Source organism: Hutsoniella sourekii ATCC 700629 (assembly GCF_000518205.1).
GTDB lineage: Bacteria > Bacillota > Bacilli > Lactobacillales > Aerococcaceae > Hutsoniella > Hutsoniella sourekii.
In genome coordinates this window covers 1-51,828 of sequence record NZ_JADD01000018.1, presented here as the reverse complement: position 1 = coordinate 51,828, position 51,828 = coordinate 1, and the positions used below count along the sequence as shown (strand labels likewise).

Genomic DNA, 51,828 nt, shown 5'->3' with positions numbered 1-51,828 from the left:
AATCAAAATCTGATCGAATCCGCACTCACCCCTAAAGGGTATCTTAGGAAGGTAACCATCAATCCGGAGTGGGAGTACTACAAAGCCAAGCAACGAGAGCTCTTGTCAGATCCAGAATACAGCTTAATATACAGCCTTCGAAAAACGGATGTGGAACCCGCATTCGGACATTTGAAGGCGAATTTAGGGTTCAACCGATTCCATGTAAGAGGAATTGATAAGGTTCATAATGAGATTGGACTGGCGTTAATGGCCACGAACATGAGAAAATTGGCTCTGATCTTTAGAACAAATCAAAAGACCCAGCATTTTTATTCTTGTCGAATAAAAATCTGGGTTTTTTTGAGGACTTACCTTACAGCCTCTATTAATTACCGTGAACCAGTCCTTTAGCTGATTGTAAAGCTGGTGCATAGTCTGGCTCATCGGCAACTTCTTGGACAATTTGTTTGTAGTGAATCTTACCGTCCTTACCAACCACAAATACTGCCCGGGAATCTTTCAATTCACCATCAAGATTAATTTCTAATCCATAAGCTAAACCGAAGTCACCCTGATAATCAGAATAGGTTGCCACATTTAGATCATTGTCAGCATTCCAATCATTGAATTCTTCAACTGTATTACGCCCTACTGTGATATATTGAAAAGCTTGGTCTTTAGCTTCTTCAGCAAATCGACGGGTCTGTAATTCACAAGTTCTGGTTTGGACATCAGGGACCACACTAATAATAGTAATTTCACCATCCAAGATATCTGCTAACATGACTTCCTCGCCCGCATGGTTCAATAATCTAGCGTTAGGTGCTTTTTCACCTTTATCCGGTTGAGAACCGCTTAATTTAACTTCTTTTCCTAAAAAAGTAACACTTGATACTGACATAACTATCCATCCTTTCATATCTTAACTCTATAATTAGTATACCAAGTTAACGAAAGGGACCCAAACAATTCGCCTCACACTCCTAGAGGAGATCGTCGAAGCTATCTTGTTCAAGATAGGATTCATTAATCCACTCAATACTTGTTTCTCGGACCGCTTCATCAACCAATTCATCTATCGCCAAGGCCTGTTCATATCTAACAATGGCCTCTAAAGTGGGTCTTGTTGATGGAGAAGTCGGGGCAAAGACAGTACAACAATCCTCAAACGGCTCATTGGAAAGATCGTAAGTGCCAATTTTCTCAGCTAGCTCAATGATTTCTGTCTTATCTGTTGCAATGAGTGGGCGTAAAATCGGAGTTGATGTCACTTCATTAATCACTGCCATTGAATCTAAGGTCTGGGAGGCGACTTGTCCTAAGGATTCCCCATTAACAATCGCTTGAGCTTTAGATTTTTCAAGCAATTGATCCATGACCCTTAACATTATCCGTCGCATGACTGTCATTGAATGGCTATCCGGTATGTGTTCCTTGATCGCCTCCTGAATACGAGCAAAAGGAACATTGTAAAACTTCATTTCCAAGCCATAGTGCGTTAGCTGCGCGGCTAATTTTTTAGCTTTCTCTAAGGCTTGGGGGCTAGTATAGGGTGGGCTCGAGAAGTGAACAGCATCCAAGGCCATGCCTCTTTTGATCATGAGATAGCCTGCTATAGGTGAATCAAAGCCACCTGATAACATTAGTAAACCTCGACCACTCGTCCCATAGGGCAAGCCACCTAAGCCTGGATAAGACGTCAGGTCCAAGTATGCGTAATCACCCTGGTGAATATTGACAGTTAGCTTATGATCTGGCTGTTTCATCTGAACTTTTAACTGTGGATAGGCTAAGGCCACTGCACTTCCTACTTCTCTTTGTAAGTCATAAGTATCATAAGGGAAGTCTTTATCGGACCGTTTGGCTACAATTTTGAAACTTTCACCTTCAGCTAATTCCAGACTAGAAAAAAGTCGCACGGCTTCTTTCTTTATTGAGTCAAGATCTTTACTAACTTGATAACTAGGAGAAAAACGTGAAATACCAGGGATATCTTTTAAGATTTCAATGATCGTTTGATAGTCGGTATGCTCCCAGGTTATATATAGAAAGTCATACTGGGGGGAAACCTTAATTTTTTCACCTAGATGATTGGTCTTCTCTCTAATTTGCTGGGCCATTTTCTCTTGAAACATCTTCCGGTTTCGTCCTTTAGTTGATAGCTCACCATAATGAACAACGATTCTTTTCATATTTTTTCCTTTCTGTATTATCTTCTAAAAGCTAGTGATATTTCAGGAATTTTATTAATTAAATAGTCTACTTCCTCTTGACTTGTTTGACTGGATAAGCTAATGCGGATAGCAGAATTAGCTAATTCCTGATCGACATGCATTTGTCTGAGCGTGGCATGTTCTTGATGAGACCGGCTGCTACAAGCGCTAGTCGTTGATACGTAAATTCCTTGTTCTTCCATAGCATGCAGAAGCACTTCTCCAGGAATCCCTCTAAAAGCTGTACAGATAATGTGCGGACTCGCAACATTCTCCGCAAAAACTTGCCAGTTATTTTTTCTTAAAGATTGAATAATTGCTGATCTAAACTGACTCAGTCGTTCCCTAACAACCACTTGATGGTCTGAAGCAATGCGCAAAGCCTTACTAGTTGCTACAATTGACGCTAAATTTTCTGTTCCCGAGCGCTGGTTACGCTCTTGTCCGCCTCCCATTAGGAGAGGCTCGCTTGCTACTTTTTGACGAATTGCCAAGATACCTGTCCCACGCCCTGCATGAAACTTATGGCCAGACAAAGTGAGTAGGTCAATTCGTGGATTTTTTATTGCTTGTAATTGGCAGGTAACGGCTTGTACGCCATCCACATGCCAGGTAACTTGAGGATCAGTCTGCAAGATTTCTTGGATAGCAGCTAAAGGTTGTTGACTGCCAACCTCATTATTAACTGCCATGGTTGAAAGTAAGAGGCACTGGTCGTCTAATTCTTCTTTCAACAAGTCAAGATCGATAACTCCTTCATTATCTACTCCTAGGCGACGGACCTCAAGCCCCATCTCTTCTACTCGTTCAAGTTGTCTAAGGATGGAGGGGTGTTCAATGGCTGAAACTAAAATTTTATTTCGTTTGGGATGTCTTTTGGACATGGCAGGAACAATCGCTTGCAGAACCCAATTATTGGCCTCGGTTCCTGAAGAAGTAAAGTAGATCTCTTCTTCTTTATAGGTTAAGATATTAGCTATTTGCTTGCGAGCAGCTTCTAACAATTGATGCGCCTCACTGCCAAGCTGATGAGCGCTAGAAGGATTAGCAAAATAATTTTGACTCACCTGCATATAAGTCTCAAGAACTCCTGGGTCTACCTGAGTGGTCGCACTATTGTCAAAGTAATATAACATGATGGTCCCCCTTTTAATACTTGACTATTATACATTAATAGCTCGCTTAATAAAAGATAGTCAGGCAAAACTAAAAAAGCCACACTCAACATTAGAGTGGGCTTTAAAAATTAATAATTGCGGTGCTGTTTTTCCTGATGGTACATCCGTCTAACTTGTGTAGGTCCTTCACTGTCCACACGACGTAATGCCTTCTCAATAATATTCAATGCTTCAGTATATCGGTACTCATCATAGAATAAAAACTCAGCTTCATTAATCGCTTGATCAATCTCCGGATAATCAAACCGGAAACGATTACTATGCTGGATCATATATTCGGTTAAGGCTGCACTATCAACAATTTCTTCTGTAATGGCTTCTAACTGATCTAAATTATCATTTAAGTCCGAGCCAAGTTGTTCAATTTGGTCCATATCAATTTGGACACGGTTCAATTGCTGAGATAAATACTCAATTTGATCAGTTACCTTATAGAATTTAGCATAATAGGACTCAGATAATCCAGGAAGATGTTGTTTTTCAATTTGTCTTTTAAGATTTCTTAAATCAAGCTCCGCTAAATCCAAACTAGACTTGGCTTCTTTTTCTCGTTGATTCAATTGAGCCAGTTGTTTCACGAGTTCTTGCTGTTCATCATCAATTTCTTCTAAGTGTTGCTCCAACTTCTTCAATTGATTAGCCGTTTTAGTATAGACCACTTCATTGTCTTCCACTTGCTGGGAGATCTCATTGAATCTTTCCGTATCCTTTTGGATTTGATCCGTCAATTGTGAAATACGGTCTAATTCGTTGTTTCTTAGAATATAAGATTGACTAATACGGTCAACTTCAATTCGTGCATAGCGGTTATTATCACCGACAATTTTTAAGTTGCTCTCCAAACGGGATAGTTGATTTTTTACGGTAGCCTGAGCATCTACTTCAGCCTCCATAAAGTCATATAGACTTGAAATCTCACGGTCTGCCTTGTCCATTAATGTCTGAGCTTCTTGTAAATCGGCGTTTTTGATTTTATTTTTTGCTTCATTGAGCTGTTCACGTATCTTCTCTACATCTTCTTGAACATGATCATCCTCAAAATTGAAATGATACGCCAACATTTGCTTGTGACCGGATTCCAAATCATCCAAGGAGTCTTCATAATCATTTTTGATTGTTTCATACATGGCCGGAATCTTTTGAAGAATCTCTTGTAAAGTAGTTAAATCATTATTGATTTTATCTAGCATTACATCGGCTTCAATGTAATCCCCTTGACTGGTTAATTCATTATAGCGGGTAAAATCCAGCTCTAAATATTGCAAGTTCTTCTCCAACATTTCAATAGCTGGTCCATATTCAAAGCTATGATTGGTAATACTAGATCTTGCTTCATTATAAGCATCCATATACTCTTCATGACGGCTTTGATTTATCTCCGGTAATCCCAGAAGCTCCTCAACTTCTTGATCAAGCTCACTTACTTCTTCTTCGGTTGCTTGTATTAATTCCCGCGCCTCATCAAGAATGGATTTTGCCTTCATCAGGTTCATCGACTCTGACAATTGTTCAGCGCCCACTAAGGCCGCTTCAATCTCAGCAAATTGAAAATTAGTGATCGTTTGCCAAGTCGCCACAAAACTCTCATATTTTCGTTTGGTCTGGCCCGAGAGTTCCATATTTTTGAGCGTGAATAAATGATCGGCAATCGGAACTTCCATCATCTCATTCTTGCGATCATTCAACTCTTCAATCTCTTTGTTCCGCTGAGTCTTAAAATAATAGGCGAGACCCAGACCAAGAACAATGAGGATGACGATGATGAACAATATATCCGTAAACTTCATTTTTTCGCTCCTCTACTCATAATTTGATCTTATATTTGTTTATATAAACTGTCACCCAAGATTATATCATTAACATGGCGGTTTTTAAAGAGCTTTGCTGAAAAACAAATAAAGTCTTTAATTCGAGATTTTATAGAGATAAAAAATTAAGAACCCCCAAGGGAGTTCTTAATGGATTTTATTGTAATTAAACTAACTTGTTGTAGTATTCAACGACAAGGGCTTCGTCGATTTCTGCATTCAATTCACTACGCTCTGGAAGACGAGTCATTTGACCTTCTTTATTGTTTTCATCGTAACTAATGAAATCTAGACGTCCAACCATATTTTCAAGGTTTTCCTTGATGATAGCTAGATCCTCAGAGCGCTCACGTAAACCGATCACTTGGCCTGGGTTTACTAGGTAAGATGGGATATCCACTCTCTTACCATCCACTGTAATATGACCATGGTTAACTAGTTGACGCGCTTGACGACGTGTTGAAGCAAAACCTAAACGATAAACTAAGTTATCCAAGCGTGTTTCTAGTAAGATCATAAAGTTGTCACCGTGACGACCTTCCATCTTACCAGCTTTAAGGAATAGGTTAGAGAATTGACGTTCATTTAATCCATACATGAAACGTAGCTTTTGCTTTTCTTGCAATTGCATACCGTATTCAGTTAGGCTACGACGTCCTTGACCGTGTTGGCCTGGTGCGTATGGGCGACGATTTAATTCCTTACCTGTTTCTGTTAAAGAAATACCTAAACGACGGGATAATTTCCATGATGGTCCTGTATATCTTGACATTATTCATTCCTCCATAAATATAAAATTGGAGTAAAATAATTCTAAAAAACCGAATGCGTGCAGTCCGCTAACTTTCGCCTCTAGCAGCCGCGGTTACTCGCTTTCCCGAAGGATTTGGACTGTTGACGCGCTTTCTTTTTTTATGCTGCATTATTTTACACAAGACTCATTGTAACAAAGCAGACATTTATTGACAAGCTTTTTAAGGTAAAAAGTTCTAAATAAATGATGAGGATTCAATCACTCGAGCTTGACTCCCCATACTATCCACTAGGGCCCGGTCGTGAGTAATAATCAGAACCATTTTACCATTTTTGGCTAATTGTTGAATAATTTCGGCTACTTTAGAAACTGTCTTTTCATCAAGAGCTGAGGTCGGCTCATCAAAGCAGATCAAGTCCGGCTCCAACATCAAGGCCCGAGCTATAGCCACACGTTGCTTTTGACCACCTGAGAGCTGATCAGGCATTGCCTGCCCTTTACCATAGACACCCATTTCTTCTAGAAGAGCCTTAGCCTTAGCTTTCAATTCGTTGGCAGGGGCAAATTGATTGGCCAAGGGCGCTAATAATAAGTTTTCCTCAACACTTAGGTTAGGAAATAATTGGTAGTCTTGAAAGACCAAACCAATTTTAAATTGATAGTCTTGAATCTCGTGGCGCGACCGATAGTTTCCATCTTCAACTAAATAAGTATCATTGATTGAAATCGACCCACTATCGACCGTTTCTAAGTGATTAATCATTCGGAGTAAAGTCGTCTTTCCACTTCCTGATTCGCCTAAAACGATGACCACTTCTCCAGGTGCCATGGAAAAGCTATAGTTATCAATCACTGTTTGGTTGCCAAATTTTTTGCTGATATTAGTAACTTTAAGTCCCATTATTCACCCTCCTGGAAATACAATTTCTTTTCAATCGCTTTTAGCACTAAAGTAACTACACCGGTGAAAATTAAATAGATGATTCCGACATATATATAAGGCAATAAGGATGCATACTGATTAGCCAAGGTACGCCCAGCCTTGAGTAGCTCATCCAATCCTAAAATATAAACCAAAGAAGTGTCCTTGACTAAACTAATGACCTCATTACCTACAGAAGGCATCACAATTCGCCATAACTGAGGAAGAATAACCTTTCTAAGACCTGTCCATCGATCAATAGATAGTACCTTTAGAGCTTCATATTGGCCCAGTGGAATCGTATTGAGACCACCTCTAAAGATTTCCAGCAAGTAGGCAGCGTAGTTAATGATCATTGTAAATAAGGCGGACTCGATCCGACCCGGTGTTAGACCGACTAGTGGCAGGCCAAAGTAAATAATCATTAATTGCAAGAGTAAAGGCGATCCTCTAAATATATAAACGTAAACTTGAATTAAAGCTTTAAACCAGCCAGGTCCATTTTGTTCTAATAAGGCTAGGATAAGCCCCAAGGGAATGCTTATCACTAGGACAACAAAGAAGAAGAAAAGTGTTGTTTTGAGTCCTTTAAGGAGTGGTGACCAATAGTCAATAGATTCTTGAGCGGGCTCATTGGAGCCAATTTCTGCAAACCAACGATTATAAATTTCATCGTATTTAGGCGATTCCATTACTTCCACTAAAGCCTGATCAAATTTATCGACAAAAGCTTGGTCGCTTTTTCTAAAGCCGACTGCAGTATCAGAATGACCGAAATCTTCCTCAAGTAACCGGTATTGATCCCCTTGACCATTTTGGGTGAAGTAATAGCGTGTCACTGTCTCAGCAATCACGATAGCATCTGCTCGTCCTGTCTCTAGTTCGCTAAGAACTTCATTGAATGAAGCGAGCGTGACTAGTTCTCCTAGACTATTGATAAATTCAGGCTCTTTCATCATCTCTTCCAATTGTGAGGAACCCTCTTGAGTAGCAACTGTTTTTCCTTTTAAATCCGCCTTAGTTTGAATCGGGCTATCTTTTTTAACAAGGATCCCGATCCGTCCTTGCAAGTAGGGTTTACTGAATGCCACTAACTTTTCTCTTTCTGGTGTTACTGAATAACCGTTCCAAATCATATCAATATTTTTATTATCTAGTTCAGCCTCTTTCATCCCCCAGTCAATGGGTTGAAATTTGTAATCAAGGTCCATCTTCTTGAATACTTCTGCTGCTAATTCAACATCAAATCCCTTATATTCGCCGTCTTCAAGATAACCATAAGGTGCGAAGGTTGAGTCTAAACCAATAATTAAAGGTTCATCCACCTCCTGCGCCTTAGAGACTACTGGCAAAAATATCATAAATAAAGCTAATACCATTAAGCCAAACTTCCTCATCATGATCCATTCCCTTCTAAAAATAAAAAAATCCCTTAACCCTCTTGGGTTAAAGGACGTATCAACGTGGTTCCACCTTTATTTATAGCTACTTCACAGTAACTAACTCAGCAAGTTCAACTTTTGAACTCAAAAGATAACGGATTTACCGATTAACATATATTCAATAGGTTGTGTCTTCATAACTTGCTAGGCTCTACTTTCCAGCTTCCATAGATTCTCTTTCATAGCATTGAGTTATCTCTTGGTCCTATTTTAATTTAATGAATATTGTTATTAAGAGAATGATAATAAATTAAAATTGAATTGTCAAGTTTTTTAATCTATTTTTAATTTAAATATCATTGATAGTCCGCTCAACAATCTGAGCAGCTAAATCTCCAGCAAATTCAATAAAGCGATCAAAACTCAGAGCTGCTTCTCCATTGGCATTATCAGAAATCGCACGAATGATGAGAAAAGGCAAATCGACCACATAAGCGGCTTGAGCAATAGCTGCTGATTCCATGTCAGACGCTCGGATATTATAGAAATGATTAGCAAGCTCTTCAACTTGGTCAGATGAAGCGATAAACTGATCACCTGATCCGATCAGACCAATCACAGGTTCAATATCTAGACTGCGACAGGCTTCCTTGGCCGTATTCACTAATCTAGGGTCCGAGTGATATTTTTCTGGCATACCGGCCATTTGACCTAGTTGGTAGTCAAAGGCTGTTACATCTACATCGTGGTGAATAAGTGAATCTGCAATAACCACATCGCCAACCTTGAGACCGGGATCAATCGCCCCGGCTGATCCCGTATTAATAACGGCATCCACTTGATAGATTGCCTTCAAGACCACTACAGTAACTGTCGCATTCACCTTGCCAATACCAGATTGGACAAGAACGATCGAATGACCGCCCAATTCGCCACTAATATATTCACTGCCATAATGATCTTTACTTACTTTATTTATTAAATGGTTAGAAATCCGTCTAACTTCTTCCCCCATCGCTCCAATAATTCCAATTTTCATTTATAATCTCCTCTACACTAAAAAAGCAATCAACAAAACAATTAACAATAGAATTCCTACAATAATAATCCCATTATTTAAAAAACGGTCCATCCCCGCATGATAGCGACTCCGACGCTTTAACGGTTGGCTGTACTGACTTTCCTGATCATCCTGAATTTCTCGCAAATAATCCTTGTTAAAATCGATATCTTGGTCAAATTCCTCCATATCCATCGAATCATCAAAAGATTCCTCATGATTATCCATAGATTTCCTAAAATAATTTCTCATTTAATCGCTCCTAATCAAGATTTAGCCAATAATTTAGCGCATAAGCTGTCTTTAAGTCAATGATCTCACCTTTTTGCATGAGCTCGATAACTTCTGCTTTGGTAAAGTAATGCAGGCTAATTTCTTCATCATCATCAGCATCTAGCGGGTTCTCAACTAATTCAAGATTTTGAGCATGATAGATGTAAATAGCTTCATTTAAGTAACCCGGTGAAACATAAAACTTGCCTAAAAAATCCCAAGTTAAGGCCTGATAATTTGTTTCTTCCTCTAACTCTCTCTTGGCTCCATTTAAAGGAAGCTCATAGGAATGGTCTTTAAAATCTAAAATACCTGCTGGAATTTCAAAAATTACCTGGTCAATCGCGGCTCTTGGTTGACTTATTAGAAGCACTTGATCTTCATTGTTAGTAACTAATATAGCTGCTGCGGGATTATGGTGAATCAGCTCGCGCTCAACTCTTTGGCCGTTATCTAATTCAATTTGATTATGATAGAGTTGCAAAATATTTCCGTCAAAAACCAACTGAGTCTTTAGTAGATTATCAGCCTGCAAAAAATCAATTAACTCCCGATTAGTTTTCATCAAGCTCACCCTTTCTCACAACAAATATAGCTTTTTCTAGCTATGATTGCAAGTAGCGTTAAATTCAGACTCTAGTCCGATTATTTCCCTTGTATTCTTGTTATAATAATATTAAGAGAGGAGTTTTATTATGAATCTGTTGGTCTATTCTATCTTTTTATTTATCCAATTACTTGCTTTTATCATTTGGCATGCCCAGGATCACAACCCCTATTTAAGACTGGTCAAGCTCAATTTATTCTTAACCATTGCACTGATGCTCCTCAATGCTAGAGCTGATTCGGTCGTCACACTTTTGGTTCTACCTATTTCTATCAATTTCATCATTTATTATTTTTATGCCAATTATCTGAAAAAACACTACCCGCAAATTGCTTTAAAGGCTTGGACACTTTTTTATCAAGTATTTTTATCTATTTTATCACCTACCATTAGCAATGACCTAGCTTCCCAAGGGAAAGATCTATTTGATATTCTCCTGGTGATTCTGATTAGTGGCCTAATGACATTATTACCATTAGCTGTCTACCATTTTTATGTTAGATTTATCGACTCGAATAAGCGCAGTCCTTCAAATATTAATAAGAAGAAAAACAAAAAAATGTTTGAACACTATCAAAAACAAGGACTCTCTCAAGACGAAATCATTCTATTTCGCCAAGAAATGGCTCAGGCTAAAGACACCATTTCCACTATTGAAGCCAGTTTCGCTCAGACTGCTAAAATCAAAATGATTATTAATAAGTATCAGGTCATTGAGGTTTGTCAAAATTATTTTCAACAAATTGTTCAAAAACCCAAAAAGATTACTCAAGCTAATCATTTCCTCTATGATTATTTACCATCTATTGCTGATCTCATTAGTAAGTATAATGAGATCAGCCTCCATGTAGCCAAAGACAAGCAGACTTATCAAATTTTAGAGCGGACAGCCTTAACAATTGAAGAACTTAGTAAGAAAATTTGCGATGATTATATTCAATTCCATCAAGACCTATATGATGATACACAATCTGAAATAGATTTCATCAATCAGCAATTGCATAAAGATTAGAAAGGAATGCAAGTATGGTAAAAGATAATCAATTTGTTGACTCCTTAATTAATGATCCCTTTTCCTTAACAGAAGATAAATCTTCTAGCCAGCAAGTAACCTCGTCTGCTCCCGAAAGCCTTTATGATAAATTACCTGAGCATCGGCAGAGCCAAGCACGCGAATTAGCCTCGAAAATAAAAAATGATCAAGTAAATTCGATTATTAGTTATGGTGCTAACACACAAAAGAAGCTTAATGAGTTTTCCCATCAAGTACTTGAAGCCGTGCAAGTTAAAGATTCGGGAGAAATTGGTCAATTACTTAAAAGTTTAATGCTTCAAATTGAAGAACATTCCCCGGTTAGCCAAGCGGAACAGAATTTTTTTCAAAAACTTTTAAATCGTGGAAAACAGACACTGATTGAAAAGCAGGTCAACTTCCAGAAACTTTCTGGACAATTAGACCGACTAGCCTTTCAATTACAACAAGAACAAAAACAACTCTTAGCCGATAACCAGGTTCTTGAAGGCCTCTATAGTCAAAATAAAGATTACTTTGAGGCCTTAAATGTTTATATAGCTGCAGCGGAGCTCAAACTAAAAGAATTATCAGATCATGATATACCTAACATACTTCAACAAGTTGAAGCTCAAACTCAACAGGATTCCATGATAGCTCAAGAGGTTCAAGACCTCCAAGACTTTCATAATCGTTTAGAAAAACGAACCCACGATCTTAAGATTAATCGGCAAATGACCATTCAACAGGCCGCCCAGATACGTCTCATTCAAAATACCAACCAAGTTCTTGCTGAAAAGATTCAATCCTCCATTCATACGGCCCTCCCCTTATGGGAGAATCAAGTGATTATTAGCCTCTCTCTCATGAAGCAGGAAGAAGCTTTAGAATCACAACAAATGGTAAGTGATACAACCAATAAATTGTTAAAGCAAAACTCACAACTCCTCAAACAAAATACTTTAAAAGTCGCACAAGAAAGTGAACGTGGGGTAGTTGATTTGGAGACCTTAAAAGAAACCCAGTCCGACCTTATTTCTACTTTAGAAGATGTCTTAGTTATTCAAGAGACAGGACGCAAAAATAGGTTAGCTGCCCAACATGAACTTCAATTATTAGAAGACCAGCTTCAAGACAAATTACTGCAAGTGTCCAAGTCTTATCAGGAGCATACGGATATATAAAAAATAACCATCCCCACATTAAGAGCTATCTAAAGCTCGGATGTGGGGATGATTACTTAAACAAGCTTAAAAATACCAGTAACGGTCTTGCATTAAATGCAACATCTCATCTTTTTCTTCAAAATCATCAAAATCTTCCGGATGTTTAATAAAATATTCGGGGAAAAATTTGAGTACTTCGGTATATAGCTGATTCACTAATTCCTTAATATTCGTCAACTTGGCCATCTCGACTGCCTGAGCAATCGTGGGCTCATCACTTTCAACAATTCCTTGACGAACCTTTAGATGTAATAAATGAGTAACCGATAAGTCTTTTAAATCTAGTTGGTCCATATTATCAAAAATCAAGCGGGCAGCTTGAACATCATGATATTTAATAAAAAATAAAGAAGCATTTAAAAGAAAAACAACGTAATCCTTTTGGTAATTTGGCTCCTGACAATACACTAAAAAACGGTCGATAATCTTTGGTAGCAATTGCTTAAATTCCGTTACAGGCAAAAAATAATAGGAAAAATTAATCAGCCTTAAATCAGATAAATAAAACTCTTTCAAGCCAGATAAATACTCCCAAATATAACGCGCGATTTCTTTTAGACCTTGCTCATATTCGGCATATTCAAGTTCCTGATTTGTATATTTTAAATATAATTTCAGATACTTATTTAAGGTCACAAGAGCAACATCATGAGAATTTTGAATGGCGTATTGATTACTTAAGCGATATAAGTCATTTAATGATTGGTAATCTTTGCCATTCCAAATACTAGCCAACTGATTAAATAATAATCTTCGCTTTGATATTTGATAGTCATTAGAGATAAAAATAATTTCTTCTGGACTCGATTGTAGTGCTCTAGAATATTTAAACAAGTTTTCAACGGTAAAAATTTGCTGACCATTCTCCTGTTTAGAAATCATCGACGCAGAATAATTGAGTCCAGGCAAATCAACTTGTTTAATTTTTTTATGCACCCGAATTTGTTTAACGGATGCTCCTAACTTTTTATTAATATTCTCCATTTTACACCTACCTACTACATTTAGTTCCCACCTTATCTCATAATGTTATCACAATGAGCTTTAAATGAAAAGTTTTTCATAATTTTCAATTTATCACCCTATCGAAAAAGCCATTGCTGAAGCTGATCACTTGAGTGATTCAGATCAACAATGGCTATTTAATCTACATTGAAAGAATTTGCGCTTAAGAACAGACTTTATTCATTATCAGTAAAGTACTCAGGATAATGATCTTTGACAATCTTATAGCAACGGTTACATAACTCCGGCGCTTCTTCAATTTGACCCACTTCCGGTCTAACCGCTCGACAGCGTTCACAAATCTCGCCATCTGCTGGAAGTACTTCAATAGCTAAACCATCATAGACAGGGACATGGTCAGTTGCTTGAGCTGGGTCACGGAATTCAAGCTGTGATACGATCAATAATTGATCTAACTGATCACTTAATTCTAAGAGTTTTTCTTTAGTTTCTGAATCCAAGTAGACAATGACTTTGGCTTCAAAGGACTTCTTGATTGGATTTTCATCACGATTCTTTGCTTCCTCTAAAGCTTTTAGAATATGAGAACGCGTATCAAAGAAGATTTGCCATTCATCGACAACCGCCTCTGATTGTTCTAAATCTTGATAATTAGGGAAATCCTGTAGTTGCACAAAGCCTTCCACACCTGGTAATTCTGCCCAAGCTTCTTCCATTGTATGTACAAGGATTGGGGTTAATAAGATGATTAAATCATGTAGTATATGGTAGATTGCTGTCTGCATAGCTCGACGATCATAACTATCCTCAGATTCAATATAAACTACATCTTTAGCAAAATCGAGATAGAATGCTGATAAATCAACCGTAATGAAGTTGATGACCTTCTTGAAAATATCAGAGAAATGATATTTTTGATAATCTTCTTGAATCGCTTGACTCAATAAATTAAATTTAGCCATGATATATTGGTCAACAAATCTAAGCTCGTCTTCAGCTACTGCATCTTTTTCATTGTCAAAATCAGCCACAATCCCTAGCATAAAGCGAATTGTATTACGGATCCGACGATAAGATTCAGCCACTTGTTTCAAGATATCCTGAGAAATGCGAACATCATTTTCATAATCTACAGTTGATACCCATAAACGGATAATATCTGCTCCCAAATCTTTCATTACTTCTTCAGGAGTGATGACGTTTCCTAGTGACTTACTCATCTTCTGACCCTTACCGTCCATTACAAAACCTTGAGAAAGAACAGACTTATAAGGCGGCTCATTATTAACAGCCACTGAAGTCGTAAAACTAGAGTTAAACCAACCACGATATTGGTCTGATCCTTCTAAATACATATCAGCTGGGAATGACAAGTCTTCTCTTGTTCTCAAAACACCTGCATGTGAGCTTCCTGAATCAAACCAAACATCCATAATATCTTCTTCCTTTGTGAAAAGATTGTTAGGACTTTGGGGATGAGTATAACCTTCCGGCAGCAGATCTTCAACCGGCCAGTCAAACCAAATATTGGAACCGTGTTCTTCAATCAAATCTGCTACATGATTAATAACAGCCTCATCTAGAATAGCCGAACCATCCTCAGCATAGATGATCGGCAGAGGGACTCCCCATACTCTCTGACGCGAAATGACCCAGTCTCCGCGATTTTCAATCATATTATAGATACGTCTTTCACCAGATGGATGTAACCATTCAACATCTTCTTTAACGGCGGTTAACAACTGCTGGCGAATTTTCTCAATAGAAGCAAACCATTGTGGCGTTGCTCGGTAAATAACTGGTTTTTTAGTTCGCCAATCATGAGGATAAGAGTGCACAAACTCAGAATAATGCAACAAACTACCATTCTCTTCGATTATTTTTAGCACTTCTTTTTGACCCTTGAGATAGAACATCCCTTCAAAACCTGGTGCCTCATCAGTGAAATGCCCACGGTCATCAATCGGAGACAGGATCTCAAGGCCATAGGCCAATCCAATTTGATAGTCATCTTCCCCGTGTCCAGGTGCAGTATGAACTAATCCTGTACCGGCATCTAGTTCCACATGGTCTCCTACCATAACCAATGATTCACGATCATAAAATGGATGTTGGGCAAGAATATTTTCTAAGTCCTGACCCTTGTATCGATTAACAATTTCATAATCTTCCCAACCACAAGTTTCCGCTACATCCTTGAGTAATTCTTCAGCTACGATGAATTTTCGTTCGCCAGTATTAACCTGAACATAGTCAGCTTGTCCAGCAACAGAAATCCCCATATTTGCCGGTAAAGTCCACGGTGTTGTTGTCCAAATGACAAATTCAACATCGTCGGCAACAATTCCCTTACCATCTCTTACCTTAAAGGCCACATAAATAGAAGGTGAAGTGACATCATGATATTCTACTTCTGCTTCAGCTAGGGAAGATTCACTTGAAGGAGACCAGTAGATAGGTTTAGCCCCTTTATAGATTAAGCCCTTAGCAGCCATCTTAGCAAACACACGAATTTGTTGGGCTTCATATTCTGGAGTCAAGGTTAAGTATGGGTTCTCCCATTCACCAGTTACACCCAGACGCATAAAGTCTTTTTTCTGACTTTCAACTTGCCCTAGAGCATATTCTTCACATAATTTTCTAAATTCGCTAATGCTCATTTCTTTGCGGTTAATCTTCTCTTGCTTAATCATCGCTGACTCAATCGGAAGACCATGAGTATCCCATCCAGGAACATAAGGGGCACGGTAGCCAGACATCGATTTGGACCGGACAATAATATCTTTACTGACCTTATTCATAGCATGTCCCATATGCAGTTTCCCGTTGGCATACGGCGGACCATCATGAAGGATAAAAGTTGGTCGTCCTTGATTTTTTTCTTGAATTTTATGATAGAGATCTTCTTCCAACCATTTTTCTTGGAATTGCGGTTCTCTAGCTGGTAAATTAGCTCGCATAGCAAATTTTGTTTTTCCTAAATTAAGTGTGTCTTTTAACTTCATTTCACTACTCCTTTTATAAATAAAAACGCCCCTGAAAAAGGGACGTTTAAACGCGGTACCACCCAAATTAATGTTATCTAAATAGATATCATTCACTTTATCATGATAACGCTATCTAAGCGAGAAAAGCTACTTGATTTCACTTCTCTAAATAATCAGAGGATAATAATCATTCAAGGGAATGCTAGGCTTCCACCAACCCTAACTCGCTAAAAATTTTAAATAATTATTTTGTTCTGAAATTTTTATTCTTCATCACTAGGTAATTCGATGCGAATTGTTTGTCCAAAATAACTTTCAGTGTCCTTCTTAGGTTCTTCAACTGAAGCTGGATTCACTTCCTCTAAAGTCGATTCATAATCCTGACTAGCAGGTTCGGGTTGAAAATCAGCTGGTGAACTAACTTCCAGGTTATTAGTTGATCCCTCTTCATTGATCTCATTATAATAATTATAAGCTTCCGTGTAAAGATCTTGATTAGTATCTTGACCTGTTGCTTGTTCAAGATGGTCTGGTGCTTGACTTACAGATTCAGTGACTAAATCCTTGGCTGACTGAAAGTCTGCTGCCGTTTCTTCTTCTAATCGATTGGCACGTTGACTAGCTCTTGAAGAAGCAACTTGAAAATCTTCAGGACGGAGATTTGTTTCAAATTCTTGATCAAAAACAGTCGTAAATTCCTCACTAGTAATCATTTGTAATTGACGTCGAACTAAAGATTCAATATCTTGACGATATTGCTTGCTTTGACGACGCAAGGCATCCGTTTCGCCAACAATAGCTTGAGCCTGGTTTGATGCTTCAGCTAAGATCTGATCAGCTTCTCTTTCAGCTTCATAAAGAATTAATTCTGCTTCTTTACGAGCATTTTGTTTCAAACGATCGGCAGCTTCTTGAGCAACAACGATTGAACTATTCAGAGAATCTTGCAGTTGAGCAAAATATTCATTTTTTTCTGTCGCAGCTGATAAAGCTTGAGTTAAACGATGATTTTCATTAATTAAACCTTCATAGTCAGCTACAATTACATCTAAATAATCATTAACTTCATCTGTATCATAACCACGAAATTTAGATTTAAATTCCTTGTTGAGAATTTCATTTGGTGTTAAAGCCATCCCTATTCCTCCTACTTGCTTTCTAATTTATTAATTTTTAATCGGTAATTATCTTTACGGGTCACACCCTCAATAGCAACAATCCAGAAGCGCCCAAACTTTCTCAGTGAGACGATATCTTGTAGACCTACTTCTAGATCCGGGCGATCAACCTCGACAAAGTTTACCTTGACTAGACCCGAATGAATGCTATCTTTGGCACGTTGTCTAGAAAAATTATAGACATTACTCACAAGTGTGTCAAGTCTCATAGAACTAGCTATTACCGTCTCTTCAACCCAAGTTTCACTTGGCAATAGGAGCTGGTCTGAATCAATCGTTTCAAGATGGACACCAACATTACTAATTTTAGTCACTTGTTGGATGAGATAATCGCTAATTCGGTCATCAACAACTAGATGCCAATCAACATTGTCTGTAATAATATCCCCAATTCGGTCACGGTCAATCCCGGTCGATAATAAGGTTCCTAATATTTTACCATGGGATAAATCAGCAAACTTGCTTGGAAAATTAATCCGCAAGCTTTGCAATTGAAAATCCTTGGCCTGGACCTCATAGTAAAGAGGACTGATGACTGCTCTTTGACGTTCAGCTTTAGGATAGGCCCCATCAAAATAGAGCCTTAAATCCTCATTGTTAGCCAGTAATTGTTTGACGATCATCGCCTCTCTCGGAGTTAAAAAGGGTGTTGTATAAGCGACATAGGTATTTTCAACTTGATTAACCCAATCGAACACTTGATTAACGAAAGACTCTTCTTCCTTACGATAATGCTGATAGATATGGTCCATCTCATCTAGCTCCTATTAAAATATTACTGAGATCAATAGACTGATTAATCCCCTTTGAATAAATTGTAAAACAATCAGACCAATTATCACACTAAAACTAATCCCACCTATGGAAGGTATCCAGCGGTCAAAAAAATCTAAGTATGGCCGAGCTAGCTGGGTAATTATCTTACCAAGTTGACTGTCTTGAGCGCCCGGCAACCAAGTCATTAAGGCATAAATAACGAGTATGGTTGAATAGATACGAAAAACTAAATTCACTAAATTAATGATTACCAAATAACATCTCTCCATTTATTACAAAATTCGTACTCTCTTATTCTAACAGAAAATAAGTCATTTGGCTTAATAATAGCTAGCCAAAATCAAATTTTTCACAGAAATTAACAAAAGCAGTAATCAAATGATTACTGCCTGTTAGATCTTTAACGATTTCGTTTACGGAAGAATGGTGGCGTATCTAATTCTTCTTCGCTTGCATTATTTTGATTGGAGATAGATTCCGATTGACTTGGCTGACTAAAGCTACGTCGCTGACTTGGCTTTTCAACTTCTTCTACTTCGCGTGTGTTTTGTTCACGTTTGATATCCCAATCGCTAAATAAGTCTTGCTTCTTGGGCTCTTGCTTACGAGTCTGTGCAGGAGCATTATCGTTAGCTCCTACTACTTGGTCGCTACTATTACTTGTTTGGTTGTTAGTCGCTGGTCTTTGGTTGCTTGAATCCGAAGAAAAGACACGTCGACCTTGACTCTGGTTATTCGGACGTTCAGAATGATTTTCATTTTCAATACCAGTCGCAATAACAGTGACAATCACTTCATCACCCAAGTCATTATTAATGGATGTACCAAAAATAATATTAACATCATTACTAGAAGCATTAGCAACGATTTCACTAGCGTCTTGAGCTTCAAATAAGCCAAGATCTTCGCTACCTGTCACATTCAATAAGATTTGTTCTGCCCCATCTATAGACACTTCAAGTAAAGGCGAGGAGATAGCATTCTTAGTTGCTTCAGCAGTTCTATTTTCACCAGAGGCACGTCCAATCCCCATAAGGGCCATCCCCTTATCCTTCATGACCGTTTGAACATCGGCAAAGTCTAAGTTGATATATCCAGGAGCGGTAATTAAATCTGAAATACCTTGCACACCCTGACGCAAAACATTATCAGCTGCTCTAAAAGCTTCCAACATTGGAGTTTTTCGATCAACCACTTCAAGTAAGCGATTATTCGAAATAACTACAAGCGTATCAACGTTTTCTTTTAAGTTCTGCAACCCTTCAGCTGCTGAACGACTACGTTTAGGGCCTTCAAAGGTAAATGGACGCGTAACCACACCAACCGTTAAGGCACCGCTTTCTTTAGCTAGTTTAGCAACAAATGGGGCCGCACCAGTTCCGGTTCCCCCACCCATTCCAGCAGTAACAAATACAAGGTCCGCTCCATCAAGGGCCGCCTTTAATTGTTCTTCACTTTCTTCAGCTGCTTTAGCGCCAATCTCTGGCAGAGACCCTGCTCCTAAGCCTTTAGTAACTTTAGGGCCTAATTGCAATTTCACATCAGCTTCAGAAGCTTCTAAGGCTTGAGTATCGGTGTTAGCAACAATAAATTCAACACCTTGAACATTTTCTTGGATCATGCGGTTAACAGCATTACCCCCAGCTCCACCAACACCGATGACTTTAATCACAGCATTTGTGTGATTTTCACTTGAATCAAAAGATAATTCCATTATTTTACCTCCTAATATTGAACCTATTCAAAAAATGTTTGGAAGAAACCACGAATACGGTCTAGGAAAGAATTACCATTTGCTGGTTCTTGAACCTGGACTGCATGCTGATCATCTTCGTAATAATAATCACCGTCATCAAATTGAGTAGACTCTAAATAATCATCATAGTAGGAATGAGTTGGACTCGATTCTTTCATTTCTCTTGATTCAGGCGTTATCGTAGCTTGCTTTTGTGGCTCACTTGGAACGCGTTCAATCTGTGGTTGACTGTTACTAGCTTGAGCTTCTTGCGGGAAGGTTCTGGCAACTGGCCGTTTTCTAGATTGATTTTGGCTCATTTGAGCAATCTCTCTTTGATAGGCCCCTTGAGCGATTCGATGAATTTCATCCAAACCAGCCACATAATGCACCAGACCCATACTAGTCGTATAAATAGGGTTACGCATTCCCATTTCTTCTGGAACATAGATACGAACCCGTTCACCAAAGTAAGATTTTGCTAATTCAATTACACCTGGTAAAGAGGATTGACCCCCAGTTAAGACAAAGCCACCTGGTAAATCTAAAGCATCCATCTGCTCAAGATCATCGTAAATAGTTTCAAAAATTTGAGCCAAGCGTGCTTCAATAATTTCAGCTAAATAATGCTCGTCTACCCGGACTGGATCCTTTTTACCAACTGTTTCCACAGGGAAATATTCCTCAGATGAAGTATGATCGGCTACTGCATAACCATACTCTCGCTTAATTCGTTCTGCGTTATCCAGTGATGTATTTAAAATAACAGATATATCTTTGGTTACAAAGTCGCCACCTTCTTGGTCGACAAATGAGTACTTCAACTGATTATCATACAAGATGGAAGCAGATGTTTGTCCGCCACCCATATCAATAATAACGGTTCCGAATTCGCGCTCATCCTGGTTTAAAGCAACAGCCGCAATGGCTTGCGGTTGTAAAATCAAGTCACTGATAACCAAGCCTGCCCTCTCAACACAACGTTTAATATTATGAATAATCGTCTTAGGCCCCGTAATAAGATGAGCGTATAGCTCCAAGCGAACGCCGATCATGCCTCTTGGATCACGAATACCATTGAATCCATCAACGATAAATTCATCAGGAATAATAGTCACGATCTCCCGTTCAGGCGGAACAGAGCGAACTTTTGCTGCTGAAATAACATTATCCACGTCACGAATCGTAATTTCCCGATTTTCTCCAGCGACAGCTATCATTCCATGGCACTGTTCGATTCGTAATTGATTACTAGGCACCCCTACAACGACTTCATTTATCTTAACGTTGGCTTTTTGCTCTGCTTGTGAAATAGCACGTTGAATAGAATACACGGTCTCATCAATATCTACGATAACCCCTCGGCTGAGTCCGCGCGATTTTTCGTTGCCGACACCAATAATATTCACTCGTCCATTCACATATTCGGCCACAACCACTTTGATGGATGTAGTACCGATATCAAGACTAACAAATATTTCTTGATTTCTCATGCAGGAATTGCCCCCCTTTTATCATCTAAATTTATCATACATACTCAATCTTAGCATAAACCCCATCTTTATAGAAGAAAAAGATCAGGAATTCTTAAATTATTTTATTGATTTAAAGGGTGGGAAAGCTCAATCGTTTCAGCTGTTTGTAGGTCAGGGGTAAAATAGGCACCCACTTCTAAGTTAATAACACCTCGTTTACCTTGGATTTGCTCTAGCATTTGAGGATAATAGATCATCTTTTGAGCCAGAGTTGATATAATTCCTTTTACAATATTCCCGTCTTTCATATGAATCTCAACGGCATTCGGCTTTTCACTGGAAGGGATTAAGTAAATTGTATCCATTTGTCCAAGGATTTCTCCATTTAAATTTCTCAATAGATCATTTGCAAGCGGGGCTAATTTTCCTTGCCCTTCAAAGCCTACCAGAACAGGGACTTGATCGAGAATCCCTGAACTTAATTCTTGTTCAGGTTCAAGAGGCAGAATACTTCCGTTAGATAAAAGCGGTAGATATTGGCCCTGATCTTGAGCGACCGCGACAATATCATATTCTTTAACTTGAATCACCAAGGCTAAGTTTTCTCTTTTAAAGACAATACTTTCAAGTGCTGGCAGTTCACTTTTCATTTTTTTCTGAATAGATTCACGTTGAGCATAAATCTTGTCTAGTTTATCCAAGGGAAGGATTCGAGAAGAATTAATAATTTGTTCTTGGCTAATGAAATAATTGTTTTCAACTTGTAACTGATTGACCTTATTAAATGGCAAAAGTTGCCAAGCGCTCAAAACTAAGATAATCAAAAGTAGGATAAAACAGGCAACTAATTCGGTATTAACTTTAACTGCTGGTTGATTTGCCTTAGCTTGCTTGGGGCCTTTCTGGCTAACTCGCCGATGGTGAACATTTTGGTACCAAGAAGCTTGATTGTTATTCCCTTTTGACTTTGCCTTTGTCGGTCGATTGCGATCGAGGCCAGATGGATTCGATGACTGTGAGAACTCTAGCCGATTAGATTGGACCGAATTCCTCGAATTTCGTTTATCGTTTTCATTTTGGATGAAATAATTTCCAGTCATCAAATTCATCCTCCTTTCATGAATTACTTGTCTTCAATTAGTTGCTCTAATGTACTAATAATTCGATCTGTCGCATCAGGTATTCCTAGGCTTTTAGCCTTCATTCTCATTGACTCCAACTGATCTTTGTCATTGATTAATTGATCAACTGTTTGAAATAATTTTAAAGCAGTCAAATCCTTTTCCTCAATCAATAAAGCCGCCCCTTGGTCAACTAAGGATCGTGCATTGTAATATTGATGATTGTTAGTTACATAAGGGCTGGGAATTAAAACACTTGGTAAGCCCAAAGCGGTTAATTCAGTGAGAGTGGTTGCACCACTGCGACAAACAACTAAATCAATGGCATTAAAAACCTCAGGCATATTATCGATATAAGGAACCACTCGTAAGTTGGTCTTATTCAGTTCCATAGCCTCTAGTTCACCCACTAAATCATCAAAGTGAGCTTGTCCAGTCGCGATGATGACTTGATAGTCAACTTGGAGCCAATTCGTTATGGATTGAATCGCTGCTTGATTAATTGCCGGAGCCCCACGGCTTCCTCCAAATATTAAAACTGTCGCTTTTTGATCGTCAAGACCAAACGCTTTTGATAAAACAGGTTCATCACTAAGAGAGGATAGTACTTCCTGACCTCTCGGGTTACCGGTTAAGACTAGCTTATCTTCATAAGAATGAAAATCATCTTTTACCTGCTCAAAACAAATAGCAATCTTATCAACAAATCGACTTAAAAATTTATTGGTTACTCCTGCTACACTATTCTGTTCATGTATTAAGCTAGGGATTTTAAGTAGAGAGGATGCCAAGAGCACCGGCGCACAAACATAACCCCCCGTCCCAATAACTATTTCGGGTTGGAAACTTCTTAATTTGCGCCAAGCAGCAAAACTACTCGTCAGCATCAACCAGATAGATCGTAAATTATTAAAGGAAAGTCGTCTTTCCAGTCCCTGTATTTCAATACTTTCAAAGTCAATGCCAGACTGGGGGACAATTTTTAATTCCAACCCTTTATCCGTTCCAATATACAAGCACTCCAATTCAGGGTTCAATTCTTTGAGACGTTTGACAATTGTCAAAGCAGGATAAATATGTCCTCCTGTTCCTCCGCCTGATACGACTATTTTTTGAATCTGGGTCATAGACTTCCACCCTCCTCTTGGTAAGGAGATATTTCAAGTAGATGATAAACCAATCGCATAAAAGCATCTCCTCTTTCTTCAAAGTTTTTAAATTGATCCCAAGAAGCACAAGCAGGTGAGAATAATATAACTTGACCCTCCTTGGCTTGCTTGTAGGCCGCTTGGGTCGCCTGATCTAAATTGTCAAATAATTCATAAGCTACCTCCACTTGATCAAACACTTCTGCCATTTTAAACTTACTTTCTCCATATAGATAAGCTCTTTTGATCAAAGTTAAATAGGGTTTGAGATCCTCAAAACCATTTCCACGATCCAATCCTCCACCTATGTAGTGAATGGGTTGATGGAAACTTTTAAGTGCTGTAATGGTAGCTGTTGTATTGGTTGCCTTAGAGTCATTATAAAACTTTCGTCCCCCCTGTTCGGCCACCGGTTGGATTCGGTGAGGCATTCCAAGATAGGTCTCAACCACCTCTTGGATCACAGAAGGACTTATTTCATATTGATTGGCTACAGTGATAGCAGCTAGCACATTAGAGATATTATGTTTACCAGGTATTTGAATTGATTGAGTAGATAGAATCTTTTTACCTTTGATAAATAGGTGCTCATCCTCCAAGTAGCTGCCATGTTTTCTAACATAGTCATCCACCTGATCTTGGGCAAATGGAATAAGCTTGGCAGGTGAGTCTTTCAACCACTCTCTTAATTCTTCTTGATCATAATTATAAATTAAATAATCGCTTTCATCTAAGTTCTTGATTAATTTGAGTTTGGCCTCTATATAGGCACTACGACTGCCGTGATAATCCAAGTGGGCTTCAAAGATATTATTAATAATGGCAACCTTTGGATGAAACTCTTGGGTTCCTTCCAATTGAAAACTAGATAATTCCATGACTAAAAGATCGTCTGCTCCTATCTGATCCACTAGTTCTAATACTGGAATACCAATGTTACCGGCCAAAAAAGCTTTTCCAGCGGGATAATGTTGTAATAGAAGGTGAGTTAATAAAGTAACAGTTGATTTACCATTACTTCCGGTAATTCCGATCAGTTGTCCTTTTAAGACCCAACTGGCCAACTCCACATCTGTGTAAATAGGAATTCCTCTTCGCACCGCCTCTTGAACAAATGGAATTTGATAGGGAATACCTGGGTTTTTGACTATATAATCAATCGGCTCATCCAAAATCGATTCTGGATGCCCCGGAGGACAGATGGTCAACCCTCGATCAACCAATGCTTGTAATTCCTGATCATCCTCTAATTCCGTTAGGTTACTTAAACTCACCTTAGCCCCTCTTCTTAGCAAGAAATCAGCGGTGGCTTGTCCAGTACGAGCATAACCAATGATGAGAACATGATCTTGTGAAAAATTTCTAGTCATTTTCTTCCTCCTATAAACCTACAACCAGGTAAATGACTGAAGAGAGTAGCCCCACCAACCAGAAGACACCAACGACTTTTCGCTCAGACCAGCCAATCATTTCAAAATGATGGTGAATGGGACTCATCTTAAGCAAGCGCTTGCCCGTTAGTTTAAAACTGGTGACTTGCAAAATAACACTCAGGGTCTCAACAACAAAAACAAAGCCAATAATCAATAAACTCCAAGGACGATTAAGGATTAATGAAATAACTGCCAGACCTGCTCCTAAAGCAAGAGACCCCACATCTCCCATAAATATCTTGGCAGGTCGCTTATTAAAGATCAAGAAACCTGTCAAGGCGGAAACGATAATCAGACAAATTAAGGCTAGCGTCACTTCTCCTTGTTGATAACTCAAGAAGGCATAGCTTGCATAAGCAATCATTGACAGACCCGTTGCTAAACCATCTAGACCATCGGTCAAATTAACGGCGTTTGAAAAGCCTGTAATCCAAAAAAATGTAAATAAAGCAACCAAAAGAAAAGATTTAATTTCGACTGAAAAGAAAGGAATAGCGATCGGCGCATCTAAGCTAAATCCAATCAAACTAATCAGGATGGAAAAAACGATTTGACTAATAAATTTTTGCTTGGCAGTCAAACCTTCATTTTGTTTTTTAAAAATACTGATAAAATCATCAACAAATCCGATCCCTCCAAATAAAAGGAAGGTTAAAAATAACATAATTGTCTGATAATTAAAGCTTTGCGTATACACACTGAAAATAGATAAAGTCAGTAATATTGCAAACACAAAAACAGTTCCCCCCATGGTAGGGGTGCCGGTCTTTACTTGATGCCATAAAGGCCCATCTTCTCGTGTTGTTTGTCCAATTTTCTTTTTGTTAAAGATATGAATAAAAGAAGGCATCAAACACACTGTCAAAATAAAACTGATGGCAATAAAAAACAGTTCAATCATGGTAAATTCCTTTCTATTCTCTTCTGGATGGCTTGCCTAACCTCTGCTACCTCATCAAACGCTAGCGATTGATCGCCTATAATTTGATAAGGTTCGCCACCTTTTCCGGCGAATAAAATGGTGTCCCCTGCTTGGGCTAAGTCAACAGCAAATTGAATAGCCTCTTTACGATCTTCAATGATTTGATAAGATTTCTTAGTTTGCTCGGGAAGCATCTCTTGACAGATATGGAGAACTGATTCATTTCTTGGATTATCAGCCGTTAGGACAACATAGTCACTCCATTTAAATAAGGCCTCTCCGATTCCTGGTCTAGCTCCACTATCGCGGTTACCCCCACTATGTCCCATCATACTGATCAGACGTCCTTGGGTATGATTTTTTAGGTCTTCAAGCACTTTATCTACGGCATCTGCTGTATGGGCAAAGTCAACCACAGCCAAAAAATCTTGCCCCTGGTCAACTACTTGCATCCGACCAGTGACACCTTTAAATGATTGGATCGCTTGAATCACTTGCTCAGGCTGGAAATGATAATAATTAGTTAAGCAGAGAAAGGCCGCTAGAAAATTAGACACATTATAAATACCAATCATCGGTAACAAACATGTATAATCATGATCCTGATAACGAATGCTAAAGGTTAATTGGTTATCACTTTCTTCTATTGAATGAGCGTAAGCAGTAGCTGTAGGATCTTCCAAACTATAAGTTAAGATTTCCGCACTGGTCGCTCTTAGCATTCGTCTCCAATAGGAATCATCTTTATTAAGGATTGCTATTCTAGGCCGTCCATTAACTAATCGTTGCCCCAATTGACTAAACAAGAGCGACTTAGCCATGGCATAGTGATCCATGTCCTGGTGAAAATCTAAGTGCTCGCGAGTGAGATTGGTATATATAGCACAATCGACATCTGTATACCACAGACGACCTAATTCTAGAGCATGGGAGGATGCTTCAATGATAGCATCTTGACAGCCCTGATCCAGCATCTGGCGAAAAAGTCTTTGCAAATGAACAGCATTAGGCGTTGTATTAACAGCGGGATACAACTGATCGGCCACTTTATAATGAAGCGTTCCAATCAGACCAGTTGGTCGTTCTAATAACTCTAATAAGTCACTAATCATTGATGATGTGGTCGTCTTCCCATTGGTCCCAGTAATAGCAACTAAATTTAGTTGGGTGGAAGGCTGACCATAATAAAGGTTCGCCAACAATGCTTGCGTTCGATAAGTTGAAGGTACACGAACTACCGTCGCCTGATCAAGGAATTTAGGAGACACTTCCTCCTCAACGACGATTAACTCGGCTCCTAACTCAATCGCTTGCTCTAAAACTTGGTGACCATCAAAATTTTCACCCTTTATCGCTACATAACATGCTCCAGGAATAATTTCTCGGTGATCATTGACTAATTTTGTAACGGTATTATTCAGCAAATGAGCAGGCCCTTGAACCTGCTTATCGAGTATATAATCAATTAATTCCTTTTGATTCATGATGGCTCCTTTCATTCCTTGATGATTAGATTATCCACTAAGGGATGGAATACTTCCGCTAAAATTTGACTGCCCAGTAAACCTTGACTCTTTTGAGGTTGCTTCATCGTTAAATAGACCATATATTGAGGCTGATCAGCAGGAAGGAAGGCAACAACTGAGTGAATATAATCATTAGGGCCTGTTAAATAACCGTTGCCATTTGGATCAGCAATCTGAGCTGTCCCTGTCTTGGCTGCTACTTTTACTCCTGTATGCTTGAAAGACTGAGCCGTTCCATATGGGGCCTCCACCGTATCTACCATAACCTTCAAAATATGGTTGGCTGCTTCAGGTGAAACGACTTGCTTGGCTTCAAGTTGACTGCCGCCCTTCTCTTCATCTATTAAATACTTAAGAGGTTGGATCTTACCCTGGTTAGCTACGGCTGAATAGGCGTTTAAGAGTTGGATAGGCGTCGTTAGCAATCCTTGACCGAATCCAGACATAATCGCATTAACTGGGTTATCAAAATCAATCAAACCACTGGATTCATTCAATAAACCACTTTGACTAGACTTGCCGAAACCAAAGTTGGCCAGTGCTTTTTGCCAAGTTTCAAGCCCCATATCTTCAACAAGTTTAACCATTAAAACATTACTGGACCGTGCTAAACCTTCATCATAAGTAATTTCTCCCCAACCAGTCACATTATAGTCGTGTACTGTTTGATCGTAAACATCTATATTACCTGATTGGTATTTTTTGTTTCCTTCATAGACCCCCACATCAATAGCGGTAGCCGTCGTTAATATTTTAATAGTAGATCCTGGTTCAAAACTATCTTCAACTAGTAAATGACGCCATTCATCTTCGATACCTTCTCGGTTATTTAAGTTAAAGCTAGGACGTTGACCGGCAGCCAGCAAATGACCGTTAGACAAATCAACAACATATGCTTGTATATTTTCAGGTTGGTATTTCTGGTAATTCTCTTGCAATAATTTTTCTAATACTTGTTGAATGCGAGAATCAATGGTCAGTAATAAATCACGTCCTGGAACTTCTAACTCACTGACACCATTCAGCTCCTCATCAAAGGCGGCTTCTACCCCTAACTGACCCTGAAATACATGGTCCGAGTCTGCTTCGAGCGTTGCATAACCTAATAAATGGGAGGCATAGAAATCATTGACATAATAACGTCGTCTTGATTCTTTGAAACCAACTCCCGATAAACCCGTTGCTTCGATGGCCTCTTTTTGTTGACTGGATAAGTGACTACCAGCCACACCAAACTCAACTTGCTGCAAGTCCTTGTTATCCAGAAGTCTTTGCAAAATTTCATCTCGTGATAGATTAAGGTGCTGTGAAAGAATGGAAGCAGCCTGATCGTAATCTTCAATCTTACCTTCCTTCCACCCATCTTGCAAGACCGCATAGATTGAATAAGAAGTAGTATCAATGGCTAGCGGGTGACCACTCGAGTCATAGATCGTTCCCCTTCTAGTACCAGTGACACTACTTCTTTCTTCAGCTTGTTGGTATTGAGTTAGATTGACACCATTACTTTCTTTAACAACTGCTAATTGAAATAATCTTCCAAAACAGATAAGGATAACGATGGTGAAAAAGAATAGCAAATATAAAATACTTGAATTTAAGTTTTTTGATGATTTTTGTTGCTTCATGGGTTAACATCCTTCACCTGATTAGGATTAACAGACATTCCTTCTCGCTTGGCTGCCTCAATGACAGTTTGATAATTATAAGCTTGACTTATTTCATACAATAAATTATCGGATTGTGTATTTAAATGACGAGCTTCTTCGCGGTAATGCTGGCTAGCTTGATCTATTTCATGGTTCTGCATTTGCTGTGCAAAAATCCCAGCGATCAAAGCCAAAATAAGGACCGCGAAAAACATCACTAATCCAGAGTGACGCCAGGTCCATTTTTGTTGGCTAGCTCTATTAGCATTAAAAGAATTATGTTTTACATTTTTTGAAGTGGGAGTGTTGGATCGTGGTTTTACAGCGACATTACCAATCACTTCATTGAAAGAAGATGGATGGTGGTAATCTTCAAGTGGTATTTTATTCATGATCCTTTCCCTCCCTTTTATCAAATTTTTTCAATAATTCTTAGCTTGGCACTCCGTGCTCGATTATTATTTTCAAGCTCTTGGTCACTAGCCACTATCGGCTTGCGATTAACTAGTCTAAACTTAGGTTTCAATTCCTCGGGAACAATTGGTAAATTAGGCGGTAACTCAGGAAGTGCAGATACTTCTTTAAACATTTGCTTAACCAATCGGTCTTCCAAAGAATGGAAAGTGATTACCGCTAAACGTCCCCCTGGCTTAAGAAGCTCTAAGGCTTGTTCCAGCGAACTCTCTACAGCCCCTAATTCGTCATTAACTGCAATTCGAATCGCTTGAAAGGTTCGCTTGGCTGGGTGCCCTCCAGTCCTTCTCGTTGCTGCAGGGATTGCCTGTTTGATAATCTCAGCTAATTGAGTGGTCGTTTCAATGGATTGAGTCTTGCGCTCACTTTCAATTAAACGAGCAATCCGTTTAGCAAATTTTTCCTCACCATAGCGATAAATAATATTGACGAGATCTTGATAGGGCCACTCATTAACCACTTCATAGGCCGATAAATCTTGATTTTGGTCCATCCGCATATCTAATCGGGCTTCCTTACGATAAGAAAAACCTCGCTGACCATGGTCTAATTGAGGAGATGAAACACCTAGATCGTAATAGATACCATCGATTTCATATATTCCCTGCTCGGCCAACTTATCCTTCAAGTGACGAAAATTTGAATAAATTAGAGTTACTTGCCCTTGGTCAATTGAATCTTTCAAGCGAACTTCGGCATTTTCTAAGGCCTCTTGATCCTGATCAAAGGCTATCAGATGCCCCTTCAAATCTAATTGTGTCAAAAGATATTGAGCATGACCCGAACCGCCTAGTGTCCCATCTACATATACGCCTTCAGGGTCTACATTCAGCCCATTAATTGTTTCTTCTAATAAGACTGTATCATGATTAAAATTCATCTATACCTCCTAAAATCCGAAATCAATCATTTCTTCTGCTATCGTTTCAAAATTCTCTTCAGCAACGTCAGCAAATGCTTCCCAATTCGCTTGGCTCCAAATTTCAATTCGATCCGAAACACCGATAATTCGGCATTCTTTCTCAATCTTAGCGAATTGACGAAGATTTGCTGGAATATTGATTCGCCCCTGTTTATCGATTTCAACTTCAGTGGCAGCTGAGTAGAAAAATCGAGTAAAAGCACGCGCATCTTTTTTGGCTAGTGGTAATTGCTTTAATTTATCTTGAATATTTTCCCAACTTTTCATCGGAAAGCCAAACAAGCACCCATCTAGACCTCGGGTAATAATAAACATTTCTTCCAGATCATTACGAAATTTAGCAGGAATAATTAGTCGCCCTTTGGTATCAATATTATGTGTAAACTCACCAATAAGCATACTAATCCCCCTTTTACCCTAAGTAATAATAGTCTACCACAAGTCTCCACTTTCTACCACTTTTTTCCCACTTTATACAAAAAAAACGGAAGGCATTCCCACGCCTTCCGTTTGCAAACGAATTTGAAGAAAAATCTTACTTTGATTCAAGAATAAAATTATCTAAAATAAGTGTAAAATCTGAGCAGTATGAGTGATAAGACAAAAAAGAAAAAAAGAGTAAACAGTATTTTACTTGCAGGTAAATAAAAACGTTTAAACCTAAAGGGGCCTGTTTTAGGATTTTTGGCTTGCTGGTATAAAACCATCAGCAAAACAATAGTGGAAATAAACAAGATAAGCGGTAATAAATTAAAATCATAGATGAGAACACTTAAAGATGATATTAAAACCATTAATATGGGCAAGCAATAAATGGCCAGGGTTATCCGCCAACCCATTATCTGTCTAAGTTGAGGAAAAGAGTAGCGCTTGAAATAGTAGATAGACAAAATGGGTAACAGATACATTACTATCTCACCCCAAACAAATGAACTTGGCAATTCTCTCACCCCTTAGTATCTTTACCACCAATTATAGCATAAGTTACGGACAATCCTTGACTCAAATACAAAAAAACAGACATTGAATCAATACTGCATCTATATCTTAATCTAGCACAATGTTAGTAAGATATTTATCACTATTGAAAATGTCTGCTAAATAAATCTATGATAATCACTCAATAAAATTAACAATATGTTGCCAAGTATCTTGATTCAAAACTTCCCAATATTTCCCATCACCGATGAGGCAATAACCAATAAATAAACCGATGATAAAAAAGATCACAAGTATCAGAATAAAAATTAAAATCTTACCTAATAACTTTAAAGTTTCGTTGAATGAAGAATATGAGAGACCGTTATGGTTCATAATTCCCCTCCTCATATACCTAGTCTAGTACGCCACCATTTAGTGAAACGTTGCCAAATTGATCGCTTGTTATTAGAGGAAAGAGTCTCAAGGTCACCGTTTTTGATTAGATCTAGCATCAATCCACTACCGATTGCAACACAAGACATGGGTTGTTCGGCTTTAATGACCGTCACCGCCAAATGATGACTTAAGAAAGAATCCATGTTATAAATCATTGCTCCGCCACCCGTTAACATAACCCCTCGCTCAAAGATGTCGGCTTGTAGTTCAGGAGGCACTGATTCTAATACCCTTTTAGCGGTTCTAGCAATAATGATTAATTGATCCCTGAGAGCTAAATAGATATCATTGGAATCAATATTAATCGCGCGAGGCAATCCTGATACCAAATCACGACCCTTAACTTCATAGGAAACAAGTTCTTTATCTGTCAACAGAGTAGCTGAAGCAATCGCACATTTTGCTGCTTCAGCTGTCCGTTGCCCAATTAATAATTGATCTTGATCTTGGATGAATTGGATAATTCTTTGATCAAAGTCATCCCCGGCTAGTTTTATGGATTCACTTGCAACAATATCCTTCCCAGAAAGAACAACAATATCCGTCGTTCCACCACCTATATCGATGACCATGTTACCACTAGCATTTAGTATGTCAATTCCCGCTCCGATTCCGGCAATTTTTGCTTCTTCTTCAACAAATATATTGCCTGCTCCAAGTTGCTGCATGGCCTCGACCAAAGCTATTTTTTCAACTTCACTTACATTTGTGGGAGCACAAATTAACACATCAGGTCTTGAAAATAACTGGCGCTGATAGATTCTTTCAAAAAATAACACCAGCATGGCTTCTGTTAAGGCAAAATCCGAAATGACACCCCCCTTTAAAGGTTGAATCACTTCAATCGACTGCGAGGTTCGACCGATCATTTCTCTGGCTTCTTTACCAATTGCTACAATCTCATCGTTGGTCTTATCAACTGCTACCAGGGAAGGTTCGTTGAGAACAATCCCATGGCCCTTCAAGTGAATCAAGACATTGGCTGTTCCTAAGTCAATTCCAATTTCTCTAGCCATGTCTAAGCCTCAATTCATACTATATTCTAACTTTATCACTCACCTGAACGTCTTGACTATGCTTAATCCGTTCAATATTAGCACCTAGGTCTTTTAATTTTTCATGGAAACGATAATAACCTCGGTCTAAATACTTCAATTCACTAACACGCGTAATTCCTTCTGCACATAAGCCAGCAATAACAAGAGCGGCGGCTGCTCTTAAATCAGTAGCCTTAACGCGGGCACCTGTTAAATGATTAGGTCCGTACATAATGACAGTTTGACGTTCAATCGTAAATTTAGCTCCCATTCGACGTAATTCTTCAAAATGCATAAAACGATTTTCAAAAACCGTCTCATTCAAGGCACTAGTGCCTTCTGCTAATAATTGAGCAATGGTCATTTGCGATTGCATATCTGTCGGAAAGCCAGGATATGGAAGTGTTTTTACATCAGTCGCTTTTAGCTTGTCTGGGCCAAATACTCGGATACCATTTTGATATTCTTCAAATTTAACGCCCATTTCTTCTAACTTACTAATAAGTGGGCGATTATGGTCACGAATAGCTCCTTCTACAAGTACATCTCCGCCAGTTACAGCAGCTGCTACCATAAATGTCCCTGCCTCAATTCGGTCAGGAATCACACTATGCTGGGTTCCATGAAGTTTTTCAACTCCTTGAATTTTGATGATCTCAGTACCTGCGCCTGTCACTTTGGCTCCCATCTTATTAAGGAAGTTAGCTAAATCCACAATTTCAGGCTCCTGAGCCACATTTTCTAGAATTGTTACTCCTTTTGCCATTGTAGCAGCCATCATGATATTCTCAGTAGCCCCGACACTTGGAAAATCCAAATAGATTCGAGCCCCAACTAATTGGTCACATGAAGCTTCCACATAGCCTGATTGACTATCTATCTTAGCGCCCAAAGCCTCGAACCCCTTCAAGTGTAGGTCAATTGGACGTGTCCCAATCGCACAGCCTCCAGGTAAAGCAACCTTGGCGTGACCATAACGAGCTAATAAAGGACCCATAACCACAATTGAAGCGCGCATCTTAGAGACAAAATCGTAATCAGCAATTGACGCAACGTCTCCAGTTGCATCTAAGGTCATAGTATTGGTAGCTTGATCAAAGTCAGTTTTTACATTGATATTATTTAATAATTCATTAAGAGTAAAAACATCAGACAAGATGGGGACGTTCTTCAGAATTGTTGGGCTGTCCTGAGCTAAGATACTAGCAGCCAAAATAGGTAAGACAGCATTCTTAGCACCTTCAACCTTTACAATTCCTTCAAGTCGTTGACCACCTTGTACAATAATTTCTTCCATTATTAATAATTCTCCTTTGTTAAGAAAATCTGAAGTTGGAGCGACTTCAGATTCAACTATCAATTGTAATAAATAGCCAGGAAAGTGTCTCTTAAAATCTCAATAGTGGTGATAAAAAAAGACCCCACTAAATGACCTAAAGCGATACTTGTTAAAAGACATAAGTACTGAGCTAAATAAAAGTTTCGATTGGACAGTAATTCACGCCAATTGAGACCTCGCAAAATAAAGTAGCTCAAGAATACGAAAGTAATGCGAACAATGAGTACTGCCATACCATAAAATATTGTCACAAAATTCGCCTCCTAGCTCAAATTTATAATAGCATAAAAGCTAATTAATTCAAATTAAATAAAAATTCCAAGTTGTCCTTTTTGTTAACTGTCATCTGACTGAATAGAGGCCAACCTACTTCATTCAGCATTTGAAGCCATTAAAAAAGACACATATGAAATTTCAATGAAAGACTCCATAGTGTCCTATTTATTATTTTATTTATCTTTTTTATTATCGCCATAGATTCTTATTTGATCTTGGACTTGATGAAGATAAAATCTTCGCTTACCCTTTAACGGGCTAAATATACGGTTGCTGGAACTATTGACTTGATCCAGATAAAGCTCTTCATATTGAGCCACGCTAACAGACTGCCGATCTTCAAACAGATGCTTTATCGAGTCGCTATTAACCACCTGTTCAAAACCGGGCAGTAAACGACCTGTAAACAGCTCAGCCACAGCTCCAGATCCATAAGAAAAGAAGGCAATTCGCTCACCTACTTGAAGCTCATGATCAAATAAGAGGGCTGATAGAAAACTAATGTATAAGGAAGCAGTATAAGTGTTTCCAATTTTTGAACCTAAAATACGACTTGCTTGATAACGATGGAGCCACTTATCTACTCGGTCACTAGTCAACCGGTCCTCTAGCTTTTCCTTAACCGCCCCTAGAGCTTTTTGCCCCATTTTAGTGAATGGCAAATGGAAATAGATACTAGTAATTTCTTCTAAAAGGTTAGGATAACGGTTTTGGTACTCACGGATAATCTCAACAAATATTTCTTGATATAAGGCTGTCGATCCATGACCATCAACAAGTGCATATTCAGAATCTGTTGGTCGCCAAAAATCGTGCGCGTGGCTAGTATAAGCTAGAGAGTGGTTATCTAGAGCCAAAATTTGAGCTTGGTCGCTCAAGAGAATCGCGACTGCCCCTGCTCCTTGAGTAGGTTCTCCAGAACTAGCTAAGCCATATCTTGAAATATCGGCCATTAGTACCAGAACTTTACGTCCAGGATTATTGGCAATATAATCTCTACCGGCCAATAAAGCCGCTGTTCCTGCATAACAAGCTTGCTTGACTTCATATGCTTTAGCAAAAGCTTGAATCTCCAATAAATCATGTACGTAGGTGGCTGCTGCTTTTGAATAATCAAAAGCAGATTCAGTGGCAAAAATAACTTGATCAATCAACTGTTTATCTTCAGAATCTAAAATCGAGTCTGCCGCATTAGCAGCCATACTGACAATGTCTTCATTAGGGCCGGGAACTGCCATCTCCTCTTGACCGATACCTATAATAAATTTGTTGGGATCTACTCCTCTTTCCGCAGCTAATGCTACCATATCTAGATAGTAACTAGGAATATACAAACCTATTTTTTCAATACCTATTGTCATTTCACATCTCCTTTCTGCGCATTTTATTTAATAAGTGATAGGCCTGCTGTCTATTAATTTGTCCAGACTGATTGAGTTGACGACTTAAATCATCAATTTCTTCTCCAATAGCCCCCGCCTGGGCAGCCAAGACACGACTTTGAAGGCTCATATGTCCTCTCTGGATGCCTTCGCTAACTAGGGCCTTTAAGGCTGCAAAATTGGAAGCTAAACCTACTGAACATGCTAGAATGGATAATTCTTTGGCGCTGGGTCGTCCTAGCAAATCCAGCGACCATTGAGCCGTCGGGTTGACGCCAATCGTTCCTCCAAGTGTAGCTAGATTGATTGGTAGTTCGAGATGTCCAACAAGCTGTTGACCAGTCAAATCAAGTGACCAATTGCTTAAGCCTTGATAGCTACCCTCTCGACTGGCGAAGGCATGACAAGCCGCTTCTACGGCTCTAAAATCATTACCTGTAGCTAGTAATAAAGCATCAATACCATTCATAATTCCCTTATTATGAGTCACAGCTCGATAGGGATCTAATTTAGCATATTCACTTGCAGCTACAATCCGTTTTGCTAATTCAAAACCAGCTTCTGAATTGGATCCTAAGTCGTTAAAAGAAACTTGACTAGTCACCTTAACAGTTGCATCAGGATTATAGTTAGACAAGATAGCCATCAACACTGGAGAATCAATTAGAGACTCAACATAACTAGTTAAATGTTCCAAGGTCGTGTTAATAGCATTAGCTCCCATCGCATCACAAGAATCATAAGTCAAATAAAGACTGACTGCTCCTTGATACTGGTCAAAAAAGATATCTTTCGGACCACCACCACGCTTAATCATCGAAAGATTCACTGACCGAGCTTGTTCCAAGAGATATTCTTTATGCTGATTTAGCCTATCAATCATTCTATCAGAATCACTAATGTCCGTAATAATGATTTGCCCAATTAATTCACGCTTGGGAAAAACTCCTGTAAATGATCGAAGGATCTTAGCTGCATTGCTAGCTGCTGCTACAACTGAGGGCTCTTCGATTACCATCGGAACAACGTACTGCTTATCATTGACATTGAAGTTGACTGCAACCCCTAAAGGTAACTCAAAATTAAATAGATAATTTTCACTCATAGTCATGGCCAATTCTTCTGGCAAAGTCACTTTTTTGACAGAGTCAATGAGTTTTAATTCTTCTAGCCGTTCTAATCTTTCTTCAGGAGATAACTTATAAAAACCACTAAATAAATTCACCTAACACCCCTCCTAAAAAAAGACATCCCACCCCTAAAATTTTTAGTGGAGAGATGTCTGGAAAATTTATTTTGTTCCAAAAATCCGGTCGCCGGCATCACCCAAGCCAGGCACAATGTAGCCATGGTCATTTAACTTTTCATCCAAGGCTGCAGTATAAATATCAACTTCTGGATGAGCTTGCTTGATAGCCTCAACACCTTCTGGGGCAGATACCAGACAAACAAATGAGATATTTTCAGGTTTAACTTCATACTTATTCACTAGCTGATCTAAGGCAGCAATCGCAGAAGCACCCGTAGCCAACATTGGGTCAACTACAAAAACTTGACGTTCAGAAATATCTTGTGGCAACTTGGCAAAATATTCAACGGCTTCTAATGTTTCCGGATCCCGGTACATTCCAATATGTCCGACCCGAGCAGCTGGAATCAAACGAAGAATCCCATCCACCATCCCCAGACCCGCACGTAAGATTGGGACTAAGGCTAATTTTTTTCCAGCTAGGTGCTTTTGCGTAGAACGAGTAATTGGGGTTTGAATCTCAATATCTTCTAAAGGAAGATCTCGGGTGATTTCATAAACCATCAACATACCAATCTCGTTAGTGACCTCGCGAAAGTCCTTAGTAGAGGTATTTTCATCACGTAAGATTGATAATTTATGCTGAATTAATGGGTGGTCTAAAACTTTTACTTTTGCCATTTCTTTTCCTCCTTAAATCTTCTTAATTCTAAATTATTATAGCATATTTCTACTCGCTTTAGATAATCGGTTTAAGTAAGCCTGACTAGCTTCTTCATTAGCTAGTAGCTCAACTAAAATCAATTGACAATCACTTTCTTCCAAAGAGCGTAGTCCAGAAAAGAGATGTCTCGTCGCACTTTCAATAAATGCTTCCTGATGACTCCCTAAACTATAAGTAGAGACAATATTGGGGCAATCTTTTAAATGATCGATTATTTCTTGACTGGCTAGAATCCCAATAGATATTTCCTGGTAGCCTTCAATGATTCGCTTCCAATCTTGATAGCTATAATCACTTGAAACACTTTCTACTGGTTGTTTAGGTGAGTAGTGTCGATATTTAACACCGGGACTAGCCACTGGTGTTGCTGATTCAATTTGTTGATGGGCTGATTTGACAATAACAGGTAGATCACTCACCGCTTGAATCATCGACTGAGTAATCGCGCCGGGACGTAAGATACTAATTTGATCAGCCTCAGGATATACGACCGTTGACTCTACACCAATATCCGTAAAGGGAAGATTGTTCGCTACAACCCCACTAATAAGCCCTGCAAGATCATGCAACACGTGGTCAACCTGAGTTGGTGATGGCTTTCCAGATAGATTAGCGCTCGGGCCAACTAGAGGAAATCCGACTTCCTCTATCAAAGCCAAAGTTAAAGCTTGTCTCGGCATTCTTATCGCGACCGTATCCATTCCCCCTGTCACACTAGGTGCGAAGATCCCTCTTTTGCAAGGAAATATGATTGTCAAGGGACCCGGCCAAAATTCATCCATTAGAACTTGTGCCTGGGGAGAAATAGCTTCGACATATTGGTCAATCCCCTCCTGCTTGCAGACATGAACAATTAATGGATTATCACTCGGGCGACCCTTGGCTTGATATACTGAACGAACAGCCTGATCATTATTGGCGATGGCGCCTAAACCATAAACCGTCTCAGTTGGAAAAGCGACTAGTTCTCCCGCTTGAAGTAACTGGGCTGCTTGATCCAACTGATCAGCTTGAAACACTTTTGTATCTCTAGGACTTGTCTTCAAGACTTCCCACTCCTTCTATAATGACGTATCGATCCAAGCCATTCCAATCTTGTCTGATTGAAACCCGACGACCTGCTAAGGCATCTTGAAAAATTGCTTGCACTGCCGGTCCTTGATGGTAGCCAATTTCTAATAAAATCAAACTTGTATCTTGAATATGCTTAGGTAACTGTTCAGCTAGTTGATAATAATAATATAACCCGTGTTGGTCTGCATATAAGGCTGATGGGGGCTCGTACTGACGAACACTTGCATCCATTTCGCCCTTTTCCGCCAAAGAGATATAAGGTGGATTGGACACGATTAAATCAAATTTAGAATGCGGATCCAATTCTTGGCACAAGTCACTTTCAAGAAAATGAATCTGACAACCATATTGTTCGGCATTTTCTTTTGCTACCTCCAAGGCATCAATAGAAATATCCAAAGCTGTTACCTGAGCTTGCTTAAAGGTACGAGCCAGTTGGATAGCTAAAATGCCACTTCCCGTTCCAATATCAAGAATCGTTAAACTTTGCTCACAACTAAGTAATTCCTGAGCGATCTGGATTAAGCCACTCGTTTCCTCACGTGGAATCAAGGTAGACGGGGTCACCTTGAAGCGGTCACCCATAAATTCACCATAACCAACTATATATTGAATAGGCTCATCCTCAACTAATCGTTTTAAGCCTTGGTGAACCCAGGCTAATTCATCAGATGAAAGTGGCTGATTCAAGCGAAAGACCCAATCTGTTAAGGTCATGTCTAGAAGCCACTGGAGTAAGTGTTGGCTACTGGCGGGATCATGGCCATGTCTTTCTAAGAAATGACGTGACCATTGATGGACCTCCCTCAAGCTAGCGTTAGATGCTAGGTCCATTCAATTCCTCCAATTTTTGCGTTTGGTCATATAGAACAAGCGCATCAACAATCTCATCTAAATTACCCCCCATAATTGAATCCAATTGTTGGATGGTTAAACCAATTCGGTGATCGGTGACCCGGTTTTGGGGGTAGTTATAGGTCCGAATACGCTCCGAGCGGTCCCCTGTTCCAACTGCTAATTTACGTTCTTGGTCAATTTCAGCTTGGGCCTCTGAAGAAATCTTGTCATATACCCGTGCCGAAAGAATTTTCATGGCCTTATCCCTGTTTTGTTGTTGTGAACGTTGGTCTTGCATAGACACGACGATGCCAGTTGGAAGGTGAGTTAAGCGAACAGCGGATTCTGTTTTGTTAACGTGCTGGCCACCGGCCCCACTGGCGCGGAAGACATCCATTTGGATATCTTTAGGATCCAATTCAAAATCTACTTCTTCAACTTCTGGCATAACCACGACAGTGGCTGTAGAGGTATGAACGCGTCCTTGAGATTCTGTCTCGGGTACTCGTTGAACTCGGTGGGCGCCATTTTCAAATTTTAGTTTACTATATACGTTTTGACCGGTAATCATCAGGGTGACTTCCTTATAACCACCAATACCAGTGATATTAGCATCGAGTACCTCAGTCCGCCAACCTTGCTTGTCTGCATAATGAGTATACATATTTAAAAGGTCTCCAGCGAATAATTGGGCCTCATCACCACCCGCTGCCCCACGAATTTCCATGATGATATTCTTGCCATCGTTAGGGTCTTCTGGAAGCATCAAGAGCGTGATTTCTTCTTCTAATGTTTCCTTTTCTTCCTTGAGGCTGGTCAATTCTTCCTTAGCCATTTCCGTTAAGTCTTCGTCACTTGTATCGTGTAACAATTCCTCGGTGTCTTTAATTTCTTCTTCGACTTCTTTGTAGCGCTTGATCTTTTGAACCTTTGGCCGTAAGTCGGCCTCTTCAATGGTCAACTCTCTCAGGCGATCACTATCTGAAATAACTTCAGGATCCGCTAACATCTCGTTAATTTCTTCATAGCGAATAATCAAACTATCTAATTGTTCAAACATTGAATTCCTCCTTAAAGACTCTTGATACAAGGTTCATTGTAATGTTTTCGACACACAGGTAAGTACTGATCATTTCCCCCAATTTGAATTTGCTCCCCTTCATAAACAGGTTGACCATTATTTAGCCGTAAGTTCATCGTTGCTTTCTTGTCGCAGAACCAACAGATCGTCTTAATTTCCTCTATCTTATCAGCATAGACAAGCATGTTCTGTGACCCTTCAAACAAATTATTTTGAAAATCGTTTTTCAAACCAAATGCCATCACTGGAATTTTTAATTGGTCGCATATTTGTGTGAGTTGGATGATATGTTCTCGGTCCAGAAATTGCACTTCATCAATTAAAACACAATAAATTCTTTTTTTGACCTTGGCAACTTCTTCAAAAATATTTGTCGAAGAATAGATAGGAATAGCTGGTCGTTCAAAATTAGCTCGACTCCATACTTTCCCCACTTCTTGGCGGTCATCCAAGGCACTAGTGAAAATCATTACTGGCTTGTCTTGCTCTTCATAATTATGAGCTACCTTAATAATCTCAAGCGACTTACCACTATTCATCGTTCCGTATTTAAAGTATAATTTAGCCATCTCACATCTCCTAACTCCACTCCTTGCTTTAAGGAGCCACTATCCTGAGTAAGCATCATGTTTACTCAACCTCAACTATTATACATGAATTTCAGATAGTTAGACAGTAGGAAACAATACTCCACAAAAATTCCAACATTTTTTCTTGACCTTAACCCCAAAGACCACCATAATAATTGGTGGTTTTATTCAATAAAAAGGAGCGATCATTATGACTATGAAGAGTCAACTAGCATTAGCAATTGGAAAATCAAGCGCTTGGTTTCTAAAAACTTTCACTCAAGGTGGTTCTGCCCTTCCTGGGAAGTTAGCCTTAAGTATTGATCCCGACTTATTATCAACCATCAGTCAGGATTATGAAGTGGCTATCATAACAGGGACAAATGGAAAAACCCTTACTACTTCTTTATCCGTACAAGCGGTCAAGCAAGTAAGAGATCAAGTATTAACCAATGCCACCGGTGCTAATATGCAACAAGGAATTGTTTCAAGCTTTCTAACTGCTCCCGCATTAAATCAGAAAGGGTTAGCTATCCTAGAAGTGGATGAAGGATCATTAAAACATGTTGTAAAGCATCTGCAGCCGAGTGTGATGGTCTTTACTAATCTTTTTGAAGATCAAGTCGATCGCTTCAATAGCGTTGAAGCTGTCTACCAACTCCTGCTAGAAGCAGCTGAGCAAGCTCCCCAGGCGACAATTATAGCTAACGGTGATCTACCCCTATTTGCTAATATGCCGGTCACCAATCCTAAATTATATTTTGGTTTCACCCAAGGTATAACTCAACCTTCACCAAACACAGCAACAAAATGCCCGGCTTGTGGTCATGAATTAATCTACCATTCGACAACTTACGGCTCATTGGGTAACTATGAGTGTCCATCTTGCAAGCTCCACCGACCAGAGTTAACTTTCCAGTTAAATAAAGTTATCCATCAAGATCTTGATGGCTCAAGTTTTGAATTTGATGGGCAAACTTTCCATCTGCCTATTGCTGGTTTATATAATATTTATAATGCTTTAGCTGCCTACTCACTCGCTCACTTTCTCGGTGTCCCAAGTGATGCTATTCAATCAGGGATGGAACACGCTGAACGAGTAGCCGGAAGACAAGAAGAAGTGAATGTTGACGGCAAGAAAGTCCAATTAAACTTGGTGAAAAACCCAGTGGGCTTAAATCAAATCATCGATCTGTTAGCATTTGAAGAAGAAGAATCCACCGTCTTTGTCTTATTAAACAATAACTATGCTGATGGTCAAGACATTGATTGGATTTGGCAGGGGAACTTCCAGCTCCTGAATGATTATCCCATCAGACATTTCTTCTCTGGAGGCATGTGTAAAGAAGCCATGACTGAACGACTCCTTCAAGCTGATATTCCTGAAAATAAATTAAGTGAATTAGACTCACTTGATCAGGTGATTCCAGCCATTCAAGAGGCCCCTACAGAGCGCGTCCATGTATTAGCCACTTTTACTGCTTTAGCCGATTTAAGTAAGCTGTTGACTGATAAAGGCTATTTGTAAAATCTCTATAAGAAACAAAAGTCAATACTTATTTGCAAAAAAACGCTTCCCCAACCCTTTTGGATAAGGATTGGGGAAGCGTTTAATTTTACCCATGCTAATGATATAAATAACCTTGATTTTCCTACCATGCCCGCTATTAAAGGCCAGGAATCATAAATAAAAAGATAGGCATAAAAATGGCGGGTGTGAAATTCATTATTTTAAAGTCAGTCACTTTGATCATATTTAATCCTAAAGCCACTAAAAGTAAGGAGCCTACACTCACCATTTCAGTTATCACCAAATCTGACAAAAAGGGTTGCAAAAAAATAGCTAGCAAAGTAATCGCCCCTTCAAATAAGAAAACAGGTAATCCTGATAATAAGACGCCCAGGCCTAGAGAGCTAGAAAGGAGCATAGCAGTAATCCCATCCAATAAACTTTTGGTATAGAGGGTGGTATGGTCCGCTAATAAGCCGCTCTCTAATGATCCTACAATGGCCATCGACCCAACACAAAATATCATAGTCGCACTAATAAAACCTTGTTTAAGATTTAAGCCTTGGTCTGAATTCTTCTGGAGATTGGCTTCTAAGCGGTCAACAAAGCGAATCACCCTTGCGTCGATATCTAATCCCTCTCCTAGAAGCGTCCCAATAAGCATGGATAAAATAAGGACAAGTGTGTTATTTCCAGTGACCAAACCTGAAATTCCCATGCCAATCACACACAGACCAACAGCTTGGATCAGTCGATCAGTAAGTCGCTTAGGAATGCCACGCTTTAATCCCAAACCCACTGCGCCCATAATAAAAATTGTTACACCGTTAACCAATGCCCCCATAGTAATCCCTCTATTCTCTTAATCATGATCGCGATAAATAATTGGACCGTCGGGTCCTTTTTCCTCTGGTATTGGATGGTTCAGATAGAGGTTTGACCGCTTACGAAATATTTGGAATATTTCTGTAAATAAAACTTTTAAGATAGCATAAACTGGTACCCCTAAAATGACCCCACTAACGCCAAACAAACGTCCCGCAATTAATAAAATAAATAAAATAGTCAGCGGGTGAATTTCCATATTATTACCTAACACTTGAGGAGAGACAAAGCGTCCCTCAATAAATTGTTCAACTGACAAGACTAAGATAACCTTGACTAGCATAATTGGACTTGTTAAAGCACCAATGACCAAGGCCGGTATAACAGCTATAATGGACCCTAGATAGGGAATCACATTACAAAATCCAGCAATCACAGCTAATAAAACACCATAATCCAAGCCAATTATTGAATAACCAATAGCAAACATGCAGCCAACAATCAGAGCTACGATGATTTGACCACGAATATATTGAGCCACTTGATAGTTGGACTTATAAATAATTCGTTTACCAGGTTCTACGTATTTAGTCGGCAAAAAGTAAAGAACATAATGTGATAGTTTGTAATCTTCAGTTAATAAATAATATAAAATCACAGGCATAGTTAAAAATCCAGCGATGAACTGACTTACTGTCCCTAAAACATTCCCAATTCCTCCGAAGGTGGAAGTTAACACTTGGTTGAAACGATTCGATATATTAGCAAAATCAAAACTAGCCAACAAGCTTTCAAGACTAGGTGAAAAAGAAAAATCAATTTCATTTAAAGGGAGGGAATCAATAAACTTTTGAATTTGATTTGTATAACGGGGAATGTTAAACAATAGAGACTCCCACTGATGTTGCAGTACTGGAATTAAACTATTAATACCCCAAATAATAAGTAATATGAAGGCTAGGAAAATGAGCCAGACGGCTAGGCGGCGGTCAATTTGTTGCCGAACTAAAAAGCTAACCAAAGGCCTAAATAAGTAGTAGAGAACAACTGCCCCAATAATCGGGAAAGCTAGCAAGTTAATTATTAATCGGATCGGATCAAATAAATAGGATATTTTAGTAAAGGTAAAGATAATCAGAAAAACGAGTAAAATTATCAATAAATTTACGACTCCTTGATTATTCAAAAACCGCTCAAAAAAAGCGGACACAGGTGATTTGGATTCTTTTATGTTCATAAGGCACCTCATTTCAAGCTTTTATTATTTTAACATATTTCTTAGAATAGCGCTCGCCTTTTCCTATTCCTATCATAAAGGCTAATATACATCTTTAGCTTTTTGCGGTATAATGATTCAATAAAATAATGAGGTGATATTTTGCAAACTTTTGAAAGTCTGATTGACTTAATTGAACTATTAAAAATATTTATCTTAAGTGTCGTTCAGGGAATTACTGAGTGGCTTCCGATTTCTTCAACTGGTCACATGATTATCATTGAGGATTTCATGCCTCTTCTTTTACGACCAGAGTTTCGTGAACTTTTCTTTGTTCTAGTTCAATTAGGATCCATCTTTGCAGTCGTTATACTTTACTTCCATAAATTGAATCCTTTCGCCCTATCCAAATCCAGTGAAGAGCGTAAAGATACTTGGATCATCTGGTTTAAAGTAGCCTTTGCATCGATTCCAGTGGCAGCTTTTGGCTTTATTTTAAATGACTATATGGACACTTATTTTTATAATCCCATTGTTGTCGCCATCGCCTTAATCGTCTATGGGCTCATCTTTATCTGGATTGAAAGAAACCAAGGCCAAGCCAGACATGCTCAAGTGATCGATAGCTTTGATGAACTTTCCTTTGCTGATGCCTTCAAGATTGGATTGTTTCAAGCTCTCTCGATTATTCCTGGCACTTCTAGATCTGGTTCTACCATTATTGGTGGACTCTTAATCGGTGCATCCAGACCCTTGGCAACAGAGTTTTCTTTCTTTCTCAGCCTGCCAGCTATGGTTGGTGCCAGTGGCTACAAATTAATTAAGCTACTTTCAACTGGCTTTACCTTTACGCTTTCAGAATTGATCTATCTTGTCTTTGGTATGGTCGTTGCCTTTCTAGTCTCAGTGATTGCTATTCGTTTCTTGCTAAATTATATTCAAAGAAATGACTTTACAGCTTTTGGTTATTATCGGATTATCTTGGGCGCTGTTATTATTCTCTACTTCCTATTTTCATAAAAAAACCTTCTTGGCAACTCCTAGTAAAGTTGCCAAGAAGGTTATTTTTATATTCCCAGGGCATTTTCCTTTGTAATTTCAGTGACCCCGCCCATATATGGAACAAGCACTTCAGGAATTTTAACACTACCATCTGCTTGTTGGTAATTTTCTAGAACAGCAACCACAGCCCGGCCTACCGCTACTCCAGAACCGTTTAGAGTATGGACAAATTTAACCTTATCATCACTATCTCTGAAACGAATCTTAGCTCTACGAGCTTGGAAATCAGTACAATTTGAACAAGAAGAAATTTCTCGATAAGTTGCCTGACCCGGTACCCATGCTTCGATGTCATAAGTCTTAGCAGCTGAGAATCCCATATCTCCAGTTGATAGAACAATGGTACGATAAGGAATCTTCAAAGCTTCTAAAATAGCTTCAGCATTAGCAGTCATTGTCTCAAGCTCCTCGAAGGAATGGTCAGGATGGGCAATTTTTACTAACTCAACTTTATGGAATTGATGCATCCGGATCAAGCCACGTGTGTCACGTCCAGCTGAACCTGCCTCTGATCTAAATGAAGGAGACATGGCTGTAAATTTAGTTGGCAAATCTTCCAAAGCTAGAATTTCATCTGCATAATAGTTTGTTAATGGTACTTCTGCTGTTGGAATTAAGTTTAAGCCACGATCATCTTGCAACTGGAAGACATCCTCTTTGAATTTAGGGAATTGTCCTGTACCAAACATGGCTTTTTCGTTGACAATATAAGGAGGGATCATCTCAATGTAGCCATGCTTATTATGCGTATCTAACATAAAATTATACAAGGCACGTTCCAAACGAGCCCCTAGGCCACGATAATAAACAAATCGAGCACCAGCAACCTTAGCTCCTCGTTCAAAGTCCAAGATACCTAAATTCTCCGCGATGTCCCAGTGGTTAAGTGGTTCAAAATCAAATTCAGTTGGCTGACTCCAACGCTTAATTTCCTCATTCGCTTCTTCATCTTCCCCGACCGGTACTCCCTCCGCTGGCAGGTTGGGTAGACGGTGTTCAATCTGGGCCAAATCTTCTTCCAATTGGTGTAATTCTTGGTCCATTTCTTTAATTTTAGCTCCCAAGTTCTGCATGTCTTGAATTTTTTCTTGAGCATCTTCCTTGTTCCGTTTTAATTCTGAAATTTCTTGACTCACTTGGTTGCGAAGTTTTTTTGCTTCCTCTGCTTCCACAATGAGATCTCGTCTTCTTTGATCAATTTCTTCATAGCCACTTATATCTTCCGGCTTTACCCCTCGAGTTTGTAATTGTTGGCTCACTTCAGCAAAATGGTTTCTTAATAATTTACGGTCTAACATACATTCTTCCTCCTTAAAAAATAGCCCATCATCCAAAATAGGACGAAGGGCTAAATTCGCGGTACCACCTAATTTCAAGCCACCTAATTAAGATAGCTTGCTCTTAAAACGTTAACGGTGTCACCGGAACTACTTAATCTAGCTTTCATAGTCTGAATAAGATGGGGATTGACAAGGTTCAATTATTAGCTCGCACCAGCCGCTAACTCTCTGATAATATCCACTTGCTACTAATCATCTCTCATTTCTTTAATTATATGAAGTTCTGAAGACTTTGTCAACAAAATGCCGCTACTACTCGTTAAGGCTACCAATCTAAACGCTTGGCCTTATCAGTATCTTGATAATGATGAATCTTTTCTAAGCCTGAGAAGTTCTGCTGCCGTAATACTTCGAAAAGAATAATACTCACCGTATTTGACAAGTTTAAAGATCTTACATGCTCATCATTCATCGGTATGCGTATGGCACTTTCTTTATATTCTTTCATAAATTCTTCAGGTAGACCCGTTGTTTCCTTACCAAAGATAAAGAATTGATCCTCCTGTCCTGCTGGTGCATAATCCACTTCACTATAAATCTTATCAGCAAATTTAGTGACTAAATAGATAGGACGGCCGTTTAAAACCTTTAAAAAACTAGCTAAATCATCATGATGATATATTTCTACCTTGTCCCAGTAATCAAGCCCCGCTCTTTTAAGCATTTTGTCAGAGGTATCGAAGCCCAGTGGATGAATTAAGTGCAAGGCGGCGTTAGTGCCTGCACAAGTTCTGGCAATATTTCCAGTATTGGCCGGCATAACCGGTTCGAATAAAACGATGTGATTCTTAACCATGTGTATCTCCTCTTTTCATGCGTTTCTCTCTTTTGGACTCTAACCTTTCAATAGCTGATTTGAACTCTGCAAGGGTCTCGGGATCTTCTTCCTTGGACATCTGATTTTCGACCGCTTCGATTAGACTTGAATTATGATTTTTTTCAAGTTGACTTAAAGACCAAGCAGCGGTTCCTCTTATCATCGGTCTAGGATCTTCTTCCATGACTTGAAGCAATAAGGGGATCGCTCCACGATCTCTCGTATTAGCCAGGGCAATAATGGCATTCCTTTGAATGGGTTTCTTACCTCTCCAAGCCCCAGCTAGCTCGCCGTATTTTTCCTTAAATTCACGATTAGTCATAGTCAGGAGGGGGCGAAGTGGGGGTTGAACTTGTTCAGGATCGGGTTCCATTTGAGGATGATTGTGAAAGTCCTTGCCTTGATTATAAGGACAGACCAACTGACATATATCACAGCCATAGATGACGTTACTAATTTTCTTGCGGTAACTTTCCGGCATATAGCCTTTAGTTTGAGTCTGATAAGAAAGGCATATACTAGCATTCATTCGGCCATCTCCGAGTAAAGCTTGCGTTGGACAGGCATTGATACACCGGTAGCAATCGCCACAATCATAGTCTACCGGTGGATCTGGTTCAAACTTAATATTAGTAATGATTTCTCCTAGATAGACCCATGAACCATATTCTTTAGTGATTAAGAGGCCGTTTCTGCCAATAAAACCTAATCCAGCTCTTTGAGCTGTAACCCCGTCCATCAACTCACCCGTATCAACCATAGCCTTAAATCGACTATTGGGAACTAATTCTTGTATATAGTCCACTAACTGATCCAACTTATCTCTTAAAATGTGATGGTAGTCAATACCCCAAGAAGCTCGCGCAAATTGACCCCTTTTAACTTCCCGGTTATTCACAGTGGGATCCTTTATTCTGGAAGGGTAAGCTAATGCAATAGCAATAATTGATTGAGGTTGATCAAAAATTAAATCAGGATAGATACGCTCATCAATATTAGGATGTTCGAAGCCAGTGGTATGTCCCATGGCCTTCTGTTGGTAAAGAGATTCTTTCATATAAGAAAAATCACCAGCATGAGTGAATCCGATTTTATCAATACCAATTTGATGGGCTTTGTCTTGAATTAATTTTTTTAATTCTTGTGAAGAAACCATGGTCTCATCCTCCATACAACTTATCAAAAAAAGACCAGGAAACCCTGGCCTCTAGTCTTGATAAAAATGATTATTCATCTTCTCCATCATTTTCGCCTTCACCAATCACTTCTGGTTCAGCTACTGCTGCATCTGGATCTACTTCTTCAGGTTCATCCATAGGGGCAGAAACAGTAACAACAGTTTGATCAGCGTCTAGCAAGACAGTCACGTTTTCTGGTACCTTAAGGTCCGCAACAGTCAAGACATCTCCGATTTCAAGTCCAGTGACATCAATTTCAATGTTTTGAGGAATGTTATCTGGAGTTGTTTCAACTAGAATGGCGTTTTCAATTAATTCAGCAGTACCAACCTTGATAGATTCTTCGTTAACTAAGAATGCCGGAACTTCTACTTCTAGTTTTTGGTTAGCTGAAATAGCTTCTAAATCAACATAATAGATAAGATCTTTTAAAGCTGCTGCTTCAAAATCTTTGATCCAAACTTTTTGAGTATTACCGTCATACTCTAAGTCAAAAACAGCGTTAGACCCTTCTTGTCTTAAAAGTTGTTCAAATTCACGACGGTCAATGGTTAAAGAAATAGCTTCGATTTCTTTACCATATAAAGAAACTGGAATTCTACCTTCACGACGAACGCGCTTCGCTGATCCAGTACCAGTACTTGTTCTTAATTCTGCTTTTAATGCCATAATCAAATCTCCTTTAACCTATTTTAAAATGCATAATTAGTAAGGTATTTTCGCACATTGTATATAATATCAAATATTGGCAAGAATTGCTAGGATTTCTTATGAATTAATCGCTTGCAAGATTCTTAAAAGATCAAAATAAAAAAACCTAGCTGTAGCTAGGTTTTTAAAATCAATTACTCAGCTGATTCTTCTGAGCTAGATTCTTCTGATTCTTGGCTAGTGCTTGCTGTCACTTCATCTAATACTTGATTACCATTTTCGTCAATAACAATCACATTAGTTGCTCCAGCCTTAGCGCTTTCGATAAGCAGCGTTGCGTATTCTTTAAAGATCTTAGAAGCTTCTTCAGCTCCATCAATTTCTTTAACTTCAGCCGGATCTTGGGTATCAACTAGTTGATCAGTTAAAGATTTAAAGGTTTCAGCTGGATCTACACCAGCAAATTTTTCAATGGCCTCAGATTTTTCTTTAGATTCTGATAACTTGTTTCCTTCAGCGTCTTCGTAATCAAATTCACTTTCAACAATCTTGCCATCTTCAATCTTAATAGAAGCTTTCGCGTTCCAACCATCTTGATCTTCAGCTGATTCAAGAACGTAAACACCATCAACTAATACGGTTTCCTTAGTGGCAATAGCAGTAGCTTCTTTAGATTCTTCGGATGCTGATTCTTCTGAAGCTGACTCTTCTGAAGCTGATTCCTCGGATACGGACTCTTCTGACTCATCATCGGCAACAACTGCTGCTAAGGTATCAGCACTTTCAGACTCTTCAGAGGCTTCTTCTAATGCCTCAGATGCCTCACTGAGTTCTTTTTCAGCTTCTTTCTCCGCCTCTTCTGCTTCTTCAGAAGCTTCACTAGCGGCTTCTTCTTGTTTTACATCTTCTTCAGCTGATTCTACTGATTCACTGGCAGCTTCTTCAGCTGATTCTACTGAAGCTTCTACTTCAGATTCAACCGATTCAACCACTGCGCTCGCATCATCTTTTACTGATTCAACTGCTGATTCTTCAGTAGATTCAACTTGATCCGCTTTATCAGTCGATCCACAAGCTGCTAATAAAAACATAGAACCAAATAAAAGGGTTCCTTTAAGAAATGAATTTTTTAAGTTCATGCAATCGTCTCCTTCTTATTAACCTAAACTAACTATATTTAGTGTAGCGAATAGCCATTTAAAAGTCTAGCAATACACCTTCCTGATGTGACCCCCAAAAGTTGGAGTTTATAATTGAATACTTAGGCAACGTATTGAGTGTCCTGTTTTCGGTAATCAACTGGAGATAGGCCACTCAATTTTTGTTTAACTCGCTTGTGATTATAGTAGTGAATATAATTATTGATTCTTTTCTCGAGTTCGTCAAATGAGACTCTTTCTTCTCCATAGTACATTTCTTGCTTAAGTAGACCGAAGAAATTTTCCATGGCTGCGTTATCTAAGCAATTTCCCTTGCGGGACATACTCTGATATATCTTATTATCCTTTAATTTATCAGTCCATTGCCAATTTTGATAATGAAACCCCTGATCAC

50 protein-coding genes and 1 other annotated feature are annotated in these 51,828 nt (G+C 39.0%); of the genes, 5 read left to right on the top strand and 45 right to left on the bottom strand.

What is annotated here, in order from left to right:
* A partial coding sequence (locus tag T408_RS0105315) for a transposase (protein ID WP_028119031.1) occupies window positions 1-393 on the top strand: 393 nt, incomplete at its 5' end.
* Here the strand turns inward: T408_RS0105315 and T408_RS0105310 are convergent.
* The 10 genes from T408_RS0105310 to T408_RS0105260 all read right to left on the bottom strand — a co-directional run bounded on the left by T408_RS0105310 (window position 368) and on the right by T408_RS0105260 (window position 10,137).
* Window positions 368-883, bottom strand: a complete 516-nt coding sequence (locus T408_RS0105310; protein WP_051444808.1) for a redoxin family protein — start codon at window positions 881-883, stop codon at window positions 368-370. The genes T408_RS0105315 and T408_RS0105310 overlap by 26 nt on opposite strands.
* 82 nt (window positions 884-965) lie before the next feature.
* Window positions 966-2,174, bottom strand: a complete 1,209-nt coding sequence (gene thiI, locus T408_RS0105305) for a tRNA uracil 4-sulfurtransferase ThiI (protein ID WP_028119029.1) — start codon at window positions 2,172-2,174, stop codon at window positions 966-968.
* Window positions 2,175-2,191: 17 nt separating this feature from the next.
* A complete protein-coding gene (locus T408_RS0105300) occupies window positions 2,192-3,331 on the bottom strand; it encodes a cysteine desulfurase family protein (RefSeq protein WP_035420187.1) in 1,140 nt (379 codons plus the stop codon).
* Between the two features lie 110 nt (window positions 3,332-3,441).
* Complete coding sequence (locus T408_RS0105295) at window positions 3,442-5,160, bottom strand: septation ring formation regulator EzrA (protein WP_028119027.1); 1,719 nt, start codon at window positions 5,158-5,160, stop codon at window positions 3,442-3,444.
* Between the two features lie 187 nt (window positions 5,161-5,347).
* Entirely contained in the window at window positions 5,348-5,953 is a 606-nt protein-coding gene (gene rpsD / locus T408_RS0105290; protein WP_028119026.1) for a 30S ribosomal protein S4, read from the bottom strand.
* Window positions 5,954-6,170: 217 nt separating this feature from the next.
* Entirely contained in the window at window positions 6,171-6,836 is a 666-nt protein-coding gene (locus tag T408_RS0105285; RefSeq protein ID WP_028119025.1) for an amino acid ABC transporter ATP-binding protein, read from the bottom strand.
* Window positions 6,836-8,257, bottom strand: coding sequence for an ABC transporter permease subunit (locus T408_RS12200; RefSeq protein WP_084543933.1), 1,422 nt, complete (start codon window positions 8,255-8,257; stop codon window positions 6,836-6,838). The genes T408_RS0105285 and T408_RS12200 overlap by 1 nt, the downstream gene beginning before the upstream one ends.
* Window positions 8,258-8,588: 331 nt before the next feature.
* Complete coding sequence (locus T408_RS0105270; protein ID WP_028119024.1) at window positions 8,589-9,278, bottom strand: 5'-methylthioadenosine/adenosylhomocysteine nucleosidase; 690 nt, start codon at window positions 9,276-9,278, stop codon at window positions 8,589-8,591.
* A gap of 12 nt (window positions 9,279-9,290) precedes the next feature.
* Window positions 9,291-9,551 carry a hypothetical protein gene (locus T408_RS0105265; protein ID WP_028119023.1) on the bottom strand — a complete coding sequence of 87 codons (261 nt, stop codon included), beginning with the start codon at window positions 9,549-9,551 and terminating at the stop codon, window positions 9,291-9,293.
* 10 nt (window positions 9,552-9,561) lie between these two features.
* Complete coding sequence (locus T408_RS0105260; protein ID WP_028119022.1) at window positions 9,562-10,137, bottom strand: NUDIX hydrolase; 576 nt, start codon at window positions 10,135-10,137, stop codon at window positions 9,562-9,564.
* Between the two features lie 130 nt (window positions 10,138-10,267).
* Between T408_RS0105260 and T408_RS11735 the strand changes: the two genes are divergently transcribed.
* Both T408_RS11735 and T408_RS0105250 read left to right on the top strand, forming a co-directional pair.
* Window positions 10,268-11,191, top strand: a complete 924-nt coding sequence (locus T408_RS11735) for a 5-bromo-4-chloroindolyl phosphate hydrolysis family protein (RefSeq protein ID WP_051444807.1) — start codon at window positions 10,268-10,270, stop codon at window positions 11,189-11,191.
* 14 nt (window positions 11,192-11,205) lie between these two features.
* Window positions 11,206-12,375, top strand: a complete 1,170-nt coding sequence (locus T408_RS0105250; RefSeq protein ID WP_028119021.1) for a toxic anion resistance protein — start codon at window positions 11,206-11,208, stop codon at window positions 12,373-12,375.
* Window positions 12,376-12,441: 66 nt separating this feature from the next.
* Here the strand turns inward: T408_RS0105250 and T408_RS0105245 are convergent, their stop codons facing one another.
* From T408_RS0105245 to T408_RS0105115, 27 genes are all read right to left on the bottom strand, one after another.
* The gene (locus tag T408_RS0105245) at window positions 12,442-13,401 is read right to left on the bottom strand and encodes a helix-turn-helix domain-containing protein (RefSeq protein WP_028119020.1); all 960 of its coding nucleotides are present in this window, start codon (window positions 13,399-13,401) and stop codon (window positions 12,442-12,444) included.
* 197 nt (window positions 13,402-13,598) lie between these two features.
* Window positions 13,599-16,388 (bottom strand): isoleucine--tRNA ligase, encoded by a 2,790-nt coding sequence (gene ileS, locus T408_RS0105240; RefSeq protein ID WP_028119019.1) that lies wholly within the window; start codon window positions 16,386-16,388, stop codon window positions 13,599-13,601.
* Between the two features lie 245 nt (window positions 16,389-16,633).
* Window positions 16,634-17,506, bottom strand: coding sequence for a DivIVA domain-containing protein (locus T408_RS10960; protein WP_051444806.1), 873 nt, complete (start codon window positions 17,504-17,506; stop codon window positions 16,634-16,636).
* 11 nt (window positions 17,507-17,517) lie between these two features.
* On the bottom strand, window positions 17,518-18,300 hold the full coding sequence (locus T408_RS0105230; RefSeq protein WP_028119018.1) for a YlmH family RNA-binding protein: 783 nt from the start codon (window positions 18,298-18,300) through the stop codon (window positions 17,518-17,520).
* 15 nt (window positions 18,301-18,315) lie between these two features.
* A complete protein-coding gene (locus tag T408_RS0105225; RefSeq protein ID WP_028119017.1) occupies window positions 18,316-18,579 on the bottom strand; it encodes a YggT family protein in 264 nt (87 codons plus the stop codon).
* A 146-nt stretch (window positions 18,580-18,725) separates the two neighbouring features.
* Window positions 18,726-20,039: a cell division protein FtsZ gene (gene ftsZ / locus T408_RS0105220; protein ID WP_028119016.1), complete on the bottom strand. Its 1,314-nt coding sequence runs from the start codon at window positions 20,037-20,039 to the stop codon at window positions 18,726-18,728.
* A gap of 23 nt (window positions 20,040-20,062) precedes the next feature.
* A complete protein-coding gene (gene ftsA, locus T408_RS0105215) occupies window positions 20,063-21,553 on the bottom strand; it encodes a cell division protein FtsA (RefSeq protein ID WP_028119015.1) in 1,491 nt (496 codons plus the stop codon).
* Window positions 21,554-21,657: 104 nt separating this feature from the next.
* Window positions 21,658-22,635: a cell division protein FtsQ/DivIB gene (locus T408_RS0105210; RefSeq protein ID WP_028119014.1), complete on the bottom strand. Its 978-nt coding sequence runs from the start codon at window positions 22,633-22,635 to the stop codon at window positions 21,658-21,660.
* Window positions 22,636-22,658: 23 nt separating this feature from the next.
* A complete protein-coding gene (gene murG / locus T408_RS0105205) occupies window positions 22,659-23,783 on the bottom strand; it encodes an undecaprenyldiphospho-muramoylpentapeptide beta-N-acetylglucosaminyltransferase (RefSeq protein WP_028119013.1) in 1,125 nt (374 codons plus the stop codon).
* Window positions 23,780-25,174 (bottom strand): UDP-N-acetylmuramoyl-L-alanine--D-glutamate ligase, encoded by a 1,395-nt coding sequence (murD, locus tag T408_RS10955; protein ID WP_035420181.1) that lies wholly within the window; start codon window positions 25,172-25,174, stop codon window positions 23,780-23,782. The genes murG and murD overlap by 4 nt, the downstream gene beginning before the upstream one ends.
* Window positions 25,175-25,184: 10 nt before the next feature.
* Window positions 25,185-26,138 carry a phospho-N-acetylmuramoyl-pentapeptide-transferase gene (mraY, locus tag T408_RS0105195; RefSeq protein WP_028119012.1) on the bottom strand — a complete coding sequence of 318 codons (954 nt, stop codon included), beginning with the start codon at window positions 26,136-26,138 and terminating at the stop codon, window positions 25,185-25,187.
* On the bottom strand, window positions 26,135-27,643 hold the full coding sequence (locus T408_RS0105190) for a UDP-N-acetylmuramoyl-L-alanyl-D-glutamate--2,6-diaminopimelate ligase (protein ID WP_028119011.1): 1,509 nt from the start codon (window positions 27,641-27,643) through the stop codon (window positions 26,135-26,137). The genes mraY and T408_RS0105190 overlap by 4 nt, the downstream gene beginning before the upstream one ends.
* 11 nt (window positions 27,644-27,654) lie before the next feature.
* Window positions 27,655-29,313, bottom strand: a complete 1,659-nt coding sequence (locus T408_RS0105185) for a peptidoglycan D,D-transpeptidase FtsI family protein (RefSeq protein ID WP_028119010.1) — start codon at window positions 29,311-29,313, stop codon at window positions 27,655-27,657.
* Entirely contained in the window at window positions 29,310-29,726 is a 417-nt protein-coding gene (locus T408_RS0105180; protein ID WP_028119009.1) for a hypothetical protein, read from the bottom strand. The genes T408_RS0105185 and T408_RS0105180 overlap by 4 nt, the downstream gene beginning before the upstream one ends.
* A gap of 20 nt (window positions 29,727-29,746) precedes the next feature.
* Window positions 29,747-30,688 (bottom strand): 16S rRNA (cytosine(1402)-N(4))-methyltransferase RsmH, encoded by a 942-nt coding sequence (gene rsmH / locus T408_RS0105175; protein WP_028119008.1) that lies wholly within the window; start codon window positions 30,686-30,688, stop codon window positions 29,747-29,749.
* A 9-nt stretch (window positions 30,689-30,697) separates the two neighbouring features.
* Window positions 30,698-31,129, bottom strand: a complete 432-nt coding sequence (gene mraZ, locus T408_RS0105170) for a division/cell wall cluster transcriptional repressor MraZ (protein WP_028119007.1) — start codon at window positions 31,127-31,129, stop codon at window positions 30,698-30,700.
* Window positions 31,130-31,846: 717 nt separating this feature from the next.
* Window positions 31,847-32,044, bottom strand: a complete 198-nt coding sequence (locus T408_RS0105165; protein ID WP_035420178.1) for a DNA-directed RNA polymerase subunit beta — start codon at window positions 32,042-32,044, stop codon at window positions 31,847-31,849.
* 11 nt (window positions 32,045-32,055) lie between these two features.
* A complete protein-coding gene (gene mreB / locus T408_RS0105160) occupies window positions 32,056-33,123 on the bottom strand; it encodes a rod shape-determining protein (protein ID WP_028119005.1) in 1,068 nt (355 codons plus the stop codon).
* A gap of 19 nt (window positions 33,124-33,142) precedes the next feature.
* Entirely contained in the window at window positions 33,143-34,441 is a 1,299-nt protein-coding gene (murA, locus tag T408_RS0105155; protein ID WP_028119004.1) for a UDP-N-acetylglucosamine 1-carboxyvinyltransferase, read from the bottom strand.
* 59 nt (window positions 34,442-34,500) lie between these two features.
* Window positions 34,501-34,716 (bottom strand): DUF1146 family protein, encoded by a 216-nt coding sequence (locus T408_RS12390; RefSeq protein ID WP_035420191.1) that lies wholly within the window; start codon window positions 34,714-34,716, stop codon window positions 34,501-34,503.
* Between the two features lie 216 nt (window positions 34,717-34,932).
* Window positions 34,933-36,120 carry a hydroxymethylglutaryl-CoA synthase gene (locus tag T408_RS0105145; protein WP_028119002.1) on the bottom strand — a complete coding sequence of 396 codons (1,188 nt, stop codon included), beginning with the start codon at window positions 36,118-36,120 and terminating at the stop codon, window positions 34,933-34,935.
* Between the two features lies 1 nt (window position 36,121).
* The gene (locus T408_RS0105140) at window positions 36,122-37,366 is read right to left on the bottom strand and encodes a hydroxymethylglutaryl-CoA reductase, degradative (RefSeq protein ID WP_028119001.1); all 1,245 of its coding nucleotides are present in this window, start codon (window positions 37,364-37,366) and stop codon (window positions 36,122-36,124) included.
* A 66-nt stretch (window positions 37,367-37,432) separates the two neighbouring features.
* Entirely contained in the window at window positions 37,433-38,071 is a 639-nt protein-coding gene (upp, locus tag T408_RS0105135) for a uracil phosphoribosyltransferase (protein ID WP_028119000.1), read from the bottom strand.
* Window positions 38,072-38,107: 36 nt separating this feature from the next.
* Window positions 38,108-39,160 (bottom strand): L-threonylcarbamoyladenylate synthase, encoded by a 1,053-nt coding sequence (locus T408_RS0105130; RefSeq protein ID WP_035420177.1) that lies wholly within the window; start codon window positions 39,158-39,160, stop codon window positions 38,108-38,110.
* Window positions 39,144-40,022 carry a peptide chain release factor N(5)-glutamine methyltransferase gene (prmC, locus tag T408_RS0105125; RefSeq protein ID WP_028118998.1) on the bottom strand — a complete coding sequence of 293 codons (879 nt, stop codon included), beginning with the start codon at window positions 40,020-40,022 and terminating at the stop codon, window positions 39,144-39,146. The genes T408_RS0105130 and prmC overlap by 17 nt, the downstream gene beginning before the upstream one ends.
* Complete coding sequence (gene prfA, locus T408_RS0105120) at window positions 40,006-41,085, bottom strand: peptide chain release factor 1 (protein ID WP_028118997.1); 1,080 nt, start codon at window positions 41,083-41,085, stop codon at window positions 40,006-40,008. Before prfA ends, prmC begins: the two co-directional genes overlap by 17 nt.
* Before the next feature lie 11 nt (window positions 41,086-41,096).
* Window positions 41,097-41,675, bottom strand: coding sequence for a thymidine kinase (locus T408_RS0105115; RefSeq protein ID WP_028118996.1), 579 nt, complete (start codon window positions 41,673-41,675; stop codon window positions 41,097-41,099).
* 211 nt (window positions 41,676-41,886) lie between these two features.
* On the opposite strand from T408_RS0105115, the gene T408_RS0105110 reads away from it, so the two are divergent.
* A complete protein-coding gene (locus T408_RS0105110) occupies window positions 41,887-43,203 on the top strand; it encodes a MurT ligase domain-containing protein (RefSeq protein WP_028118995.1) in 1,317 nt (438 codons plus the stop codon).
* A 139-nt stretch (window positions 43,204-43,342) separates the two neighbouring features.
* Here the strand turns inward: T408_RS0105110 and T408_RS0105105 are convergent, their stop codons facing one another.
* Window positions 43,343-44,029, bottom strand: a complete 687-nt coding sequence (locus tag T408_RS0105105; RefSeq protein ID WP_035420176.1) for a DUF554 domain-containing protein — start codon at window positions 44,027-44,029, stop codon at window positions 43,343-43,345.
* Between the two features lie 18 nt (window positions 44,030-44,047).
* The gene (locus T408_RS10950) at window positions 44,048-45,247 is read right to left on the bottom strand and encodes an AI-2E family transporter (protein WP_051444805.1); all 1,200 of its coding nucleotides are present in this window, start codon (window positions 45,245-45,247) and stop codon (window positions 44,048-44,050) included.
* 141 nt (window positions 45,248-45,388) lie between these two features.
* Here T408_RS10950 and T408_RS0105095 point away from each other — a divergent pair, with 141 nt between their 5' ends.
* On the top strand, window positions 45,389-46,246 hold the full coding sequence (locus T408_RS0105095) for an undecaprenyl-diphosphate phosphatase (RefSeq protein WP_235731622.1): 858 nt from the start codon (window positions 45,389-45,391) through the stop codon (window positions 46,244-46,246).
* Window positions 46,247-46,293: 47 nt separating this feature from the next.
* Here T408_RS0105095 and serS read toward each other — a convergent pair whose 3' ends face one another.
* The 6 genes from serS to T408_RS0105065 form a co-directional block, all read right to left on the bottom strand.
* Window positions 46,294-47,586 carry a serine--tRNA ligase gene (gene serS / locus T408_RS0105090; RefSeq protein WP_028118992.1) on the bottom strand — a complete coding sequence of 431 codons (1,293 nt, stop codon included), beginning with the start codon at window positions 47,584-47,586 and terminating at the stop codon, window positions 46,294-46,296.
* A gap of 35 nt (window positions 47,587-47,621) precedes the next feature.
* Window positions 47,622-47,840: a binding site (T-box leader), on the bottom strand.
* Window positions 47,841-47,893: 53 nt separating this feature from the next.
* Window positions 47,894-48,424 carry a tRNA (cytidine(34)-2'-O)-methyltransferase gene (locus tag T408_RS0105085; RefSeq protein WP_028118991.1) on the bottom strand — a complete coding sequence of 177 codons (531 nt, stop codon included), beginning with the start codon at window positions 48,422-48,424 and terminating at the stop codon, window positions 47,894-47,896.
* A complete protein-coding gene (gene queG / locus T408_RS0105080; protein ID WP_028118990.1) occupies window positions 48,417-49,601 on the bottom strand; it encodes a tRNA epoxyqueuosine(34) reductase QueG in 1,185 nt (394 codons plus the stop codon). Before queG ends, T408_RS0105085 begins: the two co-directional genes overlap by 8 nt.
* A 70-nt stretch (window positions 49,602-49,671) precedes the next feature.
* Window positions 49,672-50,292, bottom strand: a complete 621-nt coding sequence (locus T408_RS0105075) for a 50S ribosomal protein L25 (protein WP_028118989.1) — start codon at window positions 50,290-50,292, stop codon at window positions 49,672-49,674.
* 176 nt (window positions 50,293-50,468) lie between these two features.
* A complete protein-coding gene (locus T408_RS0105070; RefSeq protein WP_028118988.1) occupies window positions 50,469-51,413 on the bottom strand; it encodes a hypothetical protein in 945 nt (314 codons plus the stop codon).
* Window positions 51,414-51,535: 122 nt separating this feature from the next.
* Window positions 51,536-51,828 (bottom strand): IS3 family transposase (locus T408_RS0105065; RefSeq protein ID WP_028118987.1); only part of this gene is annotated, 293 nt, incomplete at its 5' end.

Coding starts and splice junctions, on each gene's coding strand:
- T408_RS0105310 (WP_051444808.1), bottom strand. CDS start 883: ATGTCAGTATCAAGTGTTACTTTTTTAGGAAAAGAAGTTAAATTAAGC.
- thiI (WP_028119029.1), bottom strand. CDS start 2,174: ATGAAAAGAATCGTTGTTCATTATGGTGAGCTATCAACTAAAGGACGA.
- T408_RS0105300 (WP_035420187.1), bottom strand. CDS start 3,331: ATGTTATATTACTTTGACAATAGTGCGACCACTCAGGTAGACCCAGGA.
- T408_RS0105295 (WP_028119027.1), bottom strand. CDS start 5,160: ATGAAGTTTACGGATATATTGTTCATCATCGTCATCCTCATTGTTCTT.
- rpsD (WP_028119026.1), bottom strand. CDS start 5,953: ATGTCAAGATATACAGGACCATCATGGAAATTATCCCGTCGTTTAGGT.
- T408_RS0105285 (WP_028119025.1), bottom strand. CDS start 6,836: ATGGGACTTAAAGTTACTAATATCAGCAAAAAATTTGGCAACCAAACA.
- T408_RS12200 (WP_084543933.1), bottom strand. CDS start 8,257: ATGATGAGGAAGTTTGGCTTAATGGTATTAGCTTTATTTATGATATTT.
- T408_RS0105270 (WP_028119024.1), bottom strand. CDS start 9,278: ATGAAAATTGGAATTATTGGAGCGATGGGGGAAGAAGTTAGACGGATT.
- T408_RS0105265 (WP_028119023.1), bottom strand. CDS start 9,551: ATGAGAAATTATTTTAGGAAATCTATGGATAATCATGAGGAATCTTTT.
- T408_RS0105260 (WP_028119022.1), bottom strand. CDS start 10,137: ATGAAAACTAATCGGGAGTTAATTGATTTTTTGCAGGCTGATAATCTA.
- T408_RS11735 (WP_051444807.1), top strand. CDS start 10,268: ATGAATCTGTTGGTCTATTCTATCTTTTTATTTATCCAATTACTTGCT.
- T408_RS0105250 (WP_028119021.1), top strand. CDS start 11,206: ATGGTAAAAGATAATCAATTTGTTGACTCCTTAATTAATGATCCCTTT.
- T408_RS0105245 (WP_028119020.1), bottom strand. CDS start 13,401: ATGGAGAATATTAATAAAAAGTTAGGAGCATCCGTTAAACAAATTCGG.
- ileS (WP_028119019.1), bottom strand. CDS start 16,388: ATGAAGTTAAAAGACACACTTAATTTAGGAAAAACAAAATTTGCTATG.
- T408_RS10960 (WP_051444806.1), bottom strand. CDS start 17,506: ATGGCTTTAACACCAAATGAAATTCTCAACAAGGAATTTAAATCTAAA.
- T408_RS0105230 (WP_028119018.1), bottom strand. CDS start 18,300: ATGGACCATATCTATCAGCATTATCGTAAGGAAGAAGAGTCTTTCGTT.
- ftsZ (WP_028119016.1), bottom strand. CDS start 20,039: ATGGAATTATCTTTTGATTCAAGTGAAAATCACACAAATGCTGTGATT.
- ftsA (WP_028119015.1), bottom strand. CDS start 21,553: ATGAGAAATCAAGAAATATTTGTTAGTCTTGATATCGGTACTACATCC.
- T408_RS0105210 (WP_028119014.1), bottom strand. CDS start 22,635: ATGACTGGAAATTATTTCATCCAAAATGAAAACGATAAACGAAATTCG.
- murG (WP_028119013.1), bottom strand. CDS start 23,783: ATGACCCAGATTCAAAAAATAGTCGTATCAGGCGGAGGAACAGGAGGA.
- murD (WP_035420181.1), bottom strand. CDS start 25,174: ATGACTAGAAATTTTTCACAAGATCATGTTCTCATCATTGGTTATGCT.
- mraY (WP_028119012.1), bottom strand. CDS start 26,138: ATGATTGAACTGTTTTTTATTGCCATCAGTTTTATTTTGACAGTGTGT.
- T408_RS0105190 (WP_028119011.1), bottom strand. CDS start 27,643: ATGAATCAAAAGGAATTAATTGATTATATACTCGATAAGCAGGTTCAA.
- T408_RS0105185 (WP_028119010.1), bottom strand. CDS start 29,313: ATGAAGCAACAAAAATCATCAAAAAACTTAAATTCAAGTATTTTATAT.
- T408_RS0105180 (WP_028119009.1), bottom strand. CDS start 29,726: ATGAATAAAATACCACTTGAAGATTACCACCATCCATCTTCTTTCAAT.
- rsmH (WP_028119008.1), bottom strand. CDS start 30,688: ATGAATTTTAATCATGATACAGTCTTATTAGAAGAAACAATTAATGGG.
- mraZ (WP_028119007.1), bottom strand. CDS start 31,129: ATGCTTATTGGTGAGTTTACACATAATATTGATACCAAAGGGCGACTA.
- T408_RS0105165 (WP_035420178.1), bottom strand. CDS start 32,044: ATGAACCATAACGGTCTCTCATATTCTTCATTCAACGAAACTTTAAAG.
- mreB (WP_028119005.1), bottom strand. CDS start 33,123: ATGGCTAGAGAAATTGGAATTGACTTAGGAACAGCCAATGTCTTGATT.
- murA (WP_028119004.1), bottom strand. CDS start 34,441: ATGGAAGAAATTATTGTACAAGGTGGTCAACGACTTGAAGGAATTGTA.
- T408_RS12390 (WP_035420191.1), bottom strand. CDS start 34,716: ATGGCAGTACTCATTGTTCGCATTACTTTCGTATTCTTGAGCTACTTT.
- T408_RS0105145 (WP_028119002.1), bottom strand. CDS start 36,120: ATGACAATAGGTATTGAAAAAATAGGTTTGTATATTCCTAGTTACTAT.
- upp (WP_028119000.1), bottom strand. CDS start 38,071: ATGGCAAAAGTAAAAGTTTTAGACCACCCATTAATTCAGCATAAATTA.
- prmC (WP_028118998.1), bottom strand. CDS start 40,022: ATGGACCTAGCATCTAACGCTAGCTTGAGGGAGGTCCATCAATGGTCA.
- prfA (WP_028118997.1), bottom strand. CDS start 41,085: ATGTTTGAACAATTAGATAGTTTGATTATTCGCTATGAAGAAATTAAC.
- T408_RS0105115 (WP_028118996.1), bottom strand. CDS start 41,675: ATGGCTAAATTATACTTTAAATACGGAACGATGAATAGTGGTAAGTCG.
- T408_RS0105110 (WP_028118995.1), top strand. CDS start 41,887: ATGACTATGAAGAGTCAACTAGCATTAGCAATTGGAAAATCAAGCGCT.
- T408_RS0105105 (WP_035420176.1), bottom strand. CDS start 44,029: ATGGGGGCATTGGTTAACGGTGTAACAATTTTTATTATGGGCGCAGTG.
- T408_RS10950 (WP_051444805.1), bottom strand. CDS start 45,247: ATGAACATAAAAGAATCCAAATCACCTGTGTCCGCTTTTTTTGAGCGG.
- serS (WP_028118992.1), bottom strand. CDS start 47,586: ATGTTAGACCGTAAATTATTAAGAAACCATTTTGCTGAAGTGAGCCAA.
- T408_RS0105085 (WP_028118991.1), bottom strand. CDS start 48,424: ATGGTTAAGAATCACATCGTTTTATTCGAACCGGTTATGCCGGCCAAT.
- queG (WP_028118990.1), bottom strand. CDS start 49,601: ATGGTTTCTTCACAAGAATTAAAAAAATTAATTCAAGACAAAGCCCAT.
- T408_RS0105075 (WP_028118989.1), bottom strand. CDS start 50,292: ATGGCATTAAAAGCAGAATTAAGAACAAGTACTGGTACTGGATCAGCG.
- T408_RS0105070 (WP_028118988.1), bottom strand. CDS start 51,413: ATGAACTTAAAAAATTCATTTCTTAAAGGAACCCTTTTATTTGGTTCT.